Below are 56165 nucleotides of genomic sequence, written 5' to 3'. Positions count from 1 at the left end.
TGGCATCAGCGTCAGTAAGCCCAGAAAGCCAATGGCACCACTGCCTGCCACTCCCATAAAGATAACCTGCCAGCTCAACAAACTGCCCAAATAGGTGCCGACTGGCACGCCAATCGCCAGTGCCAGCGTCAGCCCGCCGAAAACTACCGCGACGGCCGCACCAGCGCGATGCTGCCCGGCCAGTTGCGTTGCCACGCTGGACGCCACAGCGAGAAAGACACCATGCCCCAGACCTGAAGCAAAACGAGCGACCAGCATGGGCGTCAACGCATCGGACACACTTACCACCGCGTTGCCCAGCGTAAACATTGCCATCGCCACTAGCAGTAGCCGCTTGCGCGGCCAGCGGGTTGCCAGCGCGGTCAATACAGGCGCGCCGATCACCGCGCCCAGAGCGTAGGCTGTGACCGCCATACCAACCTGGCTGACAGTGGTATGCAAATCGGCAGAGATGGTTGACACCAGCCCGATAGTGACGAACTCAGTAAAGCCCAGTGCAAAGGCGCAAAGCGCGAAGACATAGATGACGAAAGGCATACGTTCACTCATACCGTAACCTCCTGCTGCCGGTGGTTTAGCTCCAGCGGGAATTTCGTCACGGTCGCGGGACCGCCGGGCGCGCTGTCGGCTTCCTTAGCCGTTTTTTTACGTTTATGGTGGATCAGGGCGAACAAAGGGTGTGGCATGGTTTGGGGCTCCTGTATTGCAAAACCGATGACCGCCTTCGCCGATGTGACGGACACAATGACGCGCCGGACCGCAGGTGATTCTCATCAGCCAGCACACCAATGAAAAGGGTGAAGCAGGGGCTGGAGATGACGATCTTCGGGGGAAAGCGGCGCGTCGCCAAAGACCAATACTTACTGCGACACGCCAGGTTTTGATCGCCATTCTAGTGATGCCGATCTACCATATAAATGACCATAATCGACAAACACTTTCCCTGAATCGTACCAAATGACTTTACGCAATCTTGATGACCTGGCGGTATTTGTGCACGTCGTTGAGTGCCGGAGCTTTTCTGCGGCGGCGCGCGCCCTGCATCTGGCACCCAAGACCGTGAGCAAGCAGATAGCCCGGCTGGAACAGGCGCTGGGTGCGACTCTGTTTGAGCGAAACACGCGCAACCTGCGCATCACCCATGAAGGGCGCGCTATTGCCGAGCGGGCGAAGGTCGCGCTGAGCGTCTTGGAAGAAATGCAGGAAGTGGCGACGGGCGCCAGCCGCGATCTGCGCGGCATTATCCGCCTGACCGCGCCCATGCCGTTTGGGCGTAAGTACGTGGCACCGGCCATCCAGGATTTCTGCCGCCTGCATCCTGGTGTCACTTTCGACCTGCGGCTCTCTGACCAGATGCAGGATCTGTATAGCGACGATCTGGACCTGGCTATCCGTATGGGTGAGCTGGCCGATTCGCGGCTGGTCGCGCTGCGTGTGGCCGACAACCGCCGTATCCTGGCGGCATCTCCTGATTATCTGAAAGCGCACGGGCAGCCTGCTCATCCGCAGGATCTGGCGCAGCATAACTGCCTGGTGTTCGCCTATCCGGGCCTGCAGCAAAGCATCTGGCCGCTGCGCAAAGGCCGCATGGAAAAAGCTGTCGCGGTGGGCGGCACGCTGTGCAGCGACAGCGGCGACGTGCTTCACGCCTGGTGCCTTGCCGGGATGGGCATCTCGCTGCGAGAGACCTGGGATATACATGAAGAACTGCGTGACGGGCGGTTAGTACGCGTTTTGCCGGAGTGGGAAGCGACCCCTTCCAGGATCAGCATCGTGCGGGCGCGGCGAGAACCCATTGCTCGTCGGTTGACGGTGTTCAGTGATTTTCTGCTGGAACGCTGGCGGGATGCGCCATGGGATGCGCCCTGACAGGTTTTATGCCTCTTTGCTGCCCCCAGACGTTAACGATCAGTAAAGGGGCGTTCTGGCTGTCAAGATCGGTGAAATTCATGTGGCTCTCCGGTGATGAGGTATCCGGTGAATCTATTGCACCTGGCAACACGTTCACAACCGAAAAACGGACGAGTATTTTTCGGTAAAGAGTAACTGATGGCCAGCAAGGTTTGCCTGCCTGACGTTCACGGCTCCCGCAGAAAGCGGGGAGCGGGCTGCTTATTTACGCGGTCACGTAAAAAGCCTTAACGCCACCCACCTGGAATCGGCGGCTTCAGGCGCTCGCTCGTGTGCGTATACTCAGTATTTCAATTTCATCCGGGATACGCCTTATGACTCATCCTTCCTCAAAGACCGTCGCGCATTTTTACCGCCACCATGCCCTGCAGTGGGACGAGATAAGACAGGCGCGATTTGTTGAGCAGCCGTGGCTCGATGCCGTACTGGAGGGGCTGCAAGAGGGCGGTACCGTGCTCGATATCGGCTGCGGGTCAGGGAGCCCGATAGGTACGTATATCGACAGCAAAGGGTTTGCTATCACCGGCATTGACGTAACGCCTGCGCTGGTTGCCCTTTGTCGGGAACGGCTGCCGCGCCACCGCTGGTTAACCGGTGATATGAGAACGCTGTCGCTTAGCGCGCGTTTTGATGCGCTGATTGCCTGGGACAGCTTTTTTCATCTCACGCGTGAAGATCAGCGCGCCATGTTTGCTATTTTTCAGCAGCACGCAAAACCAGGCGCGAAATTACTGTTTAACAGCGGGCCGGAAAATGGCGAAGCGGTGGGGGAATTTCTGGGTGAGGCGTTATATCACGCGAGCCTGTCGCCGGAAGAATACACGCAATTGCTGAATGCGCATGGCTTTGACGTTCTCACGTTTCGCCCGAATGACGCGGCGAGCGGTGGGCGCACCGTCTGGCTGGCGCAAGCGCGCTGAGCTTATTGACGCCGCGGCCCGTCTCGACGGGCCATATTATCCGGCATTACAGCCAGCCCATATAATCGGCGCCCCAGACGACAACTGCCACTATCACTAAAATCATCGTTGTTTTGCGCATCGTATACGTTCTCTGATTAAGTTCTTCCTTAACATCATGCCCGTAATACGAAAGATTATCTAATAACAGCGTCACACGACAGGGTTATCAACAGGGGCGAGCAGGTCCGGGCTCTGGTTTCTGATATTCCCTACCGCGCGATCCACCGGGTGCCAGATAAACGCGTCAGGCCCGAGCGCGCCGTCGTGCGCGAGCGTTTCTGCGCGTTTGTCTGAGGTCTCCGGGCTAAGCCAGGCAAGCGCGGCCTCCGCCGTCAGCGCCACCGGACGGCGGTCGTGGATGTCGACAAGCCCTTTGTCCGCCGCCGCGGTGACAATCACAAACCCTTCCCGGTCGTCGCCCTGCTCAAACGGCGCTTTGCCGATGGCGGCGAAAAACAGCGGCTCGCCATCAGCGCGGTGAATGAAATAAGGCTGCTTTTTATCGCCTTCGCGTTTCCACTCATACCAGCCGTCGGCAAAGACAATCGCGCGCCCGTGTTGCCACAGCGGCTTAAACATCCGGCTGGTGGCGGCGGTTTCCACGCGCGCGTTAATCAGCGGCGTTTTATGCCACCACGCTGGCGCATAGCCCCAGTGAACAGGGTCGAGATGCAACACATCATCGCGCTGGCTCAGTAACAGCACGCGGGTGCCGGGCGCGACGTTATAGCGCGCCAGCGGCTGCGGGTCGAAAGCGATATCGCGCTCCGTCGTTTCATCAAGCGCCGCGAGGTACGCTTCACGGCTTAAGGTCTGGGCAAATCTGCCGCACATAGCAGGCTCCGGTTAACAGGCTTTTACCGAAGTATAGGGCAGGAACCGCGCGCCCTCCCGGCGGAGAGGGCGCTGAGGGTTATTTCTGAATAAGATAACGGATGGTGGGGCCATCCTGCTGGATATCCAGCACCGTATAGCCGTGGTTGCGGGCGTCCAGCGGAATGTTATTAATCGACTGCGGGCAGTCGCTGATCACTTCCAGAATCTCGCCCTTTTTCAGCTGCGGCAGCGCTTCGAGCGTGGCGACCGCCGGGTAAGGGCAGGGCTCGCCGGACATATCCAGGCGATAATCAGGGGTAATGGCGTTCATGCGCCCTCCTTAATAGCCGCAGCGGTGGCGGCAGGTTTCTGACGGCGGAAAAAGCGTTTCTCCTGCGCGATGACCAGCATCAGCGCGGCGAAAAGCAGCAGATACGTCACCAGCAGTCCGCCGAGTGGCCCGAATGTATTCAGCAGGTTGATTTTGTCCCAGCTGGTCGCAAGTGACGGCGCTAGGTCATCCCAGAAATACGCCAGCACGGTGGAGCCAATCACGTTGCCAAGCCCCACCCACCAGTAGTGCACCTGGCCTTCCACGGCGCGATACATCCAGCCGGTTTCACAGCCGCCGGCCAGCACAATACCGAAGCCGAACAGCAGCCCGCCGAGCACCGCGTTCGGGCCAGCCCACATGATTTTCGGCTCGGCACCCAACTGGACATAGCTGAAGATGCCGATGGCGCTCACCGCCATCCCAAAAATAATCGCTTTAGCCATATGGGTGCGGCCGGTTATCCACATATCGCGAAACGCGGAGGTAAAGCAGATCTGCGCGCGTTCGATAAGCAGGCCGAAACCGACGCCGAACAGTATCGCGAGGCCCAGTTTCGGCGCGTTCATGGCCGTGAGCAGCGCCCAGCCAATCATGCCCGCAAACACCAGCATCCCGATGCGAAAACGGCGCTTCGCCTGGTCAGGCTTTTGCGTCAGCGGCGCGGCGGCGCTCACTTTCTGCATTTTCACCGGAATACGAAACAGCGGCAGCAGGGTAAAGCGCGCGCCGAACCACGAGCCGATAGCCGTCGCCAGCGCGAAAAACCAGGCGTGCAGCGAGAACTGCGGAATGCCGGTAAAAAACGCCGCCAGGTTGCAGCCCATCGCCAGACGCGCGCCGAAGCCCGCGATGATGCCGCCCGTGACCGCCTGAATAATGCGGATGCGGTGCTGTGGCATACGCAACTTCACATTGTTGGCCCACAGCGCCGCCGCGAAGCAGCCCCCGAACATCCCGATAATCATCATCCCGTCGATGCGGGTCAGCGGGGTGCCTTCCAGATGAATCAGCTTGTAGTAGCCCCAGTTTTCAGCGTGAACGCCGAAGAGCTGTAAGAGTTGCCCGCCCCAGCGGGTGAATTCGCCGGTAACGGCCCAGAAGGTGCCGGTGATACCGAAATAATAAGTGGAGAGGATGCCGGCGGCGATTACGGCGGGCAGCGGGGCCCAGAAACGAACGAGATATTGCTGTTTAAAGTCGTGCCATGACATGAATTTTAGCCTCTGAACTCAGACGGAACTAAAAGGCGCTGTGAGCGCGCAAAAGAAGCCCGCATCTTACGCCGCTGGCGGCTTTCGCACAGCAAAAATTCGGCAAAAGTGAATCTGGATCAATTCCCGCGCCGCCGCGTTGGGGTGGAAGCGTTAATGCTTTAATGCCACAATCTTTTTTTCTTCACGGGCAGGACAAACGATGAAAAAAATCGCACTGGGATTGATGATGCTGGGGCTGAGCGGATGCGTTCAGGTGGAGAATTATAACGAGGTGGTGAAAACGCCGCCGCCTGCGGGGATGGCGGGGTACTGGCAGTCGAAAGGGCCGCAAAGCGAGCTGGTAAGCCCGGAGGCGATCGCGAGCCTGGTGGTGACGCCTGCAGGCGATACGCTTGACTGCCGTCAGTGGCAGCGGGTGATTGCGCTGCCAGGGAAGCTGATGCGTCGCGATGATACCCTTTATAACGTGACCAATAAGCTTGAGGTTTATAAGCTTTCGCGCGAGGGCGATACGCTGGAATACGCCGGGATGACGCTTGAGCGCGTGAACCGTCCGACGACCGAGTGCGCGGATTTCCTTACCAAAAATCCGCTGGATACGCCGCTGCCGTAACCGTGCGTTGGCAGTGAAAGTGAGCCTGGCGCGTATCTGCGTGCCGGGCTTTTTTATGGGCGTCTGGCGGCGGGTGCGCTGCGCTTACCCGCCCTACGGGCCGGAATGTCTTTTGTAGGGTGGGTAAGCGTAGCGCACCCACCACCAGGCCAAACGCTCACCATCAGGCAAAACCCTGCTTCACACATCACACTGAAATATTCACATTCCCGGACGGGAGAAAAGCGCAGGGCCGCGGCGTTAACACCACGGCCCTGAATGACAGGAAATTATTGATTGAAATCGTTTGGCATTAACACATTGCCAGAAAGCTTACCGTAGGCGGATACCAGCGATTTCTGATTGCCGTTCTGCTCAATCAGCACGCGTAACTCTTCCATCCGCGCCTGAAGCTTGATTTTCAGCGCCGCTTCGTTGGCCAGCACTTTCGAGAGCAACTCACGTGCTTTTTCCTGAAATACGCTGTTATCCGGCTCGATTGGGTTGCGGGCAATCGCTTCCACCAGGGTAACGTACTTTACTTCCTGTTCAATCAGCTCATCCCACTGTCCTGAGTTCGCCAGGCTGAGCATGGTATTACTAAGCGCGTACAGCGCCTGCCAGTTGTTTAGGGATGAGATGAAATCATTCATCAGAACGTTTCCTGCGCGAGAGTGGTGCCGGGACCAATCTGCTTCCAGGCGTCAGCAATATTGGTCATCAGGGTTTCAACTTCATTGATGGCATCAACATCGTTACGCAGGTTCGCATGCAGTAAACGTCGCACCATGTATTCATAAAGCGAGGCCAGGTTACGCGGCAAATCGCCGCCAATATCCATATTCAGGCCAGCTTTGAGTCCGTTATCGATAATGTTAATGGCTTTAGTCAGCGCCTGACCTTTTGCCACCGTGTCGCCCTGTTCAATAAACAGGCGCGCGCGGACAAGGGCACTGAGTGCCCCGTCAAATAACATTACGACCAGCTGGTGTGGGCTTGCGCTCATTACCGCACTTTCCAGGCCTACCTGCTGATAGGCCTGAACACCAGAGCTATTGTACATATCCGTTCCTTAACTGCTTGAAGAGGAGAACTGTTTAGTCAGGTACGTTGAGGTGCTGTTCAGTTTGTTTACCAGGGAATCCAGGTTGCTAAACTGTGACTTATAACGCGCCATGGTGGCTTCAATGGAAGCTTCCATCGCGGTATAGCGCTTATCCAGCGATTTCAGCGTGTCGTTAATACTGTCTTTCGCATTCTGAATAACGCCTTCTTTGCCGGTGGTGGTGCTCAGCATAGAGGTCAGGGTGTTATTCATCTGCGTGGCCATACCGGTCGCTTTACCGTCACCCACGAAGTACGCCTGAACGGCGTCCGGGTTTTCGGTCAGCGCTTTGGTCAGTTTCGCATCGTCAACTTTCAGTACGCCAGCGGCGCCGTCGGCAGCCAGAACCGGGTCCTGTGTGATGCCGAGCTGTGCCATGATAGCGATACTGCCGCTCTGCACCTGGGTCAGCGTGCTGCGCAGCTGAGACTGGATGGAACGTACGTTACTGTCGCCGATCAGCGCGCCGTTGTTGGAGGATTGCGTATCGCCCGCATCCACTTTGACGTACTTGGTCACAGAAGCAATGGTGGACTGCAGCGCGTTATACGCGGTCACCCAGTCGGTCACGGCCTTTTTGTTGGCGTCGGTCGCGCGGGTCACGGAGAGCGTTTCGTTAGCGGTGCTCTGCGCTTTCAGCGTCAGCGTGGTGCCCGGCAGCGCGTCAGAAATCACGTTAGTGGAACGTTCGATTTCGATATCGTTCACCACCACTTTGGCGTTCTGAGAGGCCGTCTGGATGGAGAGCGCGCCGGTTTTGGTGCTGGAATCGAAGCCGATAATCCCCTGCAGGGTATCGTCGCCGGTGACCGTGACGGTCATGTCATTGCTGGTGCCGGTGGTTTTGGAGGTCAGCATCAGGCGGAAATCGCCGTCAGACGCTTTAATCACGCTCGCGGAAACATTGCCGCCCGCTTTGTTAATCGCTTTTGCGATGCCGTTCAGCGAGGTATCGCCATCAGCCAGAGAAACGGTCAGCGGTTTGGACGTGCCCGGCTGGCTGATGGTGACGGTACGGGTGGTGCCCGTAGTGGCGCCCAGCTGCGTGGTGTTGCTGGCGATAGAGCCAGAGGTCAGCACCTGCGCTTTCGCCATCTGTTTTACGTTGACGGTGTAATCACCGGTCATCGCATCGCTGGTGGTGGTCGCCGCAAACGCGGTATTGGTGCTGCTGACCGAGGTTGAGTTCCATGTTGCGGCTTTACCGAGCGCAGCCGTCGCGGTCTGCAGGCTCTGCAGCGAGCTTTGCAGCTTGCTGTAGGCGCTTAACTGCGTGTTATAGGTCGTCTGCTGTTTGGTAATAACCGTCAGTTTGGTTTGTTCTGCCGCTTCCAGCTTGTCATACAGATCGGCAAGCCCAAGATTCGAGCCTACCCCGAGATTACTGATTGTAGCCATGCGTGATTTCCTTGAAGTCGATGGTCGTTTCAGTCTCTTATCGGCGACGCAAAGCAAAAGTTTACTCCCGGCGCTAAAAAAATAATCCCTGGAATAGATGATGCAGACGCAGGCTATTGAGCCGATAGCCTGCCTTAAGTGAAATATTTCCCTTCTTTATATGTCTGCAAAAAAGTCAGAAAAAAATGACCAACCCGCATTAATAATGAAGGAAATGGCAGCCAGAATTTATTTATACAATACATAAGAAAAATCTTAGTTCTGAGACTTATAAAAAGACATTAAATAAAACGATTCTTTAAAAAACAATAACATGTAAATTTTTTGAGTTTGTTTCTAAAGTCTTTTTAAGAAGCGTCGATAACCTTGTTGACGGTGAGAGACGCCGTGAGTGTTAGGCACCGAACCTAAACCCAATTTTTGAAGGAATTAAATTATGTCAGTTATCAATACTAACCTTTTGTCCCTGACCACTCAGACCAACCTGAACAAATCTCAGTCTGCTCTGGGCACTGCTATCGAGCGTCTGTCCTCTGGTCTGCGTATCAACAGCGCGAAAGACGACGCTGCTGGCCAGGCGATTGCTAACCGTATGACCTCTCAGGTTAAAGGTATGACCCAGGCTGCTCGTAACGCAAACGACGGCATCTCCCTGGTTCAGACCGCTGAAGGTAACCTGAACGAAATCAACACCAACTTACAGCGTATCCGTGAGCTGGCTGTTCAGGCTGCAAACGACACCAACGGTTCTACCGACCTGACTTCCATCAACACGGAAATCACTCAGCGTCTGTCTGAAATCGACCGTATCGCTGGTGGCGCTAACTTCAACGGCAAAAAACTGCTGGACGGTTCTGTAAGCACCGCTCTGAAAATTCAGGTTGGCGCTGGTACTTCTTCTAACGATACCATCTCCATCGACAGCAACGCGCTGATCAACGCAACCTCCGGTACTCTGGACTCTGCGCTGAGCACCTCTATCGCAGACAACTCCTCTGCACAGGCTGTGATTTCTGCTGCTGACGCTGCTATCGCTAAGATCGATACCGCGCGTTCTAACATGGGTGCGATTCAGAACCGTTTTGAATCTACCATCAACAACCTGAACAACTCTATCAACAACCTGTCTGCGGCACAGTCCCGTATCCAGGACGCTGACTACGCGACCGAAGTTTCTAACATGTCTCGCGCTCAGATCCTGCAACAGGCTGGTACTTCTGTACTGTCTCAGGCAAACCAGGTTCCGCAGTCCATGCTGTCCCTGCTGCGTTAATAGACGCTCAAGCTTTCAAAAAGGTTGCTGGAAACAGCAACCTTTTTTTTTGCCTGTCATTTATCGGCATTTACCTTAAATGCAATCTCCAAAATAAGCCGCTATTCGCGGGGTTTTTCACTCCATTATGCCCGCGCCCCCGATGTTACCCTTTCAGGAAAGCTTCCTTTTTGTGTGCCGCGAAGGGAATCCACCCCCAGGTTGCGACAGATATGGCCGGGTTGACTGGCAAAACGCCGTCGCGCGTTGCAATTAATGATGAGTTAAAACCGATGAATCAGTTTGCCCAGTGTCGTGCAATGCATCAGTACTACCGTGACATCTTCACCCGCACTATTTATCTCCCTGAAGCGGATGTGATGCCGTCGCATCTGGTGGCGGAAGTGTTGCACTTCTGGAGCACCGATTATGCCGCGATGGAGCCCGCCATTATGGCGGCGCCAGTGCCGCCCGAACTGGAGGCTGAAAAAGCGCTGGCGATTAAACATCTGCTGTGCGCCGCGACGCTTGCTAATCAGGCGTTCGACAGTAAAAAGCAGGGGCATCAGATTGCCGCCGTGGAAGGTTTCGGCGATCGAGTGACCGCGCACGTGGTGGAAGCGCTTAAGCGCGACGACGCGGTCAATCTTGTCGTCGCCGCCATTCAGCTCCTCTTTCGCGTGGGCGAAATCGACGGCGCGGTCTTTTTAATCTCGAATCATCTCTCGCGGCTCAGCAACAGCGCGCCGGTTCTGAAAATTCTGCTGCTCATCTGCCTGATGGAAGAAGACTACAACCAGGCGCAGGTGGTGATTCAGGCGCTGACCAGCGATTCTTCCTTAATAGAGGAAGAGTCACTGGTGCTGCTAATGATCGTTTGTGGCATTTATAAGCTTGGCGGCTGCCCGGATTCCTTTATCGATTTCCGCCCGCTCAATGAACCGCTGCCGCTGCCGGATTACAGCCGTTACACCTGGCACATTCCGAAAGCCGCCACCGGTAACACCACGGTGCTGATCTCCTGCGATCCGAACTATTTCTTCGATCACGCCCAGGCGCTGGTGGCGTCGGTCTATGACACCAACGGCACTGCGCTGGATGTGCATCTGCACATCTATAACTGCGACGCGCGCTGCGAGGCACGCGTGCGCGAGATGCAGGCGGCGTTTCCTGGCCTGAACTTTTCTCTCAGCAGTGAAGTTATCGCGCCGGTGCGCGGCATTAACGTGCATTACGCCTCGCGCCGTTTTGTTTTCCTGCGCTACGCGCTGGAGCAGTTCGACGCGCCGGTGATACTGCTCGATGCCGACTGCCTGGTGCGCAAACCCTGGGCTGATGTGCATACGCGTCTTGACGACGCTGACCTGATCCTCACCTGCAGCGATGGCGCGCCGCTCTGGGAGCGCGTGCTGGGTGCCTTTATCTATGCCCGCCCGACGCAGGCGAACTTCCGCTATCTCGATATCGTGGCCCGTTTTATCGACCGCAACCTGGCGGCGGAAAACAACGAGTGGTTCCTCGATCAGGTGGCGCTTTCATTTGCGCTCGACACTTTGCCTGCTGTTGAACAGATGCAGATACGCAGGGAGGAGGCTTCACGGCTGGTGTGTATCAACCATACGCCAGACGCATTCGCCTGGATGGTTACAACGGTTAAAAATGGCAAGGGTTCATTCAGCGATTATAAAACCAGTCTGATGGCGAAATACCTCAGCGCATAAACTCTCTATTTATTAAAACGGATGAATGATGTGAAGACGCTCTACCCGGAACACCGCATTAGCCCTCTCGCGCTGCACGCCAGCGCCGCGCTTAACCACGTGGCGGCGGCGTCGCCTGCGTTCGCACGCGTGCTGGAGATTGGCTGCGGGGCAGGCGAGACGCTCATCGCCCACGCCCGCGCCTGGCCGAACAGCATCGCGCTTGGGATCGATCTTGACGAAGCGCGTATCGGTGAAGGGCAGCAACAGATCCAGGCAAGCGGGCTGACCAATATTGAGCTGTTCGCCGCGGGTCTTGGCGATCTGCTGGCGGTGTCGCCGGGCGAGTTTGACTACATCATCATTCATGGGCGTTTTTCTCACACCGACGACGACACGCGCGACGCGCTGCTGCGCTGGTGCCGTCAGCATCTCTCTGCGCAGGGCATCATTGCGTATCACGCGACGCTTGCAGAGAACGACGATGACGCCACGCTTCGCGACGCGCTCGCGTTCCACAGCCAGCGCGCCGCAACTCACAATGAAAAGCTCGCCTCGGCGCGTGCCATGCTTGGATATCTGGCGATGACGCTGCCGGATGGCGCGCTCAAAACGCGGGTGCTGGCGGCGGAAGCGCTGGACGATGCGTCGCTGATGCAGCGCTATCTGGCAGACGATACGGCTGCCCGCAACTACACCGATTTTGCCCGCGACATGCAGGCGCTGGATCTGGCATGTATCGGCGATGCGCTCCCGCAGGCCGATCTTGCCGCGTGCTATGGCGAACGCCAGCAGCAGCTCCATGCGATGATCGCCGGGCCGCGCGATCGCCATAGCGCGCGCCAGTACCTCGATTTCGCGGTCAACCGCCGCGAGCGCTTCACGATGCTCTGCGCCAGAGACGCGGCAGAGCCATCCTTCGTGCCGGATCTGGCCATGCTGGAATCCCTGCACTGGGCGGGCAACTTCACCCGCGTGTTCACGATTAATGGAAACGTCGTCAGCGGCCATATTTCACAATCCGGCGTGCCGGTGCGTACGGAAAACCCGGTGACGCTGCAAATTCTTGACGTGCTGGCGGGCGCCTGGCCGATGAGCCTCAGCGTCGAACAGCTGATTTTTAACTGCCGCCTGCCGGAGCGTCCGGGCGACGACACCCGCAAGCAGGTGCTGGAGTCGCTGCGCGATCTCTTTCTCAATAATCTCGACGGGCTGTTCTGGAGTGCCGTACCGGGGCCGTATAACCTGGCGGAAAACGATGTGCTGGCACCGGTCGTGCCGCTGCCGGTGACCGATGAAGAGAGCCGCGTGCTGAACCTGTGGGGCGAGGCGGTTACCGTTACGCCCGTACACTGGCGCTGGCTGCGCGACGGCATGCGCACGACTGACGATGACGCCTGGGCAAGTTTTACCGCGCTGCGTATTCGCGGCGTGCTGCAAGGCACACCGCTCGCCTGGAAAAATGCCATTCAGCCGTTTCTGCGCACCGGCAACGTGGCGTGGCTGAAACAGTGCCTGAATACGCTGTTGCTCTTAAGCGTCAGCGAGCGGCGCGGCGGTCTGCTGCAAAGCGAAGCCAATATGGACGCCGACAGCCAGACCGACAGCAGCGAGATGGATGCCGTCTATGCAGAGGCCAACCGGCTGATTGTCAAAGGTATGGCAAAAGAAGCGCGCGAGTATACCCGCGAACTGCTGGCGCAGGACCCGCAGAATATGCACATCCTGCGCTGCTATTCACGTACCTGCGTGCTGACCGGCGCGTGGGACGAGGCGCTGGACGCGCTCTGCCGCCTGATGGGCCATTACTTCTCAAGCCTCGACATCTATTACGATCTGGCGACCGCGCTGCAAAAAACGCTCGATCACTTTAACGCCAAAAAAGTGGTGCAAGGGCTGCTGCGCCTCGATGAGAAAAACGCGGGTTTCTGGAATTCGCTCGGCACGCTCTACCACGCGCGTGGCGACATGACGCTTGCTGAAAAATGCGCCCGCGAGGCGTTCCGCTTCCAGCCGCGCAACCCGCGCTATCTGGCCATGATGGGCGTGGTGCTGAGCGATAACCAGAAGCTCGACGAAGCGCGTTATTTCCTGGAGAAATCCCTGGAACTGTCGCCTGAAGATTTTGACTGCTTCACCAGCCTGCTGTTTGTGCTGACGCACGACAACCGCGTCAGCGCGCAGGAGCTGCTCGCGAAGCACCGCGATTATGGCGAGCGCGTTACGGCGTACGCCGAACGCTTAGCGCTCAATCTGCCGCTTAATAATGAGAAAGATCCGCACCGTAAGCTGCGCGTCGGGTTTGTCTCGGGCGATTTGCGCACGCACCCGGTCAGCAACTTCCTGCTGCCGTTCTGGGAGTCGTTTGACCGCACGCAGTTTGAACTGGTGGGCTATAACGCCGCGCCGATGCATGATGAGGTGACCGATCACCTGCGCGCGGGCGCGGTGTTGTGGCGCGATGCGTATCAGTTAAGCGATCGCGAGCTGGCGCGCCAGATCAACGACGATGGCGTGGACATTCTTATCGATCTCTCCGGGCATACCACCTGGACGCGGCTGCCGATGTTCGCGCTGCGCCCGGCACCGCTGCAAATGACCTGGATTGGCTACCCTGGCACGACGGGCGTACCGGCGATGGATTACCGCCTGCTGTCGTCTACGCTTGCAAGCCCCCCAGGGCTCGCGGAGCAGTTTACCGAGCAGATCCTCTGGGTGCCGATGCGCAAAATTTTTGAGCCGCACCCGCAAAGCCCGGATGTGAATCCGCTGCCGGCGCTGCGTAACGGCCATCTTACGTTTGCGAGCTTCAACCGCCCGAAAAAGATTAACGATGAAGTGCTCGAACTCTGGGCGCAAATTCTGGTGCGTGAACCCAGTGCGAAGCTGCTGATGGGCTTTATGGCCGATGACGAGATGATTGCCATGATGACGCGCCGCCTGACGCATTTCGGCGCGCGCCCCGAACAGCTCATTTTCAGAACGCGCACCGGGCTTATCGAATATCTCGAATACCACCATCACATCGATATTTTGCTCGACGCCTTCCCGTATACCGGCGGTACCACCACCAACCACGGCGCGTGGATGGGCGTGCCGACGCTCACGCTTTGCGGTGAGACGATGGCGGGGCGTCAGGGCGTTGAAACAATGAATGGCTACGGACTGCCGGAATTTGTGGCGAACGATAAAGCAGACTACGTCGAAAAAGCGCTCTCCTGGCAGGGCCGCTTTGAGGAACTGAACGCGATTCGTCTCTCCATGCGCAGCCGCATCCCGACGAATAACGCCGACGGGTTCCGGGTGGCTGAGACCTTTGAAAAAGGGCTGCGCGAGGCGTGGAAAATTTACTGTACCGGAGAAGCGCCGCGTTCGTTCTTCGTTGAGGAATAACGCGTCGCGACGGCATTACCCATACCGGCCGGGGCCGGCAACGTTTGGTGTAAAACACCGAGGTGTATCATGCAAAATCTATTTGTCACCAGCCCGCTGCTGCCGCCGCTGGAAGAGTTTATCCCGTATCTTGAGCAGATCTGGGAAAACAAATACCTGACCAACGGCGGTCCGTTTCATCAGGAGCTGGAAACGCGGCTCGCGGAGTATCTCGGCGTGGAACACCTCTGCCTGTTTTCCAACGGCACGCTGGCGCTCCTGACCGCGCTGCAGGCGCTGCGCATTACGGGTGAAGTGATCACCACCCCGTATTCGTTCGTCGCCACCTCCCACTCGCTGCTGTGGAACGGCCTGACGCCGGTTTTCGCCGATATCGACCCGGTCACCTGCAACATCGATCCGAACAAAATCGAACAGCTGATCACGCCAGCGACCTCGGCTATCCTGCCGGTCCACTGCTACGGCCTGCCGTGTGACGTCGACAAAATTCAGTCCATCGCCGACGCCTGGGGCCTGAAGGTGATTTACGACGCCGCGCATGCGTTTGGCGTGAAGAAAAACCACCAGAGCATCCTGAACTGCGGCGATCTGTCGATTCTGAGCTTCCATGCGACCAAAGTCTTCAATACCTTTGAAGGCGGGGCGATCATCTGCCCGGACGCGCGCATGAAACAGCGCATCGACTACCTGAAAAACTTCGGCTTTGCCGGGGAAACGACCGTTGTGGCACCGGGCATCAACGCCAAAATGAATGAAGTGCAGGCGGCATTCGGCCTGGTGCAGCTTGGGCATATCGATAACGCGCTGGCGAACCGCGCGGCAATCCATGACCGCTACTGCGAGTGGCTTGCTGATATCCCTGGCATCGAAACCTTCAGCGCGCCGGATGATGTGGAGTGGAACCACTCTTACTTCCCGATCCGCGTGAACGACGACTTCCCGGTCAGCCGTGACGCGCTCTATGAAGCGCTGAAAGCCGAAAATATTTACTCACGCCGCTACTTCTACCCGCTTATCAGCGCGTTCTCGATGTACCGACATCTGCCATCGGCGCAGCCGCAACACCTGCCGATAGCGACCGGTATCGCCGAGCGTATTTTGTGTCTGCCGATTTTCCCGGATCTGACCGAAGAGGATCAGCGCCGCGTGGTGGACGCTATTCGCGCGCAGGCCGCGCTCGGCCTTGCGGAGAAAGTGGCATGAAGCTTGGCATTTACGGCGCGGGCGGGTTAGGGCGCGAGGTGCTGATGCTGGCGCGCGCCATTAACCAGTGCACGTCGCGCTGGAGCGAGATTTTCTTTATTGACGACGTAACCGACGCGCAGGAGGTCTACGGCGCGGCGGTGGTGCGTTTCGACGCGCGTCCGGCGGAGTGCGAAGTGGCAATCGCCATTGGCGAACCGGCGCTGCGCCAGCGTCTGGCGCAAAAGCTCGCAGGCAACGCGCCGCTTGCGACGCTGATTCACCCGAATGTCGATGTCCCGTCGCAAAGCGAGATCCGCGCAGGCGCGATCCTCTGCGATGGCGCTTTTATCTCTTGCGGTGTGACGATTGGCAAAAACGTACTGGTCCTGCCGCGCGCCTGCGTCGGTCACGACTGCGTTATAGGGGAAAATAGTGTCGTATCTGGCATGGTGGCGCTGGCGGGCCACTGTGTAGTGGGCGAGCGCGTATTCATCGGTATGAATAGTTGCGTAAAAGAGCAGACCCGCATCGGCGATGACGCCATCGTCGGAATGGGTTCTGCGGTATTCAGCGACGTGGCGGACGCCACGATCGTACTGGGCAACCCGGCCAGGGCGATGCGCCAGAATACCGAAGGCAAGGTATTTAAATAAGCGCCGCGACAGAACATTTTTTATCTGGAGTATGACCATGACGAACTTAGTGAAGTACAACACCATTTTTATGGAAACCTTTGAAGTGCCGGAAGAAATGCTGGCGGATTACAAATATCAGGACACCCCGTCCTGGGATTCCGTAGGCCACATGACCATGATCGCCGCACTGGAAGAAACCTTCGACATCATGATGGATACCGAAGACATCATTGACTTTACCTCCTGGCAGAAAGGCAAAGAGATCCTGCAAAAATACGACGTAGAAATCGCCTGATATGACGGAGGTCAGCATGCTGCTCGTGGGAAAAAACGCGGTGATCACCGGCTGTCTGCAGGGGATCGGCAACGCCACGATGGTCGCTTATGCGCGGCACGGGGCGAATATCTTCGCCTGCGTTCAGCAGGAAGACGCGGCGTTCAGCGCGCAAATCGCTGAACTTTCTTCGCAATATGGCGTGACCATCACGCCGGTCTGCTTTGATCTGCTGGACGACGCGTCCATCAAGCAGGCGGCGATGGCGATTCAGAAAGCGAAAGTGCCGGTAGATATCCTGGTGAATGTGGCGGGCGTGACGCTCGATGCGCTGTTCCCGATGGTCACTATGGAGCAGTTGCACAAGACCTTCGCCATCAACTTCTTTTCACAGATGGTGTTCACCCAGTACCTGACGCGCCTGATGCTGCGCAATAAACGCGGCAGCATCATCAATATCTCGAGCATTTCCGGCCTTGACGGCAACAGCGGGCAGCTCGCCTACGCGGCGTCGAAAGCCGCGATGGTGGCGGCGACCAAAACGCTCTCCATTGAGCTGGCACCGCAGGGCATTCGCGTGAACGCGGTGGCGCCAGGCGTTATCGCCACGCCGATGACTGAAAACCTCGCAAGCGACGTGGTGGAAAGCAAGCTCGCGCAGAGCGCCCTGCGCCGCACGGGGCGTGCCGACGAAGTGGCCGACACGCTGGTGTGGCTTGGCTCTGACGCGGCGAGCTTTGTGACGGGCCAGGTGCTGCGCGTCGATGGCGGGATCGGTTATTAAAAGGGGAAGCCCATGTTGTTGAAAGAGAAAAACGTCATTATCACCGGTTGCGCGCGCGGTATCGGGCGCGCGATGGTGGAGGCTTTCGCCGCCGAAGGCGCGTGCATTTACGCGCATGCGCGCAGCGAAACGCCGGAATTTTTGGCTGATATGGCAGCGCTTGCCGATCGTTACCAGGTGGAGATCTGGCCGCTGTGCTTTGACCTGACCGATAACGACGCGATGAAAGGCGCGGTGAAACGGCTGATGAGCGACAAACGTCCGCTGCACGCGCTGGTTAACAACGCGGGTGTTATCTGGAACGCGCTGTTCCAGATGACCACGATGCAGACGCTGCGAGAACAATTTGAGGTGAATTTTTTCTCGCTGTTCAGCCTGACTCAGATGGTGTCAAAGCTGATGACGCGTCAGCGTTTTGGCAGCATTGTGAATATCGCCTCGACTGCCGCCGAAGATGGTAATTCAGGTAAAGCGGCCTATGGCGCGGCCAAAGCGGCAGTGGTCGCGCTGACCCGCACGATCGCCACAGAGCTTGGCGAGCAGGGGATTCGCGCCAACTGCATCGCGCCGGGTATGACTGAAACCGACATGCTTTCAGCCATGCCGGATTACGTTATCGAAGAGACCCGTAACAGCACCGATCTGCGCCGCCTCGGCGCGCCGCAGGAGATAGCCGCCGCCGCCGTCTGGCTGGCGTCTGATCTTTCATCGTATGTAACGGGCCAGACGATACGTGTTGATGGTGGCATGCGATGAACTGCTGTGCTGCTAACCAAGTTCAGATCGATTTCTTCATTCCGCAGGGCTACGGCCCGGCGGGCGAATACGCCTGGATGCTGGAGCAGTGCGGCCTGACCGCGCCACAGGTTACACAACAGATTCTGGATGCGGTGTTATGACGGATGCGCCTTTCTGGCAACTGACACACGCGCCGCGCGACGCCGTGGCGCTGACTGAAGATGGCGGCGCGACGCTCTCGTATGGCGAGCTGGCCGAGCGCGTGGCGCAGGTGCGCGCGCATCTGCCTGCCCGCGCGCTGATGTTTTGCTTTTGCGAAAACAGCGCGGGGTCGCTCACCGGTTATCTCGCGGCGCTCAACGCCCGCGCGGTGCCGGTGATGCTCGACGGCCAGCTCGATGAGACGCTGGCTGATGCGCTGTTCGCGCGCTGGCGGCCGGGGTTTCTCTGGCTGCCGGAAGGCCGCGCGTGGCCGGGCGAGGTGCTGCTGCGCCAGGACGGGTATCAGCTTATCGCGACGAACGAGCCGGCACCGGCGATGGACGACGCGCTGGCGCTGCTGATAACGACCTCCGGCTCGACCGGCAGCCCGAAACTGGTGCGCCAGAGCTATGACAATCTTCTCAGCAACTGCGCGAGCATTTGCGACTATCTGGCGATTGACGCGAACGAGCGTCCACTCGTCTATCTGCCGATGAACTATGTGTATGGTTTATCGGTGATTCATTCCCACCTGGCGCAGGGCGCGACGCTGCTGATGACCCGCAGCGGCCCGGTGCAGCCGGGTTTCTGGGCGTTTGTGAAAAGCCAGCAGGCCACATCGCTCGCGGGCGTGCCTTACACCTTCGAAATGCTCAATAAACTGCGCTTTATGCGCATGACGCTGCCGTCGCTGCGCACGTTGACGCAGGCGGGCGGCAAGCTCTCTGCAGCGCTGCATGAGGCGTTCGCCGCCTGGGCGCAGGCGCAGGGCAAGCGTTTTGTGGTGATGTATGGCGCGTCGGAAGCGACCTCGCGAATGGGTTATCTGCCCGTGGAGCACGCGGCGGCGATGCCGGGCGCGATGGGAGTCGCCATTCCGGGCGGGCGCTTTACGCTTGAAGATGAAAACGGCGCGGAAATCACCGCGGCGGGTGTGGCTGGCGAGCTTATCTATTACGGCCCGAACGTCTGTCATGGTTATGCGCTGGAACGGGCATGTCTCGCGCGCACCGATGAGTTTAAAGGGCGGCTCGCGACAGGCGATCTGGCCCGCCGTGACGACAACGGCATTTACACCATCGTCGGGCGTAAAAAACGGTTCCTGAAAGTATTCGGCAACCGCGTTGGGCTCGATGAGCTGGAACAGCTGGTGAAAAACCGGTTTGTGGGGCTGGAGTGCGCGACAGGCGGCGTTGATGACCGCATCACGCTGTTTCTGACCGATGAAAGCCAGGCCGAAACGGTTAAAAGCTGGCTGGCGCAGACCTGCCAGTTACACCACAGCGCGTTTCGCGTGGTGATCCTGGAGGCTATCCCGAAAAACGCCGCCGGAAAAACGCTTTATGCACAACTGGAGGCGCTCAGTGCTTGATTACGCGCAGTGGTTACAGCAACCCCCTTATTCGCTGGCGCGCGATGAAAAGCGCGCGCTGATGACGCAGCGCCTGCAATGGCTGACGGAACATCACCGCGCGAACTGCGCGCCGTACCGGGCGATGCTTGACGGCCTTGGCGTGGATGTCGCCGCGCTGAGCGCGCCGGAGGATGTGCCGTTTCTGCCGGTGTCGCTGTTTAAAACCCTGACGCTTGCGAGCATGCCGCCCGACGAAGCCGTGAAGGTGATGACCTCATCCGGCACCACGGGCCAGGCGGTGTCGCGGATCTATCTGGATAAGCAAACGGCGGCCAACCAGCAGAAAACGCTGGTGAAGATCGTCAGCGCCTTTACCGGCGCGGGGCGTTTGCCGATGCTTATCATCGACGCGCCGTCGGTACTCAAAGATCGCACCATGTTTTCCGCGCGCGGCGCGGGCATTCTGGGGTTTTCAATCTTCGGGGCCGATCGCGCCTTTGCGCTTGATGACGAGATGAATCTCGATATTGACGGTATTACCGCGTTTCTTGCGAAACACGCGGGCAAGCCGGTGCTGCTGTTTGGGTTCACCTTTATGATCTGGCAGCATTTCTGGCGCGCGCTTTCGCAACGCGGCCAGCGGATCGATCTCAGCCAGGGCATTTTGATCCACGGCGGCGGCTGGAAAAAACTCGCCAGCGAAGCGGTGTCGCCGCAGGAGTTCGCGCGCCGTCTGCACGACGTGTGCGGGCTGACGCGGATTTATGACTATTACGGCATGGTGGAACAGACCGGATGCATTTACATGCAGTGCGAACACGGACACCTGCACGCCAGTATTTTTTCCGATGTGATTATCCGCGATCCGCACGATTTCTCGGTGTGCCCGCCGGGACGCGCAGGGATCGTACAGGTGCTGTCGCTGATCCCGGAATCCTATCCGGGGCATTCGCTGCTTACGGAAGATGAGGGCGTTTTGCTTGGCGAGGATGATTGCCCTTGCGGGCGGCACGGTAAATATTTCCGCATCAACGGACGCCTGCAACAGGCCGAAATCAGAGGATGTAGCGACACTTATGCAGCCCAGTTTTGACAAACTCACTTTTCTGCTGGGCGACGCCGCACAGCTCGCCGTCCTTGAGCGTTTTCGCCCGCGCGCGCCGTTTGATGACGAGACGCTGACGTTTTTAAGCGAATTTTCCCGGAAGCTGCTGGCCGACCCGCGCGTGCGCGCCTACAGCGATGTGGTGAGCCTCGCGTTCTGGTGTCGTCCGGCGTCGCTTGAAAAATTGCGCCAGGAATTTATGCCGCAGGGCATTACCCAGGGCCGCGGCGTGGCGTTTCATATCGCGCCGTCCAACGTGGCGGTGAATTTCGCGTTTTCGCTGGCGGCGGGGCTGCTTACTGGCAACGCCAATATCGTCAGGCTCTCCTCAAAACCGTTCCCCCAGACCGCGCTGATTTGCGACGCGCTGAAAGGGGCACTGGCACAGGTGCCGTCGATGGCTGGTAGCCTCTGTCTGGTGCAGTACCCGCACGACGCGGCGCTGACGGATTATTTCTCCGCGCTCTGTGACGCGCGGCTTATCTGGGGCGGCGATCGCACGATCAGCGAGGTGCGCCGCTCGCCGCTGCGCCCGCGCGCGGTGGATATCGCCTTTGCGGATCGTTACTCCTTTGCGGTGATCGACGCCGACGCGTGGCTTGCGGCACCTGATAAAGCGCGCCTGCTGGAAGCGTTTTATAACGATACCTTGCTGACCGCGCAGCAGGCGTGTACGGCCGCGAAAATGGTGGTGTGGACCGGCGAGCGTACCGATGAAGCGCGCACGCAGTTCTGGCCCGCTTTTCGCGACTGGTGCGGCGAGCGCTACGCGCCGCTGCCTGCGACCGCCGTGAGCAATCTGGCGTGGTTTTGCGCCCAGACTGTCAACGATCCGACGCTCAGGCGCATTGCGCAGCCGGATAATCGTCTTTTCCTGGCGCAAACTGACGCGCCGGATGGCGCGTTGCTGGCGGATCATCACCAGAGCGGCGTGTTTATTGAATATGTGGCGCAGGATCTGCTGGACATCGCGCCGCTGTGCGGGGAGAAGTGCCAGACGATCGTCTCGTATGGCGTCGATCCTGAGGAATTTCAACGCTTTCTGGCGATCGCGAAACCGCGCGGCGTCGATCGCGTGGTGCCGCTGGGGCAAAGTATGCAGTTTTCTTTGCTGTGGGACGGGTATCCGCTGGCCGATATGCTGACCCGCCGTTTAACTTTAATTTCTTATTAATCAACTTATTTTCAGTGATTTAGCGCATAACCTGAAAATAACCCCTTATTTAGACCATTATTCTCCCGATTAAAAAGCGCTGTAGAATTAGATAATCACGCCGATAACTCAACTAACGCAGGGCTGTTTATCGTGAATTCTCTCTATACCGCTGATGGTGTAATGGATAAACACTCGCTCTGGCAGCGTTATGTCCCGCTGGTGCGTCACGAAGCGTTGCGCCTGCAGGTGCGTTTGCCGGCGAGCGTCGAACTGGACGATTTGTTACAGGCGGGCGGCATCGGCTTGCTGAATGCTGTAGAACGCTACGACGCCCTGCAAGGAACGGCATTTACCACTTACGCAGTGCAGCGTATACGTGGCGCGATGCTGGACGAGCTACGCAGCCGTGACTGGGTGCCGCGCAGTGTCCGACGCAACGCGCGCGAGGTGGCGCAGGCAATAGGCCAACTGGAGCAGGAACTGGGACGTAACGCGACGGAACTGGAGGTCGCAGAGCGACTGAGTATCCCGCTTGAAGAATATCGTCAGATGTTGCTCGACACGAACAACAGTCAGCTGTTCTCGTATGACGAATGGCGTGAAGAGCATGGCGATAGCATCGAACTGGTGACGGAAGATAACCAGAACGAAAACCCGCTGCATCAACTGCTGGAAAGCAATTTGCGCGAGCGTGTTATGGAAGCGATTGAATCGCTGCCGGAGCGCGAGCAGATGGTGCTGACGCTGTACTACCAGGAAGAGCTGAATCTTAAAGAGATTGGCGCGGTACTGGAAGTGGGCGAGTCAAGGGTGAGCCAGTTGCATAGCCAGGCCATCAAACGTCTGCGTACCAAGCTGGGTAAGCTATAGGTTGTTGATTCGTCATCATCCTGGTAATGCCGCACACAGGAACGACAACCAGGAGTTATCATGACGGCGCAGCAACCTAAAAGGCGGCCCCTGAGCCGCTACCTTAAAGATTTCAAGCACTCACAGACGCATTGTGCGCATTGTCACAAGCTGCTGGATCGCATTACGCTGGTTCATCGCGGCGAAATTGTGAACAAGATAGCGATCGCTGCGCTCGACACGCTGCTTGACGAGGCCACCTGGGAGCAGGAAAAGCAGGACTGGGTGGCACTTTGCCGCTTCTGTGGCGATCTGCATTGTAAAGAGCAGAGCAACTACTTCGATATCATCGGCTTTAAGCAATATCTCTTCGAGCAAACCGATATGAGCCACGGCACGATCCGCGAATATGTGGTGCGCCTGCGCCGTCTCGGCGCGCATCTCACCCAACGCCAGGTGCCGCTCTCGCTTGCCCGTCAGGATAATCTTGACGAGCATCTTGAGGCGTGGCTGCCGCTCACCAGTACCAACAATTATCGTATTGCGCTTCGTAAGTATGCCCAGTATCAGCAGCTCTCGTCATTGCCGACAGAGAAAACCGACTCAACGGCAACTTCTGATATATATTAAAAACGCATAAGTTGTAGCACAGTGGTTTTGATTTCTTTGCGTAACTACTTACACTAGCACTTAATTTCGTTAATTTGGGGTACTTATGAAACTTGCACTTTTGGGTCGTCAGGCGCTGATGGGCGTTATGGCGGTCGCGCTGGTCGCGGGCATGAGCGTGAAAACCTATGCTGCGGAAAATTTGCTGAATAAAGTTAAAGAACGCGGCACGCTGCTGGTGGGGCTTGAAGGCACTTATCCGCCGTTTAGCTTCCAGGGCGATGACGGTAAGCTGACCGGCTTTGAAGTGGAGTTCGCCGAGGCGCTCGCGAAGCACCTGGGCGTGAAAACCTCGCTTAAACCGACCAAATGGGACGGGATGCTGGCGTCGCTGGACTCTAAGCGTATCGACGTGGTGATTAACCAGGTCACCATCTCCGATGAGCGCAAGAAAAAATATGATTTCTCAACGCCGTATACCGTTTCCGGTATTCAGGCGCTGGTGAAGAAAGAGAAGGCGGACAGCATTAAAACCGCGGCCGATCTCAAGGGTAAAAAAGTGGGTGTTGGTCTTGGCACCAACTACGAAGAGTGGCTGCGCCAGAACGTGCAGGGCGTGGATATCCGCACCTATGACGACGACCCGACCAAATATCAGGATCTGCGCGTAGGCCGTATCGACGCCATTCTGGTGGACCGCCTGGCGGCGCTGGATCTGGTGAAGAAGACCAACAACACGCTGGCCGTGGCCGGTGAACCGTTCTCTCGTCAGGAAGCGGGCGTGGCTATCCGCAAAGGCAACGACGATTTCGTCAAGGCCGTTGATAACGCCATCGCCGAGATGCAGAAAGATGGCACGCTCAAGAAAATCTCTGAGAAGTGGTTTGGTGCGGATGTAACCAAATAACGCCTTTGCTGCGCAAAAAAGGTGCTGATATCAGCGCCTTTTTTTATGCCTGCGAAAAATTGCTGCATAATGACGGTTTAACCGCTGAACTGGCATGAGGTTTACCATGCAAAATCTTACCCGCTATGCGCGCCTTGAGCTTATTGGCGCGCCCACGCCGCTGGAGTTTCTGCCGCGCCTGTCTGACTACCTGGGCCGCGAAATTTTCATCAAGCGCGATGACGCGATGCCGGTGGCGATGGGCGGCAATAAGCTGCGCAAGCTGGAGTTTCTGGCAGCCCAGGCGCTGCGCGAAGGGGCCGACACGCTGGTGACGGCGGGCGCGATACAGTCGAACCATGTGCGCCAGACGGCGGCGGTGGCCGCGCGCCTCGGCCTGCACTGCGTGGCGCTGCTGGAAAACCCGATCGGCACGCGCGAAGAGAATTACCTCACTAACGGCAACCGGCTGCTGCTGGATCTCTTTAATGTGCAGGTCGAGATGTGCGACGCGCTGGACGCGCCAGACCAGCAGCTTGACGAGCTGGCGGTGCGCCTTGAAGCGCAGGGCTTCCGGCCTTATGTCATTCCGGTTGGCGGCTCGAACGTGCTGGGCGCGCTCGGCTATGTCGAAAGCACGCTTGAGATCGTGCAGCAGTGCGAAGGCGTTGTGCGCCCGTCATCCGTAGTGGTCGCCTCCGGCAGCGCCGGTACGCACGCGGGGCTTGCCGTCGGGCTGGAGCAGGGGATGCCGGAGGCTGAACTTATTGGCGTGACGGTCTCGCGAAGCGTCGCCGCGCAGAAGCCGAAAGTTGTCGCGCTGCAGCAGGGCGTTGCTAAAGCGCTGGAGCTGGAAGCGCGCGCCGATATTTTACTGTGGGATGACTATTTTGCGCCGGGTTACGGCGTGCCGAACGACGAGGGCATGGAAGCGGTGAAGCTGCTGGCGCGTCTCGAAGGCATTTTGCTTGACCCGGTTTATACCGGCAAAGCGATGGCGGGGCTCATTGACGGCATCGCACAGAACCGTTTTAAAGATAACGGCCCGATTCTCTTTATTCACACCGGCGGCGCTCCGGCGCTGTTCGCGTACCATCCGCATGTCTGAAAACGCAGGGTGAAACCACTAGAATGCAGGAAAGTATCCAACTGGTTATCGATTCGGCACCCTTTCTCCTGAAAGGGGCCGTTTTTACGCTACAGCTCAGCATCGGCGGCATGTTTTTCGGCCTGGTGTTAGGTTTTTTACTGGCCATGATGCGGCTGTCGCCTTTCTGGCCTGTCTCGTGGCTGGCGCGGTTTTATATCTCGATTTTTCGCGGTACGCCCCTTATCGCCCAGCTCTTTATGATCTACTACGGTCTCCCGCAGTTTGGCATCGAGCTGGATCCGATCCCGGCGGCGATGATTGGCCTTTCGCTCAATACCGCGGCGTATACCTCTGAGACGCTGCGCGCGGCGATTTCGTCGATTGATAAAGGGCAGTGGGAAGCGGCGGCGAGTATCGGCATGACGCCGTGGCAGACGCTGCGCCGCGCCATTCTGCCGCAGGCTGCCCGCGTGGCGCTGCCGCCGCTCGGCAACAGTTTTATCAGCCTCGTGAAAGATACGTCGCTCGCCGCCACCATCCAGGTACCGGAACTTTTCCGCCAGGCGCAGCTTATTACCTCGCGCACGCTGGAGGTATTTACGATGTATCTGGCCGCGTCGCTCATCTACTGGATAATGGCGACGGTGCTTTCTGCCCTGCAAAACCATTTTGAAAACCAGCTAAACCGACAGGAGCGCGATCCGAAATGAGTGCCATTGAGGTCAAAAACCTGGTGAAGAAATTTCACGGGCAGACGGTGCTGCATGGCATCGATCTGGAAGTGCAGACCGGAGAAGTGGTCGCGATTATCGGCCCGAGCGGCTCCGGTAAAACCACGCTTTTGCGTAGTATTAACCTGCTGGAACAGCCCGAGAGCGGTACCGTGCGCGTGGGTGATATCACCATTGATACCGCCAGATCGGCCCGCGAACAGCGCGGCCTGGTGCGGGAACTGCGCCAGCAGGTCGGTTTTGTGTTCCAGAGCTTTAACCTGTTCCCGCACCGTACCGTGCTGGAAAACATTATCGAAGGGCCGGTTATTGTGAAAGGCGAGCCGAAAGCGGAGGCGACGGCGCGCGCCCGCGAACTACTGGCGAAAGTCGGCCTTTCTGGCAAGGAAAACAGCTATCCGAAGCGGCTTTCCGGCGGTCAGCAGCAGCGTGTGGCGATTGCCCGTGCGCTGGCGATGCGCCCGGAAGTGATTCTCTTTGATGAGCCGACCTCCGCGCTGGACCCTGAACTGGTGGGCGAAGTGCTGAACACTATCCGTCAGCTCGCCCTGGAAAAGCGCACGATGGTTATCGTTACCCATGAGATGAGTTTCGCGCGCGATGTGGCCGATCGGGCGATCTTTATGGATCAGGGCAAAATCGTCGAGCAGGGCGAGGCGAAAGCGCTGTTCGCTAACCCGACACAGCCGCGCACCCGCCAGTTTTTAGACAAATTTCTCAATGCCTGACCTCTTACCCGGTGCGTTTTAGCACCGGGTGCCTTCGCAAACTCCCTGCAAAAAATAAGCCTTAAAAAGTGCCTGACTAATTAATCAGCATATACAGTTCGTTAGCGTTTTAATTTGGCTTAAAGCCTGTGTCTGGCGCAAGGTCGCGTGCGGAATGCGGATTATTGATATTAATAATTATGAAGAATGTGTTATTTTGTCATATCACAAAAAAATAATGCTTACAGCACGACAGGAGTTTCGCCCCACAGCATGAAGGAAAGTGACTTTTTTAACTGGCGTCGGGAAATGACGACCCGCTTTCAGGAAATTCAGGATTCAAGCGACATTTATTCGCTCCTGAAAACCGAAACGCAGAACATGGAATATGATTATTTCGCGCTGTGCGTTCGCCATCCTGTGCCTTTCACGCGCCCAAAACTGACGCTGCACACCACCTATCCTGAAGCCTGGCTTGAGCATTACCAGGCAGAAAATTATTACGTGATAGATCCGGTGCTGAAGCCTGCAAATTATCTGGTGGGTCCGCTCTCCTGGAACGACGCGCTGTTCGCCGGCGCCGCAGAAGAGCTCTGGAATGCCGCGCGCGACCACGGTCTGGTCAAGGGCGTAACGCAGTGCGTCATTGCGCCTAACCGCGCCCAGGGATTTTTATCCGTCTCTGGAACCAGCCCGCGTGGACACTCCATGGCGGATGACGAACTGGCGTTGCGACTTCAGCATTTGGTGGAACAAAGCCTGGTTACCATGATGCGCCTGGAAGATCCGGCGGCAACGGTGCTGGAAATGAAACTGAGTAAACGAGAAAAAGAGATATTGCAGTGGACGGCGGAAGGTAAAACGTCGGCGGAAATTGCGATAATATTATCTATCTCGGAAAATACCGTTAATTTTCACCAGAAAAATATGCAGAAGAAGTTTAATGCTCCAAACAAAACGCAAATTGCCTGTTATGCTGCTGCAATTGGACTGATTTGAGCGGGTCATTTGTTCTGCGTGCCAGACACTCGAACCGGCTGGAAGAATAAACGTTCTCCAGCCGGTTTTTTTATTAACGGCGGTAAGCCTGTTTAATTTGCTTAACGGTATTGGTGTAAACCGCCGCTTGCTCCGCATCTTCCATTTCAGCTATCTGTTTTTCCATTTTAATGATAACCCGGCCCGCATCAGCCTGACCCATTGCCTGCAGCATCAGGGTCAACAGGGATTTCAGGCATGACACCTCGGTAGCCAGTTCCTGGTTGTTCTCTGCGGTGGAAATATCGGGAGTGCTCATGGTTTATCCTCTGTCAGTGTAACGACGTGCAGCGGGCACGCCTGTTGATGTTTTAAGGCGGCGGAGTATACCACAAGGTCCTAAAAAGTAATTAGCGCCGTTTTTTTGAGCGTTTTGTGAGGCGTCTGGCTTATTATAATAAGCTTTTCACCGATAAACGGGATTTCTCAGGGTTCGCTGACGTAGCGGTGAAAATATATGTTTCCAATAAGTTTCTCCGTTGTAAATTTAAAAGTTGCCCATCAGCGCTTTTAAATTGTCAGAAAGTAATATGATATATCCAGAAATGCTGAACCTTGATTTCTGGACGTTTTTTAAGTATCGGTGCCGCTATCGCAGGCTCAAAAACGCGTTTTAACTGGATTTAACCCGCCCGTTGCTTACAGAAGTGCATTTTTTGCGTTTCAAAGTTGACTTAAAAAACGCTAATATGGGGCGAATAAGTTACCAGCAGCGTTATCCCTTTTTGAGGAGTGTTTTCCTTTGATCAACGTTCTTCTTGTTGATGACCACGAACTGGTGCGCGCAGGGATACGACGCATACTTGAAGATATGAAGGGCATTAAGGTGGCAGGCGAAGCCTACTGCGGCGAGGACGCCATCAAATGGTGTCGCATTCACCCGGTGGATGTGGTGCTGATGGATATGAATATGCCGGGCATTGGCGGCCTGGAGGCGACTCGCAAAATCGCCCGTTATTCTTCAGACATTAAAGTGATCATGCTTACCGTACATACGGAAAACCCGCTTCCGGCTAAAGTGATGCAGGCCGGAGCCGCAGGGTATCTGAGTAAAGGTGCCGCACCCGCCGAGGTGGTGAGCGCTATCCGCTCGGTTCACGCCGGACGGCGCTACATCGCTTCCGACATCGCACAGCAAATGGCGCTCAGTCAGATAGAGCCCGACCGCAGCGAATCCCCCTTCGCGAGTTTGTCGGAAAGGGAATTGCAGATTATGCTGATGATTACCAAAGGCCAGAAGGTCAATGAAATCTCTGAGCAGCTTAATCTCAGCCCTAAAACCGTCAACAGCTACCGCTATCGTATGTTTAGTAAGCTAAACATTCATGGCGATGTTGAGTTGACGCATCTGGCCATCCGCCATGGCCTGTGTAACGCGGAGACCTTATCAAGTCAGTGAGTGAAGTTTTTGATTCCAAATCGTTCCTGAAAACCGTCACCAGCCAGCCTGGCGTCTACCGTATGTATGACGCCAGCGGCACGGTTATCTACGTCGGCAAGGCCAAAGATCTCAAAAAGCGCCTTTCCAGCTATTTCCGAAGCAACCTCGCCAGCCGTAAAACCGAAGCGCTGGTGGCGCAAATCCATAATATCGACGTGACGGTGACTCACACCGAGACCGAAGCGCTGCTGCTGGAGCACAACTACATCAAGCTCTACCAGCCGCGCTATAACGTGCTGCTGCGCGATGACAAATCTTATCCGTATATCTTCCTGAGCGGCGATACGCATCCCCGGCTGGCTATCCACCGCGGCGCGAAACACGCCAAAGGCGAGTATTTCGGCCCGTTCCCGAACGGCTACGCGGTGCGGGAAACGCTCGCGCTGCTGCAAAAGATTTTCCCGATTCGCCAGTGCGAGAACAGCGTCTATCGCAACCGTTCGCGCCCGTGTCTGCAATATCAGATTGGCCGCTGCCTCGGGCCATGCGTCGAAGGGCTGGTGAGCGAAGAAGATTACGCGCAGCAGGTGGAGTACGTGCGACTGTTTCTCGCCGGTAAAGACGACCAGGTGATTAACCAGCTGGTCTCACGCATGGAGCAGGCCAGCCAGAATCTGGCGTTTGAGGAGGCCGCGCGCCTGCGCGACCAGATTCAGGCGGTGCGCCGCGTAACGGAAAAACAGTTTGTCTCCAATAACGGCGATGACCTGGATGTGATAGGCGTGGCGTTTGAATCCGGCATGGCGTGCCTGCACGTGCTGTTTATCCGTCAGGGGAAAGTGCTCGGCAGCCGCAGCTACTACCCGAAAGTGCCGAATGGCACCGAGCTTGCCGAAGTGGTGGAAACGTTTGTCGGGCAGTTCTATCTGCAGGGCAGCCAGATGCGCACGTTACCGGGCGAGATTTTGCTCGATTTCCCGCTCACCACGCCGGAACTGCTGGCCGAGACGCTGACAGAAATCGCCGGGCGTCGTGTGAATGTGCAGACGCGCCCGCGTGGCGATCGCGCCCGATACCTGAAGCTTGCGCGCACCAACGCGGCGACGGCGCTGACCACGCGGCTTTCTCAGCAGTCCACCATCAGCCAGCGTCTTACCGCGCTGGCGCAGGCGCTGCATCTGCCGGAAATAAAGCGCATGGAGTGTTTCGACATCAGCCATACGATGGGCGAGCAGACCGTGGCGTCCTGCGTGGTATTTGACGCGAACGGCCCGCTGCGCGCGGAGTATCGACGCTATAATATTACCGGCATCACACCGGGCGATGATTATGCGGCAATGAATCAGGTGTTGCGCCGTCGCTATGGCAAGGCCATCGAAGAGAGCAAAGTGCCGGATATTATTCTTATCGACGGCGGTAAAGGACAGCTTGGTCAGGCGAAATCCGTTTTTGCCGAGCTGGACGTGCCGTGGGATAAACACCATCCGCTGCTGCTTGGCGTGGCCAAAGGCAGCGATCGTAAAGCCGGGCTGGAAACGCTGTTCCTGGAGCCGGAAGGGGAGGGCTTCGCCTTACCGCCGGATTCTCCGGCGCTGCATGTTATTCAGCATATTCGCGATGAATCGCATAACCATGCGATTACCGGCCACCGTAAAAAACGCGCCAAAGTGAAGAACACCAGTACGCTTGAGACGATTGAAGGCATCGGGCCAAAACGCCGTCAGATGTTGCTCAAATATATGGGCGGATTGCAGCCGCTGTTGAACGCGTCGGTCGAAGAAATTGCGAAAGTGCCGGGTATCTCTCAGGCCCTTGCAGAAAAGATCTACTACTCGTTGAAACATTAAGGGCTATGTAGCAACATAGCGGTAATCTCAAATTATGACAGATAGTTACCTGCACTATGCGATTTAATATCCCTACATTGCTGACGCTGTTTCGAGTCATTCTGATCCCGTTTTTCGTGCTCGCGTTCTATCTGCCTTTTCACTGGGCGCCTTTCGTCTGCGCGTTGATCTTCTGTTTTGCAGCGGTGACCGACTGGTTTGACGGTTTTCTCGCCCGTCGCTGGAATCAAAGCACGCGCTTTGGTGCGTTCCTCGACCCGGTTGCGGATAAAGTGATGGTCGCTATCGCGATGGTGCTTGTCGCCGAGCACTATCATAGCTGGTGGATTACCCTGCCGGCGGCCACTATGATCGCGCGTGAAATTATTATCTCCGCGCTGCGTGAATGGATGGCGGAGCTGGGCAAACGCAGCAGCGTGGCCGTCTCCTGGATTGGGAAAGTGAAAACCACCGCGCAGATGATGGCGCTGGTCGGTTTGCTGTGGCGTCCGAATCAGTGGGTTGAGTACGCCGCGATTGCACTCTTTTTCGTCGCTGCAGTGCTGACGTTCTGGTCAATGTTCCAGTATTTGAACGCCGCGCGCGGTGATTTGCTCGAACGTTGATCTATACGGCGCAAAATTCAGCAAACGAATCGCGTTGCCTGAAAATTTCGTTGACTCATTGCGTCAGGTAAGTAGAATGCAACGCATCGAACGGCGGCACGGTTCGCCGGACGGTAAGTAAATCAAGTAATTAGATTAAGCGATTCGCTTTCAGTTACTTCGATAAGCGGGAATAGCTCAGTTGGTAGAGCACGACCTTGCCAAGGTCGGGGTCGCGAGTTCGAGTCTCGTTTCCCGCTCCAAATTTTGATATCAGCCTCTTTGCTGGTGTCAGCCTGAAAAGGCAAGCAATTCTGGCGCGTTAACAAAGCGGTTATGTAGCGGATTGCAAATCCGCCTAGTCCGGTTCGACTCCGGAACGCGCCTCCACTTTCTTCCCGAGCCCGGGTGGTGAAATCGGTAGACACAAGGGATTTAAAATCCCTCGGCGTTCGCGCTGTGCGGGTTCAAGTCCCGCCCCGGGCACCATGGGAAAAACAAGAATAATCAAAGCAATAAGCAGTGTCGTGCAAACCACCTTCGGGTGGTTTTTTATTTTGTAGTGACATTTCCTGACATCATTTCTCGTTTCGTCCTGATCTGCCACCGCATCATCACCCTGATTCTTAATGTATTTAGCTTAAGCGCACATCCTGCACACCATCACACTTCGCTAATAAATTCATCAATCACGATATATCATGTATCTGTTTTTCCATTCTGCTGCTACGTTTTAATAACACCCCATCATGGTGCTCTCTACTCGCTGCAATGAGTTTTCCAGGTCAGCGTTCAGCCCCACGGTTGAGCCATTCTGACGCTGACTCACACGGGGGAAAATCGTACCTTGCAGAATAAGGGCCAGGACGGCGCAAACCATAACAGACTGAGCCAGTCCATGAGGACTGGCTTCTTTTTCCTCCCTCCCCGCACACCAAACTCTTTCCAGAAATACCGCCTGCCGAAATTCGGGGGTTATGTCGTCTGCCAGAAACGCTTAAGGTCAGTAAAAGATAACGAGGAAAAGACGATGGAATATCAGTTAACGGGCACCGCGGATGAAGAACTCAAAGCACGCATAAAAAAACAGGTCGGGCTTTATAACGCAAAGCATATGACATCTGATCCGCTGGAGCTGATCATCAGCGTCACCGACGCGCAGGGCAATCTGATCGCCGGTCTGACCGGGCGTAGCTACTGGGGCTGCCTGCATATCGAATTTCTGTGGGTTGATGAAAGCCTGCGCGGGCAGGGTACCGGCGCGTCGCTCATGGCGATGGCCGAAGCAGAAGGGCGTAAGCGCGGTTGTAAACGGGTATTTGTGGATACCTTTAGCTTTCAGGCACCGGATTTTTACCGCAAACAGGGGTATGACCTCTACGGCGTGGCACCCGATTATCGCGATGGTCACTCCCGTTTTTACTTCAGCAAAGACCTGAGCGAAAAGTAAAAGCCCCGACAATGGGGCTTTAACCTGTTCAGCCAACCTCGCGCAATACGCCCGCGCTAATCAAAAACTGTATAGCCACAATGGCGATGCCGCAGGCAAAAACCAGTGCCAGCGTGAGACTGCCCCCCGCTACCTGCCAGCCTGCCGGGTGGCGTTTACGGCTCTGCCAGGCGAGCAGGGAAGGGAGCAGCAGCGCCAGCACCGCCAGCGCCACGCCCGCATAGCCGAGCGCCATGACAAACCCCTGCGGGTAGAAAAGCGAGAAAGCGAGCGGCGGCACAAAAGTCATCAGCCCACTCTGGGCGCGGCCCGCTACGGTGCGGGAGCGTTTAAACATATCCGCCAGATAATCAAAGAGCCCGAGCGACACGCCAAGAAACGAGGTGGCCAGCGCCAGATCGGCGAACAGATGCACCGCCAGCTCCACGTGCGGCGAGGCGACGACATCGCGCACCGCCTGCAACAGACCATTCAGGCCAGCATGGGTGGCGAGCAGGCCCATAAAGGTGTCTGACGGGATGGCACCCAGCGTGGCAAGCTGCCAGAACAGATATGCCACCAGCGGAATAGCGCTGCCGGTGATAAAAATCAGCTTAAGTTTGCGGACATCGCCCTTCATATAGCTGACGATACTTGGCACGCTGCCGTGAAAACCAAATGACGTAAAAATGACCGGCAGCGCGGAGAGCGCCAGGCCTTTTTCCACCGGCAGCGTCAGCAGATTCACCTGATGAATATGCGGCATCATCATCGCCAGCATCACGACCAGAAAAACCGTTTTGGCTGTAAACAGCAGACGATTGACCAGATCCACGCTGTGCGTACCGATGCTGACGATAAGCCCGCCCACAAGCGTAAACGCCAGCACGCCGACAGCAGGCGTAATGGCTACGCCCGTCCACTGGCTCAGGCTTGAGGCCAGCAGTTCGCCCGCGCCGCTGATATAGGCCGCCGTCAGCGCATACATCAAAAACAGCATGCTAAACCCGGCCAACCACTGGCCAGGTTTACCAAGATAATGCAACGCAAGCGTACCGAGCCCGGTCGATGCAGGCTGGTGCTGATAGACCTCTACCAACAACAGCGCGGTGTAGCACATCAGCCCCCAGAGTAAGAAAAGCAGCAGTGCGGTCACGCCAAAGCCAACGCCCGCCGCAGCCAGCGGCATCGCCAGCATCCCTGCGCCGATAGTCGTACCGGCGACGATAAAAATACTGCCAAAAGTGCGGTTCTTCACGCGGTGTACTGTCCTGCAATCATCAACTGGAAATTTATGCTGCGCAGGGTAAAGAATTTTGGTGGATTCGTCAAACTGGCGTTACGTTTAGTGTAATTATTTGTTTACGGCGGGGTGTGCAGGAAGATCTGCTCCAGCCGCTGTAAGCAGCGTCAAAAAATTGAGGAAATGAAAGGCGGAGAGAATTAAAAGGCGGGAATAAAAACCGGTAATGACAGCGCCATTACCGGAAAAATATCAGGGCTGAGCGTCGAGCGTTGCCAGCTCTTTATCGATGAAATAAAGCCCTTCGCCGCTTTTACCTGCGAGGCTCAGTTTATCCAGCACGGATTTAAACAGTTTTTCTTCTTCATGCTGTTCGGCAACATACCATTGCAGGAAATTAAAAGTGGGATAATCCTGCGTGGTCATCGCCACGTGCGCCAGTGCATTAATCTGGCGGGTGATCAGCTGCTCATGTTCGTACGTCGCCTGAAAGAGCGCATCGAGAGACGCATATTCAGCATACGGTGACGGCACGGCGTTAATGCGCGGGAAACTGCCGGTATCTGTCAGATAGTTAAAGAGACGCTGCATATGCGTCATCTCTTCCTGCGCATGGCGGCTTAAAAACGCCGCCGCCCCTTCAAAGCTATGATAGCTGCACCAGGCGCTCATCTGTTGGTAAAGCAGAGAAGAATAGAGTTCAAGATTCATCTGCTCATTGAGTTTTTCAATCATATCCGGCTTCAGCATATTATTCTCCGCGATAACAGGGGTAATTATCGCCGCACTATAATTTGTTATTAAACTGTTTGCAAAAGATAAAATTAAAAAAACCGTGGCGTTAATAATGCAAATAGGAATTAAAGTCATTCATTAATTAAATGAGAATTATTATTGCGAAAAAAAGAAATAAATAAGACGATAAGAATAAACGTAAGAAGGAAAATAACAGGGGAAGAAAAGTGATGCGTACGCACAGCCACCGCCAGGCGGCGGCAGCTGTAACGCCGGTTTACCAGCCGCTGACCGTGCGGTTATTAATGGTAAAGCCACGGCACTGATACTCCAGCACGATAGATTCCGTCATGCATTGCGTGCCGGTGATAACTGAACAGGTTTTGACTGGCGCACCGTAGGCTTCCGCCACGGCATAGCCCCAGTCCTGACACTGGCGGTTCGCCATAGACTGCGCGACGTAGTTATCGACTTTCGCATGTTGCAGCGGTTGTTCGCTGATACCGAGTCTCACGGTGCCGGTAACTTTACTGCCGCCAACTACTTCCGGCGTTTTAGTAATGGTGCAACCGCTCAGCGCGAGCAGCGCGGTAATGAAAATGACCTTGCGCATCGGTGTTCTCACAAAGTTTGCCTTCATAACATCATGCCACGCCATCGCCTGTCGCAATCGCCTGAAAAGCCCCCGGATCACCCCGTATCCCGCGCTTTAGCAAGACGCTCACGCACCGTGACTTTAAATAATCACTTAAGTTTATTGTTGCAATGCTTAAGTTCTGCGCGCGCAGGCCGACAACTACGATACGGTCAGTCTTTATCTGTGACGTAAAGAAATGCAGAAAAGGCAGGGATGGGTACCGTCATGTCTGCGCAGGGATGGCTTCTTCACACCAGGAATCAACATATGAATTTTATTCGCAATGTTAAAATCCGTGCGATGGTGGTATGGGTCTTGCTCTTATCCACAATCGCCTGGGTGGGGGTCTCCGGAGCGACGCTCTGGTTTCTTCATCACCTGGAAAATAGTCTTACGCTGAATGCTGAACAGGCGGGCTGGGTCAACACCGCGCAATGGCTGTTGAGTCTCTCCGTCGTGGGCAGTATTACCCTCACCATTCTGATGGAGCGCTACCTCTACTTCTGTCTGGTGCGCCCCGTTGAGATCATTCGCGGGCACCTGCACGTGCTGGCAGACGGTAACCTTGAGGTCAAACTTCAGGATCTTGGCCGCAACTGTGTCGGGCTGATGGTGCCGTATATCCAGCGCATGCAGGATAACTGGGAGAAAACCGTCAGCGCCATTCGCACCAGTGCGGAAACCATTCGCAGCCATTCGGGTGAGGTCTCGGGCGTGAATACCGAGCTTTCCACGCGTTCGGAAGAGCAGGCGGCGGCGCTGGAGCAAACCAGCTCAAGCATGCAGCAACTCAGCAGCACGGTAAAACTCAACGCCGAAAACGCGAGCCATGCCAGCAAGCTTTCCGGTAACGCCACGCGCACGGCGCAAGCCGGCGGAGACTCCGTGAAACAGGTGATGGAAACCATGTCGCGCATCTCCAGCAGCTCCAGCAAAATTGTCGATATCACCACCGTTATCAACAGCATCGCCTTCCAGACCAATATTCTGGCGCTCAACGCCGCCGTGGAAGCGGCGCGGGCGGGTGAACAGGGACGCGGTTTTGCTGTTGTCGCGGGCGAAGTGCGCAATCTCGCGAGCCGCAGCGCGCAGGCGGCGAAAGAGATAGAAACGCTGCTTAACGAATCGGTCAGCAATATTCAGACCGGCTCCGGCCAGGTGAAGAAAGCGGGCGAGGCGATGGATGAAATTCTGACTGCTGTGCGCCAGGTGAACGATATTATGGGTGAAATCGCCAGCGCGTCCGGCGAGCAGAGCGATGGTATCAGTCAGGTGGGCATCGCAGTAAAAGAGATGGATGCTGTCACCCAGCAGAACGTACAACTGGTGCAGCAGTCCGTGCTGGCGTCAAACGATCTGGAGCGCCAGGCCACGCACCTGACCGAAGTGGTTGGCCTGTTCCGCCTGCGCGGACAGACGGCACGCGCGACGCCTGCCGCTGCAGCGCCGCTCGTGCGGCCCGCGCTGGCCGGCAGCGCCGCGCCAAAGGCAACAGCCACAGAAACCAACTGGGAAACCTTCTGACAAAACGGGCATGAAAGAAAACTGTGAGCACCACTCTATTTTTTAAAACAATATTTCATTTAATTTGAAAGTTTGTTTGGTGAATAGTATGGTTGACTCACAGTTTGCTATTCATAGCCTTTTCAGGAGAGAACCCAATGAAAATTGCACTGATGATGGAAAACAGTCAGGCGGCCAAAAACGCGATCATCTATAAAGAGCTGAAAGCGGTGGCGGATGAAAAAGCGTTCCCGGTGTATAACGTCGGCATGAGTGATGAGAACGATCATCATCTCACCTACATTCACCTCGGGATTATGGCGAGCATCCTGCTGAATTCCAGAGCGGTGGATTTTGTGGTGACTGGCTGCGGCACCGGGCAGGGCGCGCTGATGTCCCTGAATATTCATCCGGGCGTGGTGTGCGGCTACTGCATCGATCCGGCGGACGCGTTCCTGTTCGCGCAAATTAACAACGGTAACGCGCTGGCGCTGCCGTTCGCGAAAGGTTTTGGCTGGGGCGCGGAACTCAACGTGCGCTTTATCTTTGAAAAAGCGTTTACCGGGCGCAAAGGCGAGGGCTATCCGCCGGAGCGTAAAGAGCCGCAGGTGCGCAACGCGGGCATTCTGAACCAGGTGAAAGCCGCCGTGGTGAAAGAGAACTATCTCGATACCCTGCGCGCCATCGATCCTGAACTGGTGAAAACCGCTGTTTCCGGCGAGCGCTTCCAGCAGTGCTTCTTTGATAACTGCCAGGATAAATCCATCGAAGGTTTCGTGCGTGAAATTCTCGGCTGATAAGTCCTGATGAAACAGCCAGCCCGCGGGCTGGCTTTTTTACGCCCGTTTGCCGGAGACGCTGTGTCCGGCATGCGCGGCGAGGCGCAGCGTATCAAACATCCCCGCCAGGCTTATCAGCGCAATCATTACAAACGCCAGCCGGTAACCCGCGCCCGGAATATCGGCGCTTAAAACAGACGTACTTATTACCTCGCCAAGCCGGATGCCGATAGCGCCCAGCGTCACGCCAAGCCCGACGGCGAGCTGCGTGGCGGTGCTGAACAGCGTATTGGCGTAACTCATTTCGCCCGAAGGCACATCTGCAAAGGCCAGCGTGCTGATGCCGGTAAACTGAATCGAGCGAAACACGCCGCCCAGAAAAAGAATCAGCAGAATCAGCCACACCGGGGTCTGCGGCGTCAGCAGCGCGCAGGCGAGCAGCGCCAGCACGTTCAGCAGGCCGTTAATCAGCAGCAGTTTTTTAAACCCGAGCCAGCGGATAAGCGGTGTTGTGGCAGGTTTTATCGTCAGGTTACCTGCGAAAACTGCCAGCACCAGCAGCCCGGAGTGAAACGCGTCCATGCCGAAGCCCACCTGAAACAGCAGCGGCAACAGAAATGGCACAGCGCTGATCGACGCACGAAACAGCGAACCGCCGTACATCGTGACGCGAAATGTCGGTACGGCCATCGCATCAAGGCGGATCATCGGGAACGGCGCGCGGCGAAAATGGCGCAGCGCGAAGACCAGCGCCCCGCAGCCCGCCAGCAGCAGCGCGCCTGCGAGCAGGCCGTTTGATTCGCGCGCGGCCAGCATCTCCATCGCGCACACCAGCGCCACCATCGCCAGCGCGGTGGCGAGAAAACCGGGTGTATCAAACGGGCGGCGAACGTCATCGTGATTATCAGGAATAAGACGCCAGGCGAGCGCCATCGCGATAAGCCCGGCGGGCAGGTTAATAAAGAAAATCCAGCGCCAGTTCGCATAACTGGTAATAAACCCGCCGAGCGGCGGCCCGATAATGGGCGCCACCAGCGCGGGCCAGGTCAGCGTGGCGATAGCCGTAATCAACTGGTGTTTGGGTGTGACGCGCAGCACCGCGAGACGACCGACCGGAACCATCAGCGCGCCGCCCGCGCCCTGCAATACGCGCATCAGCACAAACATTTCAAGCGAGTTAGCCAGCCCGCACAGCACCGACGCGCCGGTAAAAATCCCCAGCGCCAGCGTAAACACCTTACGCGCACCGAAACGGTCGGCAATCCAGCCACTTGCCGGGATCAAGACCGCGAGCGTCAGCAGATAAGCGCTGATGCCAATATTCAGCGCGACCGCTTCGACACCGAAGGTGTGCGCCATCGTCGGCAGGGCAGTCGCTATCACCGTACCGTCGAGGAACTCCATAAAGAACGCGCCCGCCACCAGCAGCGCGGCGGGAGAGACGCCGCCTGCGCTGGCTTTCGCCATGTTCTGCCCCATACCCGCTCCCTAAAATTTTTTTATAAAAATTAATCAAATTGCACAAGCGTTAAGTGCCGGAAATGAAAGCAATTTGTTAACATTCAGTTCATTTTCATTAACAGCGTGGCGTGATTTTAATCACAAAATGGTTGATTTTTGTGATGCGGGTCATATTATTGGCGGGTAGCAACACGCTAACCAGAATGAATAAAACCGGAGCACGCCATGAAACTGCGTAAAATCCTTAAAAGCATGTTTGAAAATTACTGCAAAACCTTCAAAGACGTTCCGCCAGCCGGGATGTTCTGATAAAAAACCTGCCGCTGGCAGGTTTTTTTATGTCCGCATTTCTTGTTATACCCGCCATTGCCTCGTTCTGAAACCCTTAGTGCTGATTTATGAAATGGTGGTTCATTTTGAAACCTTCAGCGTGCCAGGTTCGCAATTGCCGGGCTTTGCCGCTACTATGTGCGCCTTCACGCTAAGGAGAATGCAATGTCCCAATCCCTCACTGCCGAAGATGAACTGGTTTCCGACGTCGTCGCCTGCCAGTTGGTGATTAAACAGATCCTGGACGTTATCGACGTCATCGCGCCGGTAGAAGTGCGCGACAAAATGGCGAGCCAGCTGAAAAGCATCGATTTCTCCGGCCATCCTTCCGCCGATCCGGTGACGCTGCGCGCCATTCAGAAAGCGGTGGCGCTGATTGAGCTGCGCTTCACCCCGCAGAACGAAGCGCACTAAGCAAAACGGCCCCGCGGGGCCGTTTTCAGTTAAAAAATCCCATCCAGGCGCAGGCGAACAGCCACAGCGCCATCAGCCGTTGAAAGCGCACCAGCGATGCCGGGCTGCGAAACACCCGCTGCACGCCGCTGCCAAGCCAGGCCCAGGCGGCGAGGCACAGCAGCGAAATCACAAGAAAGCCCAGTGCCTGAAACGAAAGTGTGGTGAGCGCGCGGCCGCTGTGCGGCGCGAAGACCGTCACGACCGCCATCGCCATCATCCAGGTTTTCGGGTTAATCAGCTGTAATGCCGCCGCCGCGCCGGCGCCAAACGGTTTGCTCGCCTCGCCCGAGAGCGAGACCGCGGGTGAACGGAACAGCTGCCAGCTCATCCACGTCAGCCACAGCGCGCCAGCAAGCGCCATCAGACGCGCAAGCCAGGGGGCATGGCGCAGCGCTTCACCCGGCCCGACGCCGCACATCAGCACAATAGCGCTGGAGGCCAGGCACGCGCCGACAACCGCGGGCAGCGTCGCGCGGGTGCCGTAACGCTGGCTGTTGGAGAGAATCAGAATATTGGTCGGCCCCGGCGTAATCGAGGCCACAAAAGCGAAGAATAAAAAAGGCAGTTGTTGTGTAAGCAGGCTCATAGCATCTCCCGTTGTCTGAGCCTTTATCCTGCGTGACTCAGGCGCTGGCGTCTGGAAGATTCGTGCAGAGTTTGCGGTAGTGGGCGGGCGATAGCCGATAGGCGCGCTGGAACCAGCGCCCCAGATGGCTTTGATCGGCGAAACCGAGCGCCGCCGCCACGTCCACAGGCGTCATGCCGCGCGCAAGCATCGCTCTGGCGCGGGCGAGGCGCAGTTGCACCAGCCAGGCGTGGGGTGCCATACCAAAGGCGTGCTTGAACGTGCGCGACAGCGTAAAGCGGTCGGTGCCGAGCGCCTGTGCCAGTTCCGCCAGCCCGATATTCTCACCGAGATGCGCATACAGATAATCACGGGCGCGCTGCGCCATCTGCGCGTCGCGAATTTCACCTGGCAGCCGTTTGCGCCACTGGCACTGGTGCGTGAGCTGGCTTAACAGGTTATCCATCACGCCCTGCTGCACAATGCGCATTTCATCGTGATGCAGCGCGGTGAATGTCGAGGCAATCGCCTGTACCAGCGCGGGCTCACGGGCGATGGTGCGGGCGAAGTATAGCTCGTAGCTGTCCGGCACGGCGGCGTAGAGCCCGCCGAGCGTTTCCCGCAGCCAGCGTTCATCGAGATAAAACGTGAGATAGGTAAAGCCGCCCGCCAGCGGCGCGTCGCCGTCATGGGTTTCGCCAGGCTCCAGCAGAAACGCCGCACCCGGCGTGCTCTGGTGACGCTCACGGCGACAGTGAAACTGCTGGGTACCGGCGAGCGTCATGCCCACCAGATAGCTGTCGTGCCAGTGCGGATCGTAAGCGTGGCCTTCAAAATGGGCGCGGATGGTTTCGATGCCGGTGTCAGCGTGCTGACGTAATTCAATCCAGTCTTTAGCCATAGCGTCTCCTGTGAAAGGAAACTCTAGCATAACGAGTCTTTAACAAAAGTCTGGAAGATTTGTGCAGGCGGCCCGCAGACCGCCCTGTTTGAGACGCATCAGAAGAAGAGTTGCACCAGCAGATAGCTGGCAGCGCAGGCGCAGCTGACGCCAATCAGCCCCGGCAGGATAAAGCTGTGGTTTAAAATGAATTTGCCGATGCGCGTGGTGCCGGAGCGGTCAAAACCGATGCAGGCGAGGTCGCTTGGATAGGTCGGCAGCACGAAATAGCCGTAAGAGGCCGGGAAAAACGCCACCAGCATTTTCGGCTCGACGCCCAGCATCAGCCCCATCGGTGCGACCGCGGTCAGCGCCGCCGCCTGGCTGTTCACCAGTTTAGAAACCAGAAACAGCACGATCGCGTAGGTCCAGGGGTGGCTTTTCACCACGCCTTCCAGCGCCAGTTTCAGCTCGTTTAAATGCGCCTGGAAAAAGGTGTCGCTCATCCACGCCACGCCAAACACCGAGAAAATCGCCACCATCCCGGCTTTAAACACCGCACCGCTGGAAATGGACGCCGCGTTCACTTTGCAGACGACGAGCATCACCGCGCCTGCAATCAGCATCATCATCTGGATAACCAGATTCATGGAGAGCGGGGTGATGTTGCCTTTCACCTCAAATGCCGGACGCAGCGCGGGGATCGCGCCGAGCAGCACCACCAGCGCAATGGCGGCGAAGAAAATCCACGTGGACCACCAGGCGTGTTTGTCAAAGCGCTGATTCATCAGCGTTTCGCTGCCGCCATAGAGGTATTCACGCTGTTTCGGGTCGCGCAGACGCGCCTGGAACGCCTCGTCGTCTTTTAAATCTTTACCGCGCCGCAGGCTCCAGAGCGCGGCGACCAGCACGCCGAAGAGCGACGCCGGTACGGAAACCGCGAGAATTTCCAGAATGCTCCATGCCTCGCCAACGCCATGCTGCGCGCCGAGAATCGACACCAGTGATACCACGGCGACCGACACCGGCGAGGCGGTAATCGCCATTTGTGAGGCGACGGACGCCACGGCCATCGGGCGTTCCGGGCGTATGTCTTTCTTCAGCGCGATGTCGGCAATAATCGGGAACATGGTGTAGACCACATGCCCTGTGCCGCACAGAAACGTCAGCGTCCAGGTGGTGAGCGGTGCCAGCAGCGTGATGTGCTGTGGGTGACGGCGCAGCAGGCGTTCTGCGAACTGCATCATCACGTTCAGGCCGCCCGCGGTTTGCAGCGTGGCGGCGCAGCCTATCACCGCAAGGATGGTCAGCATCACGTCCACCGGCGGCTTGCCCGGCTCCAGCCCAAAGATAAAGGTTAAAAGAAACAGCCCGATGCCGCTGATGAGGCCAAGCCCCATCCCGCCGAAGCGGGTGCCTGCCAGCAAACACAAAATAATGACGATAAATTCGAGAGTAATCATAAGGCTCCTGCCACGTAACATGCGTTGAATCGCAGAAGCATTACAGAATGCAGGGTTAATCAACGGGAGCCAGATCGTATTTATAAAAACCTAACAAAAACAATACATTATTAACGTATCGATAACGTTGAGCGAAAAGAAAGGGAAGGAAAAGCGAAGGAAAACATAAGCGCCCTCAGGTGAGGGCGCGGGGGATAAAAATCAGGGGGTCTGTTCCATCATGACAAGCAGACGCTGGTCCGCTTCTTCGGCACACAAGCCAGCCTGACGGGCCTGAGTGAGTTCGTTAAGAATGGTCGCGAGCAGCGCTTCGTCCTGGCGCAGCTCCTGTTCAAACTCGCCAAGCATGGCGAGCATCGCGTCATCACGCGCCGCCTGCGCTTCGCTCATCAGACGCGCCAGCGCCGCATGGCGTCCGCCAAGCTCATCCTGCATCTGGTGGAAAATCGCTTCCAGGCTTGAGCAGTCGGGTTTCACCGATTTTAGCGCGCCGACCACCGGGTTCGCGCCGGTCTGTTTAAGGTAATCGAATAATCGCATCATCTGGGTTACGTTGTGCTGCGCCTGCTGGCGCAGTACCGTCGCGCTGCCGTTCAGGCTCTGCTGCGCGCACCAGTCGCTGTAATACAGGCACAGGTTGGATGCGTAAAATTCCTGATTCATTTGTGCATTGAGTTTCTGCACCACGCCGAGGGGAGCCATATAAATATCCTTATTGACAGGGTTAAAGAGAACGGTCGTTGACCGCGACGCGTGTACGCTTGCCCGTCAGGTCCTGGCGGGTGGCCACGTGTCAGCCGTTATAAAACGTAAGCATCATCGATCCCTGATGTATTAAGCCTGGTATAACTGTGGCTATTTGCCAGTCCAACCGATTCTTTCTTAAAACGTGACGCAGCGCTGGAATGCTTCCGGGGCGACCTTCGTTGTCGGTACGCCCGACGCAGCGGATACGTTTTATTCTCGTTTAAGCAAAAAGCAATGAAAAAGCGCGTTGTTGCTGACGACAGGGGGTGAGGGAAGCGCATTATGCCTGTCGATATATTATGGTGGCTAAACATTACGATGAATCGCGGCGCGCGAACACGCCGATCACATCGATTCCCCTGGTAAAGCGGGGGGATACGGCGGGCTATACTTACGCTTTGTTCGCGACAAGGAGGAGAGTATGACTAACGCGTGTGAAACGCTGTATCTGCGTGAGCCTTGCGGCGGCGTGCCGAATAACGTGCTGCCAGTGCTGCTTTATCGCCATGTGTTGCCTGACGACGCCGACGACGCGGCGGTCTGGTTTGAACAGCGCTTCGGGCAGCATCAATGGCCGGCACGCTGGCGCTACCCGGTTTTCACTTACACCCATTTTCATACCAACACGCATGAAGTGCTCGGTATCTATGCGGGCGAGGCGCAGATCCAGTTAGGCGGTGAAGCGGGGCCCGTTGTCACGCTTCGCACCGGCGACGCGGTGCTGATCCCGGCAGGTGTCGGGCATAAGCAAATCGACGCCAGCGCCGATTTCATGGCGGTGGGCGCGTACCCGGAAGGGCTGTCGCCCGATAAGTTCCTGGATGAACCCGCGCAACTGGCGCAAACGCGTAAAAATGTGGCGCAAGTGGCAACGCCCGGGCGCGATCCGCTCTATGGCACAGAAGGCGGTCTTGTCACCCTCTGGTAACGGTCAGGGATTCTCTGGCTGGGCTTATGGATATATCTGCTAAACCCTCGTTGAATCATCATACATATCGGGCCAGATTTATGCCCGATATTGCTGTATTTATGTACGCAATCACTGTAATTCTATGATGTGATTTCGCTCTCCTATGGAGAATTAATTTCCCGCTAAAACTATCTCCAGCGTTCGCCGCTTCCGGGAGGGAACGGCTAATACGTTGTTTTCTGTCCGATTAAAAGAACCTTTCAGGTTTTTACCCTGCATAAAAGAAAGCTAAAGCTGGAGATAACCATGCACAAATTTACTAAAGCGCTGGCGGCCATCGGGCTCGCCGCCGTTATGTCACAATCCGCTATCGCAGAAACCATGAAGCTCGGTTTTCTGGTGAAACAGCCTGAAGAGCCGTGGTTCCAGACCGAATGGAAATTCGCTGATAAAGCGGGCAAAGACCTGGGTTTTGAAGTCATCAAAATTGCGGTGCCGGATGGCGAGAAAACCCTCAACGCCATCGACAGCCTGGCGGCGAGCGGGGCGAAAGGCTTTGTTATCTGTACGCCAGACCCGAAACTCGGCTCGGCGATTGTCGCGAAAGCGCGCGGCTACGATATGAAAGTCATCGCCGTGGATGACCAGTTCGTGACCGCCAAAGGCAAACCGATGGAAACTGTGCCGCTGGTGATGATGGCCGCGACCAAAATCGGCGAGCGCCAGGGCCAGGAACTCTATAAAGAGATGCAAAAACGCGGCTGGGACGTGAAAGAAACGGCTGTGATGGCGATTACTGCCGACGAGCTCGACACCGCGCGTCGCCGCACCACCGGCTCCATGGACGCGCTGAAGGCGGCAGGCTTCCCGGAAAAACAGATCTATAAAGTCCCGACCAAATCCAACGACATCCCCGGCGCGTTTGACGCTGCCAACTCCATGCTGGTTCAGCATCCTGAAGTGAAACACTGGCTGGTGGTCGGCATGAATGATAACACCGTGCTGGGCGGCGTGCGCGCCACCGAAGGACAGGGCTTTAAAGCGGCTGACGTTATCGGCATCGGCATCAACGGCGTGGATGCGGTGAGCGAGCTGTCCAAAGCGCAGGCCACCGGTTTCTACGGTTCACTGCTGCCAAGCCCGGACGTACACGGCTATAAATCCAGCGAAATGCTCTACAACTGGGTGACCAAAGGGGCAGAGCCGCCGAAATTCACCGAAGTGACCGACGTGGTGCTCATCACCCGCGACAACTTCAAAGAAGAGCTGGCGAAGAAAGGTCTTGGCGGCAAGTAATGGGCGATTTATCGCGGTTCGGGCGCGCCTGCGCGCCCGCTTTTTGAGTGGCCCGGAGGTAACATGCAGACATCGTCACCTTATCTTTCGTTTCGCGGCATCGGGAAAACCTTTCCCGGTGTGAAGGCGCTTTCGGATATCAGCTTCGACTGCCACGCAGGCCAGGTTCATGCGCTGATGGGCGAAAACGGCGCCGGTAAATCGACACTGTTAAAAATTCTCAGCGGCAACTACGCGCCGACCACCGGCACTATTGCCATCAAAGGCGAAGACGTTACGTTTAGCGACACCACGGCAGCGCTCAACGCGGGCGTCGCCATCATCTACCAGGAGCTGCATCTGGTGCCGGAGATGAGCGTGGCGGAAAACATCTATCTGGGCCAGATCCCCCACAAGGCCGGGATAGTCAACCGCTCGCTGCTCAACTACGAAGCGAAGCTGCAACTGGAACATCTGGGGCTGGATATCGACCCGCAGACCCCGCTGAAATATCTCTCCATCGGCCAGTGGCAGATGGTGGAAATCGCCAAAGCGCTGGCGCGCAACGCCAAAATCATCGCCTTCGACGAGCCGACCAGTTCGCTGTCGGCGCGTGAGATTGAACACCTGTTCCGCGTTATCCGCGAGCTGCGCAAAGAAGGGCGCGTCGTTCTTTATGTGTCGCACCGTATGGAAGAGATCTTCGCGTTAAGCGATGCCATCACGGTGTTCAAAGATGGCCGCTATGTGCGCACCTTTAGCGACATGCAGCAGGTGAACCATGACAGCCTGGTGCAGGCGATGGTCGGGCGCGATCTCGGTGATATCTATGGCTGGCAGCCGCGCAGCTATGGCCCCGAGCGGCTGCGTCTTGAGGCGGTGAAAGCGCCGGGCGTGCGCACGCCGGTGAGCCTGAGCGTGAAGAGCGGCGAAATCGTCGGCCTGTTTGGGCTGGTGGGCGCCGGGCGCAGCGAATTAATGAAAGGCCTGTTCGGCGGCACGCGCATTACCAGTGGCCAGGTGCTGATCGACGGCGAGCCGGTCGCTATCCGCGCGCCGGGCGACGCCATTCGCGCGGGCATGATGCTCTGCCCGGAAGACCGCAAAGCCGACGGCATCATTCCGGTACATTCGGTGCAGGACAACATCAACATCAGCGCGCGGCGCAAGCACATCAGCGCGGGCTGTCTTATCAATAACGGCTGGGAGCAGGAGAACGCCCGCCATCATATCCGCTCGCTGAATATCAAAACCCCAGGCGCTGAGCAATTAATTATGAATCTCTCCGGCGGCAACCAGCAGAAGGCGATTCTCGGCCGCTGGCTGTCGGAAGAGATGAAAGTGATTCTGCTCGATGAGCCGACCCGCGGGATTGACGTTGGGGCGAAACATGAAATCTACAACGTGATCTACGCGCTGGCGGCGCAGGGGGTGGCGGTGCTCTTCGCCTCCAGCGATCTGCCGGAAGTCCTCGGCGTGGCCGACCGCATTGTTGTGATGCGTGAAGGCGAAATCGCCGGTGAATTACTGCACGAGGAGGCCAGCGAATCAACGGCGCTCAGCCTCGCTATGCCCAAAACCAGCCAGGCTGTCGCTTAAGTAAGGAGAAATTATGTCATCACTAACCACATCCGGTGCGCCGAAGTCCTCATTCTCCGTGGGTCGCATCTGGGATCAGTACGGCATGCTGGTGGTCTTCGCCGTGCTGTTCCTCGCCTGCGCTATCTTCGTGCCGAACTTCGCCACCTTTATCAATATGAAAGGCCTGGGGCTGGCTATCTCGATGTCCGGGATGGTGGCCTGCGGCATGTTGTTCTGCCTTGCCTCCGGGGATTTCGACCTCTCGGTGGCGTCTGTCATCGCCTGCGCGGGCGTTACCACGGCGGTGGTCATTAACATGACCGAAAGCCTGTGGCTCGGCGTCGCGGCGGGCCTGCTGCTCGGCATTGTGAGCGGGCTGGTCAACGGCTTTGTTATCGCGAAGCTTAAAATTAACGCGCTGATCACCACGCTTGCCACCATGCAGATTGTGCGCGGCCTCGCGTATATCATCTCCGACGGTAAAGCGGTAGGCATCGAAGACGAAAGCTTTTTCACCCTCGGTTATGCCAACTGGCTCGGCCTGCCGGCACCTATCTGGCTGACGGTCGCCTGTCTTATCGTGTTCGGCTTCCTGCTCAATAAAACCACCTTCGGGCGTAACACACTGGCGATTGGCGGTAACGAGGAGGCCGCGCGTCTGGCGGGTGTGCCGGTGGTGCGCACCAAGATTATTATCTTTGTGCTCTCAGGCCTGGTCTCCGCCGCAGCGGGTATCATCCTCGCCTCGCGCATGACCAGCGGCCAGCCGATGACCTCCATCGGTTATGAGCTGATCGTGATTTCCGCGTGCGTGCTGGGTGGCGTTTCTCTGAAAGGCGGCATAGGAAAAATCTCGTATGTGGTGGCGGGTATCCTCATCCTCGGCACCGTTGAAAACGCGATGAATTTATTGAATATCTCCCCGTTCGCACAGTACGTGGTGCGTGGCCTGATCCTGCTTGCGGCGGTGATTTTCGACCGTTACAAACAGAAAGCGAAACGCGTTGCGTAACGCATTTTCTCCCGCGTAATTCCCTCTAAAAACGCCTTCCGGCCTGTTTTTTCAGACAGGCGGAAGGCGTTGCCGAATGGCGACACTCGTCACACTGTCTATACTTACACGGTCATTAAAACTATCAGATAACCTCAGGGTTAGCTGTTTAACCCGTAAGGAAGGAGGAAACACTGGTGGCCGAAGTGTTAGCTGTACCGCCCGTAACCCGCGAAAATCTGGCCTTTTTTTTCGACCTTGACGGCACGCTTGCCGACATCAAGCCGCACCCCGATCAAGTGTTCATTCCCTCCGATGTTCGTCGCCTGCTGCAAAAACTCGCCGACATGAATGACGGAGCTCTGGCATTGATTTCAGGACGTTCCATGACGGAGCTGGACCAGCTTGCCGCGCCGCATCGCTTTCCGCTGGCCGGGGTCCACGGGGCAGAGCGTCGTGATATCCGTGGTCAGAACCATGTCGTGTCGCTGCCGGAATCGCTGGTCGCACATCTGCATCAGCAACTGGAAGCGGCGCTTGCACAGATGCCTGGCACGGAGCTTGAGGCGAAAGGCATGGCGTTCGCGCTGCACTATCGCGGCGCGCCGGAGTATGAAGACCAGATTTTGGCGCTGGCGGAAGGCATCGCCAGCGAGCATAAGCAGCTGGGGCTGCAACCGGGCAAATGCGTAGTGGAGTTAAAACCGCTGGGCATTAATAAAGGCGCGGCTATCGAGGCATTCATGAAAGAAGCGCCGTTCGCAGGCCGCGTACCGGTTTTTGTGGGTGACGATCTCACCGACGAAGCCGGATTTTACGCTGTAAACCAGCTCAATGGCATTAGCGTCAAGGTCGGGCAGGGGGATACCCAGGCGAAGTGGCAACTCGCCGATGTCCCGGCCGTCCACGCGTGGCTGGAGCAATTAGTTCAAGAACAAGAAAAAAAAACGTCAAATAAAAGGAGAGAAGGCTATGAGTCGCTTAGTCGTAGTATCTAATCGTATCGCCCCGCCGGATGATAAAAAAAGCAGCGCCGGGGGCCTCGCGGTAGGGATACTGGGAGCGCTGAAAGCAGCAGGCGGCCTGTGGTTTGGCTGGAGCGGTGAAATCGGCAATGAGGATGCCCCGCTTAAAAAAGTCACTCGTGACAATATCACCTGGGCGTCATTCAACTTAAGCGAGCAGGATCACGACCAGTATTACAACCAGTTCTCCAACGGCGTGCTGTGGCCCGCGTTCCACTACCGTCTGGATCTGGTGAACTTCCAGCGCGAAGCGTGGGAAGGCTATCTGCGCGTTAACAGCCTGCTGGCGGATAAACTCAAACCGCTGATTGAGCCAGACGATAATCTGTGGATCCACGATTACCACCTGCTGCCGTTCGCAAGCGAACTGCGTAAGCGCGGCGTGAATAACCGCATCGGTTTCTTCCTGCATATTCCGTTCCCGACGCCGGAAATCTTTAACGCGCTGCCTACCAACACCGAACTTCTGGAGCAGCTGTGCGATTACGATCTGCTGGGCTTCCAGACGGAAAACGACCGCACCGCGTTCCTGGACTGCCTGGCGATGCAGACGCATCTTTCTACCAGCAGCGACGGGGAGCATACCGCGTACGGTAAAACCTTCCGCACGGAAGTCTATCCGATTGGTATTGAGCCTGAAGAGATTGCGCAAGCCTCCGCAGGCCCGCTGCCGCCGAAACTGGCGCAGCTTAAGGCTGAGCTTGCCAGCGTGAAGAATATCTTCTCAGTGGAGCGCCTCGACTACTCCAAAGGGCTGCCGGAGCGTTTCCAGGCGTTCGAGACGCTGCTGGAGAAATACCCGGAGCACCACGGCAAAATTCGTTATACCCAGATAGCGCCGACGTCACGCGGCGATGTCCAGGCTTATCAGGATATACGTCATCAGCTGGAAACGGAGGCAGGGCGTATTAACGGGAAATATGGCCAGCTCGGCTGGACGCCGCTCTATTACCTCAACCAGCACTTCGACCGTAAGCTGCTGATGAAGGTCTTCCGCTACTCTGACGTGGGCCTGGTGACGCCGCTTCGCGACGGGATGAACCTGGTGGCGAAAGAGTATGTCGCCGCGCAGGACCCGAAAAACCCGGGCGTGCTGGTGCTTTCACAGTTTGCGGGCGCTGCCAATGAACTGACCGCCGCGCTGCTGGTTAACCCTTACGATCGCGACGATGTGGCGGCTGCCCTTGACCGGGCGCTGAAAATGCCGCTCGCGGAGCGTATCGCGCGCCACAGCGAGATGCTGGAGATTGTCCGTAAAAACGACATCAATCACTGGCAGGAGGCCTTTATTAAAGATCTAAAGCAGGTAACGCCACGCAGCCCTGAACGCGAGCTGCAAAACAAGGTGGCGACCTTCCCGAAACTGGCGTAATACGCCGTCTGCGCTTCCCGGGCGCCCGCCCGGGAACGTCATCCTAATCGAGCGCCACCAGCAGAAGATCGGTTTTGCTGGTGGCGACAATTTTTTTCGACAAACAGACCGCTTTACTGAACAGGTTGTGATTGTGATTGCCGCAGATCACGAGATCGATGTCATCTTTTTCACATATATCGCGAATATATTCTCCAGGCTCTCCGGTAGCGATTATGGTTTTATTAATCGGATATCCGGCCCGGCTTTTCAGGTCTTCCAGAAACGTTTTCGTCTCTTCAAACATGATGTCGCGCAAATTTTCTAGCATTGGCGCTGACATTTGATTAAAGAGTTCCGGATCCGTGGCGATAGTAATAAGAGAGATTTTGCCGTTGACGGGTTTAACGATAGAGACCGCGCGGGTGATAAGCCGGTAGCTTTCTGGTGTCACCGCCACGGCAACGAGTACATGGGAATAGCTCATAGTGATGTCCTTTCGCCAGAGAGAACTGCAGGAAGCAGCCATAATGAAATAGTACGACGTACACGCCCCGAAAGAATGTGAAGCCGCTTTAATAACGGTGAAACACGGCTTTTGAATACATTAGCTATTCTTATCAAAGGAATAATTTAACCATTATTTCCGTTCTGTAATATCTTGTAACATAAGTGCAGGATGCATCCTGACACCGCTTTATCCCCTTTTCGTTCAAAAATGCATCATTAGCATGCTTCTTATTATTTGACGTAACTCACTGTTTTAAATCGGTAAGTTGATTTAAGTACTCCCCGGATAGTACTGTTTCTTTTATAGTGACCACCCGTGATCACGTGATGTTAAATAGTTGCAAATGTAAAGTATGGCCGACTGCTACACCGTAGTTAAGGGTGAATGAATATTCGGAATTTTACGCATTGCCAGGCGTCTGTTTGGTTAATTTTTATACAAAAGAAAAGCAATCCTGATGGTTTTTTAGTGACTTTTTCCGAAAATATGTGATACTCGTCACACTTTTTCCAAAATCTTTTCACAAGCACGTTGTGTGAACGGTGTCCGCCGAGTACGATTTGCTCGATTTAGGAAAAATCTTAAGCAAGTGTAAGGAAATGATGAAAGGCGTGCACGGAGCCTGCCAGGGACAATCGAATTTGACGGGAACACTGTTCACCGACAAGTCTGGTTTCACCGATGCATTTTGGCCGTAACGATTTATTTTTTTACCGGGATTTGCCCGGCGACATCACGGGGTGCGGCTTCGCCGCGTTAAAATAATAGTTTGTTATTGGATGGGAAAAATGCATACATCCGAGTTGCTGAAACATATCTACGACATCAACCTGTCATATCTGTTACTTGCACAGCGTCTGATCAGTCAGGATAAAGCGTCTGCGATGTTTCGCCTGGGAATTAGCGAAGAGATGGCGTCCACACTGGGCGACCTGACTCTGCCGCAAATGGTGAAACTGGCTGAAACGAACCAGCTTGTCTGTCAGTTCCGTTTTCAGGATCATCAGTCGATCACGCGTTTAACACAAGAATCACGCGTTGACGATCTGCAACAGATCCACACCGGTATTCTGCTCTCTACGCGTCTGCTCAACGAAGCCAGCGGCACCGAAGACGTCGCCAGGAAGAAAAGGGCATAACGTATGACCGACAAGAGCATTGTTCAGGAAGCCCGTGATATCCAGCTCGCCATGGAACTCATTACCCTTGGCGCACGTTTACAGATGCTGGAAAGTGAAACGCAACTTAGCCGCGGTAGACTCATCAAACTTTATAAAGAGCTGCGGGGCAGCCCGCCGCCAAAAGGTATGTTGCCCTTTTCCACGGACTGGTTCATGACCTGGGAGCAGAACATCCACGCATCGATGTTCTGTAACGCCTGGCAGTATCTGCTACGCACCGGGTTGTGTTCAGGCGTTGACGCGGTTATCAAAGCGTACCGTCTGTACCTGGAGCAATGCCCGCAAGAAAACGAAGAAGGCCCGCTGCTGGCGCTGACTCGCGCCTGGACGCTGGTCCGTTTCGTGGACAGCGGAATGCTTGAATTATCGCGCTGCAACAGCTGCGGCGGTAATTTTGTTACTCATGCACACCAGCCGGTTGGCAGCTTCGCATGCAGCCTGTGCCAGCCACCGTCTCGCGCCGTAAAAAGACGTAAACTTTCGCGAGATGCTGCCGATATTATTCCACAACTGCTGGATGAACAGGTCGAACAGGCCGTTTAACCGGATAGGTGTGGAAAACCACTCCAGCAGCGGCCCAAAAGGCCGCTGCTTTTTTTTTCCTAACTGAAACCGGCAACGTTTTCTGCTCACCTGAACATCCTCGCCATAGCCAACAGCGGAAGGATGATGTCGTGCTGATTTTAATAGGTTACCTGGTCATTCTGGGAACGGTCTTCGGTGGTTACATGATTACCGGAGGAGAGCTTGGTGCACTCTATCAACCTGCTGAATTAATCATTATCGGCGGGGCGGGTGTGGGTGCGTTTATCGTCGGTAACAACGGGAAAGCCATCAAAGGCACGCTGAAGGCGCTGCCGCTGCTGTTTCGCCGTTCGAAATACACCAAAAGTATGTACATGGATCTGATGGCACTGCTGTATCGCCTGATGACCAAATCGCGCCAGCAGGGCATGTTCTCGCTGGAGCGTGATATCGAGAACCCGAAAGAGAGCGAAATCTTCACCAGCTACCCGCGCATTCTGGCGGACAACACCATGCTGGAGTTCATCACCGATTATCTGCGTCTCATCATCAGCGGCAACATGAACACTTTTGAGATTGAAGCGCTGATGGACGAAGAGATCGAAACGCACGAAAGCGAGGCGGAAGTCCCGGCCAACAGCCTGGCGCTGATGGGCGACTCGCTCCCGGCGTTCGGGATCGTGGCGGCGGTAATGGGCGTGGTGCACGCGCTGGCGTCGGCTGACCGTCCGGCGGCAGAGCTCGGCGCGCTTATCGCGCACGCGATGGTGGGGACATTCCTCGGCATCCTGCTGGCTTACGGCTTCGTGTCGCCGCTTGCGACCGTGCTGCGCCAGAAGAGCGCCGAAACCACCAAAATGATGCAGTGCGTGAAAGTGACGCTGCTGTCGAGCCTTAACGGTTACGCGCCGCCTATCGCCGTAGAGTTTGGTCGTAAGACGCTCTACTCCAGCGAGCGTCCGTCCTTCACTGAGCTGGATGAACACGTTCGCGCGGTGAAATCGCCTAACCAGCAGCAGGTGACAGAAGACGCATGAAAAACAGCAACCACCCCGTCGTTATCGTAAAAAAGCGCAAGCATAAAGGCCACGGCGGCGGTTCGCACGGCTCGTGGAAAATCGCTTACGCCGACTTTATGACAGCCATGATGGCCTTCTTCCTGGTGATGTGGCTTATCTCCATCTCCAGCCCGAAGGAGCTGACGCAGATTGCGGAATATTTCCGCACGCCGCTGTCGGCCGCCATCACCGGCGGGCATCGCATCGCCGATAGCGAAAGCCCGATTCCGGGGGGTGGAGATGATGTCACGCAGTCGCAGGGCGAAGTGAAAAAACAAGAGCCGAATATCGACGAGCTGAAAAAACGCATGGAGCGTAACCGCCTGCAAAAACTGCGTGGCGATCTGGATCAGCTTATCGAAGCGGACCCGAAACTGCGTGCGCTGCGCCCGCATCTGCGCATCGATCTCGTGCAGGAAGGGCTGCGTATTCAGATTATCGACAGCCAGAATCGCCCGATGTTTAAAACCGGCAGTGCCGAAGTCGAGCCGTATATGCGCGACATTCTGCGCGCCATCGCGCCGGTGCTGAACGGGATACCGAATAAAGTGAGCCTGTCAGGCCACACCGATGATTTCCCGTACGCCAACGGCGAACGCGGCTACAGCAACTGGGAACTCTCGGCAGACCGCGCCAACGCGTCGCGTCGCGAGCTGGTTATCGGCGGGCTTGATGATGGCAAAGTTCTGCGCGTGGTGGGCATGGCCGCCACGATGCGCCTGGCGGAGAAAGGCGCGAATGAAGCCCTGAACCGCCGCATAAGTTTGCTGGTACTCAACAAGCAGTCGGAAGATGCCATCGTGCATGAAAACGCCGAAAGCGAAAATGAGTCACTGAGCGTATTACAACAACCGGGCGCCGTCCCCCCGGCCTCAAACCCAACACCGTCCCAACCGGTTACGAGGTGATAGCGTGAGTATGGATATTAGCGATTTTTATCAGACATTTTTCGATGAGGCTGACGAACTGTTGGCTGACATGGAGCAGCATTTGCTCGATCTGGTGCCCGAAGCGCCGGATGCCGAACAGCTAAATGCCATATTCCGCGCCGCGCACTCCATCAAGGGTGGCGCGGGAACCTTTGGCTTCACCATCCTGCAGGAAACCACCCATCTGATGGAAAACCTGCTGGATGAAGCACGTCGGGGTGAAATGCAACTCAACACCGACATTATCAACCTGTTTTTGGAAACCAAAGATATTATGCAGGAACAGCTTGACGCTTATAAAAGCTCTTCGGAGCCGGACGCAGCCAGCTTTGAATACATCTGTCAGGCACTGCGCCAACTGGCGCTCGAAGCCAAAGGCGAAGCGCCTGCGGCGGCGGCGAAACTCTCTGTTGTTGAAACAGAAACCGCGGCACCTGCGGCCAGTGCACCCACGGATGGCGGCAAGCTGCGCATAAAGCTTGGCAAACTCAAAGGCAATGAAATCGAACTCCTGCAGGAAGAGCTCGGTAATCTCGGCGCCTTAAGCCAGATTGAAAAGGGCGCCGATCACCTGATCGCCACTCTTGAAACCAGCGCCAGCGCAGATGACATCACCGCGGTGCTCTGCTTTGTCATCGAAGGCGATCAGATTGAGTTCCTGCCGCTGCCTGCCGCTGATGAAGCGCCTGCTGTCGCGGCCGCGCCAGTGGTTGAAGCCGCGCCTGCGCCTGTGGCCGCACCGGTCGCGAAAGCGCCTGCTGCCAGCGCC

59 protein-coding genes and 3 tRNA genes (2 of these 62 only partly in view) are annotated in these 56165 nt (G+C 56.5%); 44 read left to right on the top strand and 18 right to left on the bottom strand.

All coding sequences use genetic code 11. The features are described 5' to 3' along the window. Positions 1-549, bottom strand: partial view of an MFS transporter gene (locus tag ACUW6V_RS03335; RefSeq protein WP_454037996.1) — the 5' end (the start) only. 669 nt of this gene lie to the left of the window's left edge; the window shows 549 of its 1218 coding nt (coding positions 1-549); its start codon is at positions 547-549; its stop codon lies beyond the left edge, outside the window. Further along, the gene (locus tag ACUW6V_RS03330) at positions 546-686 is read right to left on the bottom strand and encodes a hypothetical protein (RefSeq protein ID WP_454037995.1); all 141 of its coding nucleotides are present in this window, start codon (positions 684-686) and stop codon (positions 546-548) included. Before ACUW6V_RS03330 ends, ACUW6V_RS03335 begins: the two co-directional genes overlap by 4 nt. A gap of 271 nt (positions 687-957) precedes the next feature. Here ACUW6V_RS03330 and ACUW6V_RS03325 point away from each other — a divergent pair, with 271 nt between their 5' ends. Further along, positions 958-1869 carry a LysR family transcriptional regulator gene (locus ACUW6V_RS03325; RefSeq protein WP_076726687.1) on the top strand — a complete coding sequence of 304 codons (912 nt, stop codon included), beginning with the start codon at positions 958-960 and terminating at the stop codon, positions 1867-1869. 356 nt (positions 1870-2225) lie between these two features. Continuing rightward, positions 2226-2831: a class I SAM-dependent DNA methyltransferase gene (locus ACUW6V_RS03320; protein WP_454037994.1), complete on the top strand. Its 606-nt coding sequence runs from the start codon at positions 2226-2228 to the stop codon at positions 2829-2831. Positions 2832-3023: 192 nt separating this feature from the next. On the opposite strand, the gene ACUW6V_RS03315 is transcribed toward ACUW6V_RS03320, so the two are convergent. The 3 genes from ACUW6V_RS03315 to yedE form a co-directional block, all read right to left on the bottom strand. Continuing rightward, positions 3024-3707, bottom strand: a complete 684-nt coding sequence (locus tag ACUW6V_RS03315; RefSeq protein WP_097583246.1) for an SOS response-associated peptidase — start codon at positions 3705-3707, stop codon at positions 3024-3026. 79 nt (positions 3708-3786) lie between these two features. Further along, positions 3787-4020: a sulfurtransferase-like selenium metabolism protein YedF gene (gene yedF, locus ACUW6V_RS03310; RefSeq protein ID WP_004386794.1), complete on the bottom strand. Its 234-nt coding sequence runs from the start codon at positions 4018-4020 to the stop codon at positions 3787-3789. After that, positions 4017-5234, bottom strand: a complete 1218-nt coding sequence (gene yedE, locus ACUW6V_RS03305) for a selenium metabolism membrane protein YedE/FdhT (protein ID WP_454037993.1) — start codon at positions 5232-5234, stop codon at positions 4017-4019. Before yedE ends, yedF begins: the two co-directional genes overlap by 4 nt. A gap of 202 nt (positions 5235-5436) precedes the next feature. On the opposite strand from yedE, the gene yedD reads away from it, so the two are divergent. Beyond that, positions 5437-5850, top strand: coding sequence for a lipoprotein YedD (gene yedD / locus ACUW6V_RS03300; RefSeq protein ID WP_097565762.1), 414 nt, complete (start codon positions 5437-5439; stop codon positions 5848-5850). A gap of 269 nt (positions 5851-6119) precedes the next feature. On the opposite strand, the gene fliT is transcribed toward yedD, so the two are convergent. From fliT to fliD, 3 genes are read right to left on the bottom strand one after another with little or no spacing between them, the layout of a single operon-like run. Then, positions 6120-6482 carry a flagella biosynthesis regulatory protein FliT gene (gene fliT, locus ACUW6V_RS03295; protein ID WP_105539792.1) on the bottom strand — a complete coding sequence of 121 codons (363 nt, stop codon included), beginning with the start codon at positions 6480-6482 and terminating at the stop codon, positions 6120-6122. After that, on the bottom strand, positions 6482-6892 hold the full coding sequence (gene fliS / locus ACUW6V_RS03290) for a flagellar export chaperone FliS (protein WP_007850993.1): 411 nt from the start codon (positions 6890-6892) through the stop codon (positions 6482-6484). The genes fliT and fliS overlap by 1 nt, the downstream gene beginning before the upstream one ends. 9 nt (positions 6893-6901) lie before the next feature. Beyond that, on the bottom strand, positions 6902-8332 hold the full coding sequence (fliD, locus tag ACUW6V_RS03285; protein WP_164996968.1) for a flagellar filament capping protein FliD: 1431 nt from the start codon (positions 8330-8332) through the stop codon (positions 6902-6904). A 436-nt stretch (positions 8333-8768) separates the two neighbouring features. Between fliD and ACUW6V_RS03280 the strand changes: the two genes are divergently transcribed. The 19 genes from ACUW6V_RS03280 to sdiA all read left to right on the top strand — a co-directional run bounded on the left by ACUW6V_RS03280 (position 8769) and on the right by sdiA (position 27980). After that, positions 8769-9605 carry a flagellin N-terminal helical domain-containing protein gene (locus ACUW6V_RS03280; RefSeq protein WP_007776089.1) on the top strand — a complete coding sequence of 279 codons (837 nt, stop codon included), beginning with the start codon at positions 8769-8771 and terminating at the stop codon, positions 9603-9605. Positions 9606-9817: 212 nt separating this feature from the next. Next, positions 9818-11305 (top strand): hypothetical protein, encoded by a 1488-nt coding sequence (locus tag ACUW6V_RS03275; protein WP_454037992.1) that lies wholly within the window; start codon positions 9818-9820, stop codon positions 11303-11305. A gap of 21 nt (positions 11306-11326) precedes the next feature. Continuing rightward, the gene (locus ACUW6V_RS03270; protein ID WP_454037991.1) at positions 11327-14677 is read left to right on the top strand and encodes an O-linked N-acetylglucosamine transferase family protein; all 3351 of its coding nucleotides are present in this window, start codon (positions 11327-11329) and stop codon (positions 14675-14677) included. A gap of 69 nt (positions 14678-14746) precedes the next feature. Beyond that, positions 14747-15880 (top strand): DegT/DnrJ/EryC1/StrS family aminotransferase, encoded by a 1134-nt coding sequence (locus tag ACUW6V_RS03265; protein ID WP_007850978.1) that lies wholly within the window; start codon positions 14747-14749, stop codon positions 15878-15880. Next, positions 15877-16515 (top strand): acetyltransferase, encoded by a 639-nt coding sequence (locus ACUW6V_RS03260; RefSeq protein WP_012124410.1) that lies wholly within the window; start codon positions 15877-15879, stop codon positions 16513-16515. Before ACUW6V_RS03265 ends, ACUW6V_RS03260 begins: the two co-directional genes overlap by 4 nt. 37 nt (positions 16516-16552) lie before the next feature. Continuing rightward, entirely contained in the window at positions 16553-16792 is a 240-nt protein-coding gene (locus tag ACUW6V_RS03255) for a hypothetical protein (protein ID WP_032988410.1), read from the top strand. A gap of 16 nt (positions 16793-16808) precedes the next feature. Beyond that, positions 16809-17555 (top strand): SDR family NAD(P)-dependent oxidoreductase, encoded by a 747-nt coding sequence (locus ACUW6V_RS03250; protein WP_032988482.1) that lies wholly within the window; start codon positions 16809-16811, stop codon positions 17553-17555. 12 nt (positions 17556-17567) lie between these two features. Then, positions 17568-18311, top strand: a complete 744-nt coding sequence (locus tag ACUW6V_RS03245) for an SDR family NAD(P)-dependent oxidoreductase (protein WP_012124413.1) — start codon at positions 17568-17570, stop codon at positions 18309-18311. Next, a complete protein-coding gene (locus ACUW6V_RS03240; RefSeq protein WP_012124414.1) occupies positions 18308-18454 on the top strand; it encodes a hypothetical protein in 147 nt (48 codons plus the stop codon). The genes ACUW6V_RS03245 and ACUW6V_RS03240 overlap by 4 nt, the downstream gene beginning before the upstream one ends. After that, positions 18451-19866 carry an AMP-binding protein gene (locus ACUW6V_RS03235; protein ID WP_454037990.1) on the top strand — a complete coding sequence of 472 codons (1416 nt, stop codon included), beginning with the start codon at positions 18451-18453 and terminating at the stop codon, positions 19864-19866. The genes ACUW6V_RS03240 and ACUW6V_RS03235 overlap by 4 nt, the downstream gene beginning before the upstream one ends. Next, complete coding sequence (locus ACUW6V_RS03230; RefSeq protein ID WP_161574415.1) at positions 19859-20941, top strand: LuxE/PaaK family acyltransferase; 1083 nt, start codon at positions 19859-19861, stop codon at positions 20939-20941. Before ACUW6V_RS03235 ends, ACUW6V_RS03230 begins: the two co-directional genes overlap by 8 nt. Next, a complete protein-coding gene (locus ACUW6V_RS03225) occupies positions 20925-22127 on the top strand; it encodes an acyl-CoA reductase (RefSeq protein ID WP_454037989.1) in 1203 nt (400 codons plus the stop codon). Before ACUW6V_RS03230 ends, ACUW6V_RS03225 begins: the two co-directional genes overlap by 17 nt. 132 nt (positions 22128-22259) lie before the next feature. Then, the gene (locus ACUW6V_RS03220; RefSeq protein WP_004387973.1) at positions 22260-22979 is read left to right on the top strand and encodes an RNA polymerase sigma factor FliA; all 720 of its coding nucleotides are present in this window, start codon (positions 22260-22262) and stop codon (positions 22977-22979) included. Between the two features lie 60 nt (positions 22980-23039). Further along, positions 23040-23588 (top strand): flagella biosynthesis regulatory protein FliZ, encoded by a 549-nt coding sequence (fliZ, locus tag ACUW6V_RS03215; RefSeq protein ID WP_004387974.1) that lies wholly within the window; start codon positions 23040-23042, stop codon positions 23586-23588. Between the two features lie 85 nt (positions 23589-23673). Then, positions 23674-24474 (top strand): cystine ABC transporter substrate-binding protein, encoded by an 801-nt coding sequence (tcyJ, locus tag ACUW6V_RS03210; protein WP_454037988.1) that lies wholly within the window; start codon positions 23674-23676, stop codon positions 24472-24474. 94 nt (positions 24475-24568) lie between these two features. Next, positions 24569-25561 carry a D-cysteine desulfhydrase gene (gene dcyD, locus ACUW6V_RS03205; protein ID WP_202631332.1) on the top strand — a complete coding sequence of 331 codons (993 nt, stop codon included), beginning with the start codon at positions 24569-24571 and terminating at the stop codon, positions 25559-25561. A 23-nt stretch (positions 25562-25584) separates the two neighbouring features. Then, a complete protein-coding gene (gene tcyL, locus ACUW6V_RS03200) occupies positions 25585-26253 on the top strand; it encodes a cystine ABC transporter permease (protein ID WP_007868867.1) in 669 nt (222 codons plus the stop codon). Next, a complete protein-coding gene (gene tcyN, locus ACUW6V_RS03195) occupies positions 26250-27002 on the top strand; it encodes an L-cystine ABC transporter ATP-binding protein TcyN (protein WP_054625140.1) in 753 nt (250 codons plus the stop codon). The genes tcyL and tcyN overlap by 4 nt, the downstream gene beginning before the upstream one ends. Before the next feature lie 252 nt (positions 27003-27254). Further along, entirely contained in the window at positions 27255-27980 is a 726-nt protein-coding gene (sdiA, locus tag ACUW6V_RS03190) for a transcriptional regulator SdiA (RefSeq protein ID WP_004387980.1), read from the top strand. Positions 27981-28053: 73 nt separating this feature from the next. Here the strand turns inward: sdiA and ACUW6V_RS03185 are convergent, their stop codons facing one another. Beyond that, positions 28054-28278, bottom strand: a complete 225-nt coding sequence (locus ACUW6V_RS03185; protein WP_004387981.1) for a DUF2594 family protein — start codon at positions 28276-28278, stop codon at positions 28054-28056. Positions 28279-28761: 483 nt separating this feature from the next. On the opposite strand from ACUW6V_RS03185, the gene uvrY reads away from it, so the two are divergent. From uvrY to ACUW6V_RS03150, 7 genes are all read left to right on the top strand, one after another. Beyond that, positions 28762-29418 carry a UvrY/SirA/GacA family response regulator transcription factor gene (gene uvrY, locus ACUW6V_RS03180; RefSeq protein WP_454037987.1) on the top strand — a complete coding sequence of 219 codons (657 nt, stop codon included), beginning with the start codon at positions 28762-28764 and terminating at the stop codon, positions 29416-29418. After that, entirely contained in the window at positions 29415-31247 is a 1833-nt protein-coding gene (uvrC, locus tag ACUW6V_RS03175) for an excinuclease ABC subunit UvrC (RefSeq protein WP_012124423.1), read from the top strand. The genes uvrY and uvrC overlap by 4 nt, the downstream gene beginning before the upstream one ends. A 56-nt stretch (positions 31248-31303) precedes the next feature. After that, entirely contained in the window at positions 31304-31852 is a 549-nt protein-coding gene (pgsA, locus tag ACUW6V_RS03170) for a CDP-diacylglycerol--glycerol-3-phosphate 3-phosphatidyltransferase (RefSeq protein WP_004387984.1), read from the top strand. Between the two features lie 166 nt (positions 31853-32018). Then, positions 32019-32094: transfer RNA gene (locus ACUW6V_RS03165), tRNA-Gly, on the top strand. 53 nt (positions 32095-32147) lie between these two features. Further along, positions 32148-32221 (top strand) — tRNA-Cys (locus ACUW6V_RS03160). Positions 32222-32233: 12 nt separating this feature from the next. Then, positions 32234-32320, top strand: a tRNA-Leu gene (locus tag ACUW6V_RS03155). 541 nt (positions 32321-32861) lie between these two features. After that, complete coding sequence (locus ACUW6V_RS03150) at positions 32862-33281, top strand: GNAT family N-acetyltransferase (protein ID WP_454037986.1); 420 nt, start codon at positions 32862-32864, stop codon at positions 33279-33281. A gap of 28 nt (positions 33282-33309) precedes the next feature. Here ACUW6V_RS03150 and tyrP read toward each other — a convergent pair whose 3' ends face one another. The 3 genes from tyrP to yecR form a co-directional block, all read right to left on the bottom strand. After that, on the bottom strand, positions 33310-34518 hold the full coding sequence (tyrP, locus tag ACUW6V_RS03145) for a tyrosine transporter TyrP (RefSeq protein ID WP_454037985.1): 1209 nt from the start codon (positions 34516-34518) through the stop codon (positions 33310-33312). 237 nt (positions 34519-34755) lie between these two features. Beyond that, a complete protein-coding gene (gene ftnA, locus ACUW6V_RS03140; protein ID WP_007868824.1) occupies positions 34756-35253 on the bottom strand; it encodes a non-heme ferritin in 498 nt (165 codons plus the stop codon). Between the two features lie 262 nt (positions 35254-35515). Next, a complete protein-coding gene (yecR, locus tag ACUW6V_RS03135; RefSeq protein ID WP_254889718.1) occupies positions 35516-35863 on the bottom strand; it encodes a YecR family lipoprotein in 348 nt (115 codons plus the stop codon). Between the two features lie 279 nt (positions 35864-36142). On the opposite strand from yecR, the gene ACUW6V_RS03130 reads away from it, so the two are divergent. Together ACUW6V_RS03130 and ACUW6V_RS03125 are read left to right on the top strand one after the other, a co-directional pair. Continuing rightward, positions 36143-37399: a methyl-accepting chemotaxis protein gene (locus ACUW6V_RS03130; RefSeq protein ID WP_041460468.1), complete on the top strand. Its 1257-nt coding sequence runs from the start codon at positions 36143-36145 to the stop codon at positions 37397-37399. A gap of 137 nt (positions 37400-37536) precedes the next feature. Then, the gene (locus ACUW6V_RS03125; protein WP_004387990.1) at positions 37537-38175 is read left to right on the top strand and encodes an RpiB/LacA/LacB family sugar-phosphate isomerase; all 639 of its coding nucleotides are present in this window, start codon (positions 37537-37539) and stop codon (positions 38173-38175) included. 39 nt (positions 38176-38214) lie between these two features. Here the strand turns inward: ACUW6V_RS03125 and ACUW6V_RS03120 are convergent, their stop codons facing one another. After that, entirely contained in the window at positions 38215-39636 is a 1422-nt protein-coding gene (locus tag ACUW6V_RS03120) for an MFS transporter (protein ID WP_454037984.1), read from the bottom strand. 207 nt (positions 39637-39843) lie between these two features. Between ACUW6V_RS03120 and azuC the strand changes: the two genes are divergently transcribed. Both azuC and ACUW6V_RS03110 read left to right on the top strand, forming a co-directional pair. Further along, on the top strand, positions 39844-39927 hold the full coding sequence (gene azuC / locus ACUW6V_RS03115; protein WP_015386592.1) for a stress response protein AzuC: 84 nt from the start codon (positions 39844-39846) through the stop codon (positions 39925-39927). A 186-nt stretch (positions 39928-40113) separates the two neighbouring features. Next, positions 40114-40362 carry a DUF2766 family protein gene (locus ACUW6V_RS03110; RefSeq protein ID WP_004387991.1) on the top strand — a complete coding sequence of 83 codons (249 nt, stop codon included), beginning with the start codon at positions 40114-40116 and terminating at the stop codon, positions 40360-40362. Between the two features lie 25 nt (positions 40363-40387). Here the strand turns inward: ACUW6V_RS03110 and ACUW6V_RS03105 are convergent, their stop codons facing one another. The 4 genes from ACUW6V_RS03105 to ACUW6V_RS03090 form a co-directional block, all read right to left on the bottom strand. Then, positions 40388-40990, bottom strand: coding sequence for a LysE family translocator (locus tag ACUW6V_RS03105; RefSeq protein ID WP_032988417.1), 603 nt, complete (start codon positions 40988-40990; stop codon positions 40388-40390). A gap of 37 nt (positions 40991-41027) precedes the next feature. Then, positions 41028-41870 (bottom strand): AraC family transcriptional regulator, encoded by an 843-nt coding sequence (locus ACUW6V_RS03100; RefSeq protein ID WP_004387993.1) that lies wholly within the window; start codon positions 41868-41870, stop codon positions 41028-41030. Between the two features lie 98 nt (positions 41871-41968). After that, positions 41969-43312, bottom strand: coding sequence for an anaerobic C4-dicarboxylate transporter (locus tag ACUW6V_RS03095; RefSeq protein ID WP_105605822.1), 1344 nt, complete (start codon positions 43310-43312; stop codon positions 41969-41971). A gap of 201 nt (positions 43313-43513) precedes the next feature. Then, entirely contained in the window at positions 43514-44014 is a 501-nt protein-coding gene (locus ACUW6V_RS03090; RefSeq protein ID WP_004384878.1) for a non-heme ferritin-like protein, read from the bottom strand. A 466-nt stretch (positions 44015-44480) separates the two neighbouring features. On the opposite strand from ACUW6V_RS03090, the gene ACUW6V_RS03085 reads away from it, so the two are divergent. The 6 genes from ACUW6V_RS03085 (at position 44481) to otsA (ending at position 51213) form a co-directional block, all read left to right on the top strand. Then, positions 44481-44987 (top strand): cupin domain-containing protein, encoded by a 507-nt coding sequence (locus ACUW6V_RS03085; protein WP_454037983.1) that lies wholly within the window; start codon positions 44481-44483, stop codon positions 44985-44987. Between the two features lie 288 nt (positions 44988-45275). Continuing rightward, positions 45276-46265 carry an arabinose ABC transporter substrate-binding protein AraF gene (araF, locus tag ACUW6V_RS03080; protein WP_004384880.1) on the top strand — a complete coding sequence of 330 codons (990 nt, stop codon included), beginning with the start codon at positions 45276-45278 and terminating at the stop codon, positions 46263-46265. A gap of 63 nt (positions 46266-46328) precedes the next feature. Further along, positions 46329-47843, top strand: coding sequence for an L-arabinose ABC transporter ATP-binding protein AraG (araG, locus tag ACUW6V_RS03075; protein WP_454037982.1), 1515 nt, complete (start codon positions 46329-46331; stop codon positions 47841-47843). Positions 47844-47853: 10 nt separating this feature from the next. Next, positions 47854-48837: an arabinose ABC transporter permease AraH gene (gene araH, locus ACUW6V_RS03070; RefSeq protein ID WP_029039203.1), complete on the top strand. Its 984-nt coding sequence runs from the start codon at positions 47854-47856 to the stop codon at positions 48835-48837. Positions 48838-49013: 176 nt separating this feature from the next. Continuing rightward, entirely contained in the window at positions 49014-49814 is an 801-nt protein-coding gene (otsB, locus tag ACUW6V_RS03065) for a trehalose-phosphatase (RefSeq protein WP_007850904.1), read from the top strand. After that, a complete protein-coding gene (otsA, locus tag ACUW6V_RS03060; RefSeq protein WP_007776021.1) occupies positions 49789-51213 on the top strand; it encodes an alpha,alpha-trehalose-phosphate synthase in 1425 nt (474 codons plus the stop codon). The genes otsB and otsA overlap by 26 nt, the downstream gene beginning before the upstream one ends. 43 nt (positions 51214-51256) lie before the next feature. On the opposite strand, the gene uspC is transcribed toward otsA, so the two are convergent. Next, complete coding sequence (gene uspC / locus ACUW6V_RS03055; protein WP_004384885.1) at positions 51257-51679, bottom strand: universal stress protein UspC; 423 nt, start codon at positions 51677-51679, stop codon at positions 51257-51259. A gap of 812 nt (positions 51680-52491) precedes the next feature. Between uspC and flhD the strand changes: the two genes are divergently transcribed. The 5 genes from flhD to cheA all read left to right on the top strand — a co-directional run. After that, positions 52492-52842, top strand: coding sequence for a flagellar transcriptional regulator FlhD (flhD, locus tag ACUW6V_RS03050; protein ID WP_004384886.1), 351 nt, complete (start codon positions 52492-52494; stop codon positions 52840-52842). A 3-nt stretch (positions 52843-52845) separates the two neighbouring features. Beyond that, on the top strand, positions 52846-53427 hold the full coding sequence (gene flhC, locus ACUW6V_RS03045; protein ID WP_004384887.1) for a flagellar transcriptional regulator FlhC: 582 nt from the start codon (positions 52846-52848) through the stop codon (positions 53425-53427). A 131-nt stretch (positions 53428-53558) separates the two neighbouring features. Next, a complete protein-coding gene (motA, locus tag ACUW6V_RS03040) occupies positions 53559-54446 on the top strand; it encodes a flagellar motor stator protein MotA (protein WP_004384888.1) in 888 nt (295 codons plus the stop codon). Beyond that, on the top strand, positions 54443-55375 hold the full coding sequence (gene motB / locus ACUW6V_RS03035) for a flagellar motor protein MotB (RefSeq protein ID WP_007776016.1): 933 nt from the start codon (positions 54443-54445) through the stop codon (positions 55373-55375). Before motA ends, motB begins: the two co-directional genes overlap by 4 nt. A 10-nt stretch (positions 55376-55385) precedes the next feature. After that, positions 55386-56165, top strand: the 5' portion of a protein-coding gene (gene cheA, locus ACUW6V_RS03030) for a chemotaxis protein CheA (RefSeq protein ID WP_007868792.1). Its footprint extends 1224 nt past the window's final position; 780 of the gene's 2004 nt are visible here — the first part of the coding sequence; it begins with the start codon at positions 55386-55388; its stop codon lies off the right edge, out of view.

It is taken from the genome of Cronobacter sp. 153480017-3 (assembly GCF_053627815.1).
Note: the sequence above shows the minus strand (reverse complement) of the source record. Positions and strands in the feature narration are given on the sequence as shown.

Excerpts from the sequence above, each read along its gene's own strand:
- ACUW6V_RS03330 (WP_454037995.1), bottom strand. The coding sequence starts at position 686 with ATGCCACACCCTTTGTTCGCCCTGATCCACCATAAACGTAAAAAAACG.
- ACUW6V_RS03325 (WP_076726687.1), top strand. The coding sequence starts at position 958 with ATGACTTTACGCAATCTTGATGACCTGGCGGTATTTGTGCACGTCGTT.
- ACUW6V_RS03320 (WP_454037994.1), top strand. The coding sequence starts at position 2,226 with ATGACTCATCCTTCCTCAAAGACCGTCGCGCATTTTTACCGCCACCAT.
- ACUW6V_RS03315 (WP_097583246.1), bottom strand. The coding sequence starts at position 3,707 with ATGTGCGGCAGATTTGCCCAGACCTTAAGCCGTGAAGCGTACCTCGCG.
- yedF (WP_004386794.1), bottom strand. The coding sequence starts at position 4,020 with ATGAACGCCATTACCCCTGATTATCGCCTGGATATGTCCGGCGAGCCC.
- yedE (WP_454037993.1), bottom strand. The coding sequence starts at position 5,234 with ATGTCATGGCACGACTTTAAACAGCAATATCTCGTTCGTTTCTGGGCC.
- yedD (WP_097565762.1), top strand. The coding sequence starts at position 5,437 with ATGAAAAAAATCGCACTGGGATTGATGATGCTGGGGCTGAGCGGATGC.
- fliT (WP_105539792.1), bottom strand. The coding sequence starts at position 6,482 with ATGAATGATTTCATCTCATCCCTAAACAACTGGCAGGCGCTGTACGCG.
- fliS (WP_007850993.1), bottom strand. The coding sequence starts at position 6,892 with ATGTACAATAGCTCTGGTGTTCAGGCCTATCAGCAGGTAGGCCTGGAA.
- fliD (WP_164996968.1), bottom strand. The coding sequence starts at position 8,332 with ATGGCTACAATCAGTAATCTCGGGGTAGGCTCGAATCTTGGGCTTGCC.
- ACUW6V_RS03280 (WP_007776089.1), top strand. The coding sequence starts at position 8,769 with ATGTCAGTTATCAATACTAACCTTTTGTCCCTGACCACTCAGACCAAC.
- ACUW6V_RS03275 (WP_454037992.1), top strand. The coding sequence starts at position 9,818 with ATGGCCGGGTTGACTGGCAAAACGCCGTCGCGCGTTGCAATTAATGAT.
- ACUW6V_RS03270 (WP_454037991.1), top strand. The coding sequence starts at position 11,327 with ATGAATGATGTGAAGACGCTCTACCCGGAACACCGCATTAGCCCTCTC.
- ACUW6V_RS03265 (WP_007850978.1), top strand. The coding sequence starts at position 14,747 with ATGCAAAATCTATTTGTCACCAGCCCGCTGCTGCCGCCGCTGGAAGAG.
- ACUW6V_RS03260 (WP_012124410.1), top strand. The coding sequence starts at position 15,877 with ATGAAGCTTGGCATTTACGGCGCGGGCGGGTTAGGGCGCGAGGTGCTG.
- ACUW6V_RS03255 (WP_032988410.1), top strand. The coding sequence starts at position 16,553 with ATGACGAACTTAGTGAAGTACAACACCATTTTTATGGAAACCTTTGAA.
- ACUW6V_RS03250 (WP_032988482.1), top strand. The coding sequence starts at position 16,809 with ATGCTGCTCGTGGGAAAAAACGCGGTGATCACCGGCTGTCTGCAGGGG.
- ACUW6V_RS03245 (WP_012124413.1), top strand. The coding sequence starts at position 17,568 with ATGTTGTTGAAAGAGAAAAACGTCATTATCACCGGTTGCGCGCGCGGT.
- ACUW6V_RS03240 (WP_012124414.1), top strand. The coding sequence starts at position 18,308 with ATGAACTGCTGTGCTGCTAACCAAGTTCAGATCGATTTCTTCATTCCG.
- ACUW6V_RS03235 (WP_454037990.1), top strand. The coding sequence starts at position 18,451 with ATGACGGATGCGCCTTTCTGGCAACTGACACACGCGCCGCGCGACGCC.
- ACUW6V_RS03225 (WP_454037989.1), top strand. The coding sequence starts at position 20,925 with ATGCAGCCCAGTTTTGACAAACTCACTTTTCTGCTGGGCGACGCCGCA.
- fliZ (WP_004387974.1), top strand. The coding sequence starts at position 23,040 with ATGACGGCGCAGCAACCTAAAAGGCGGCCCCTGAGCCGCTACCTTAAA.
- tcyJ (WP_454037988.1), top strand. The coding sequence starts at position 23,674 with ATGAAACTTGCACTTTTGGGTCGTCAGGCGCTGATGGGCGTTATGGCG.
- dcyD (WP_202631332.1), top strand. The coding sequence starts at position 24,569 with ATGAGGTTTACCATGCAAAATCTTACCCGCTATGCGCGCCTTGAGCTT.
- tcyL (WP_007868867.1), top strand. The coding sequence starts at position 25,585 with ATGCAGGAAAGTATCCAACTGGTTATCGATTCGGCACCCTTTCTCCTG.
- tcyN (WP_054625140.1), top strand. The coding sequence starts at position 26,250 with ATGAGTGCCATTGAGGTCAAAAACCTGGTGAAGAAATTTCACGGGCAG.
- sdiA (WP_004387980.1), top strand. The coding sequence starts at position 27,255 with ATGAAGGAAAGTGACTTTTTTAACTGGCGTCGGGAAATGACGACCCGC.
- ACUW6V_RS03185 (WP_004387981.1), bottom strand. The coding sequence starts at position 28,278 with ATGAGCACTCCCGATATTTCCACCGCAGAGAACAACCAGGAACTGGCT.
- pgsA (WP_004387984.1), top strand. The coding sequence starts at position 31,304 with ATGCGATTTAATATCCCTACATTGCTGACGCTGTTTCGAGTCATTCTG.
- ACUW6V_RS03150 (WP_454037986.1), top strand. The coding sequence starts at position 32,862 with ATGGAATATCAGTTAACGGGCACCGCGGATGAAGAACTCAAAGCACGC.
- ftnA (WP_007868824.1), bottom strand. The coding sequence starts at position 35,253 with ATGCTGAAGCCGGATATGATTGAAAAACTCAATGAGCAGATGAATCTT.
- ACUW6V_RS03130 (WP_041460468.1), top strand. The coding sequence starts at position 36,143 with ATGAATTTTATTCGCAATGTTAAAATCCGTGCGATGGTGGTATGGGTC.
- ACUW6V_RS03125 (WP_004387990.1), top strand. The coding sequence starts at position 37,537 with ATGAAAATTGCACTGATGATGGAAAACAGTCAGGCGGCCAAAAACGCG.
- ACUW6V_RS03120 (WP_454037984.1), bottom strand. The coding sequence starts at position 39,636 with ATGGGGCAGAACATGGCGAAAGCCAGCGCAGGCGGCGTCTCTCCCGCC.
- azuC (WP_015386592.1), top strand. The coding sequence starts at position 39,844 with ATGAAACTGCGTAAAATCCTTAAAAGCATGTTTGAAAATTACTGCAAA.
- ACUW6V_RS03110 (WP_004387991.1), top strand. The coding sequence starts at position 40,114 with ATGTCCCAATCCCTCACTGCCGAAGATGAACTGGTTTCCGACGTCGTC.
- ACUW6V_RS03105 (WP_032988417.1), bottom strand. The coding sequence starts at position 40,990 with ATGAGCCTGCTTACACAACAACTGCCTTTTTTATTCTTCGCTTTTGTG.
- ACUW6V_RS03100 (WP_004387993.1), bottom strand. The coding sequence starts at position 41,870 with ATGGCTAAAGACTGGATTGAATTACGTCAGCACGCTGACACCGGCATC.
- ACUW6V_RS03095 (WP_105605822.1), bottom strand. The coding sequence starts at position 43,312 with ATGATTACTCTCGAATTTATCGTCATTATTTTGTGTTTGCTGGCAGGC.
- ACUW6V_RS03090 (WP_004384878.1), bottom strand. The coding sequence starts at position 44,014 with ATGGCTCCCCTCGGCGTGGTGCAGAAACTCAATGCACAAATGAATCAG.
- ACUW6V_RS03085 (WP_454037983.1), top strand. The coding sequence starts at position 44,481 with ATGACTAACGCGTGTGAAACGCTGTATCTGCGTGAGCCTTGCGGCGGC.
- araF (WP_004384880.1), top strand. The coding sequence starts at position 45,276 with ATGCACAAATTTACTAAAGCGCTGGCGGCCATCGGGCTCGCCGCCGTT.
- araG (WP_454037982.1), top strand. The coding sequence starts at position 46,329 with ATGCAGACATCGTCACCTTATCTTTCGTTTCGCGGCATCGGGAAAACC.
- otsA (WP_007776021.1), top strand. The coding sequence starts at position 49,789 with ATGAGTCGCTTAGTCGTAGTATCTAATCGTATCGCCCCGCCGGATGAT.
- uspC (WP_004384885.1), bottom strand. The coding sequence starts at position 51,679 with ATGAGCTATTCCCATGTACTCGTTGCCGTGGCGGTGACACCAGAAAGC.
- flhD (WP_004384886.1), top strand. The coding sequence starts at position 52,492 with ATGCATACATCCGAGTTGCTGAAACATATCTACGACATCAACCTGTCA.
- flhC (WP_004384887.1), top strand. The coding sequence starts at position 52,846 with ATGACCGACAAGAGCATTGTTCAGGAAGCCCGTGATATCCAGCTCGCC.
- motB (WP_007776016.1), top strand. The coding sequence starts at position 54,443 with ATGAAAAACAGCAACCACCCCGTCGTTATCGTAAAAAAGCGCAAGCAT.